Below are 57671 nucleotides of genomic sequence, written 5' to 3'. Positions count from 1 at the left end.
TGGGTTGACCTGATCCAATACCGTGGCAGGGTAAAACCAGCTTTCTCCATCAGGGATATAGCCGCCGCTCAAACATTGCGCACCGTGTGCAACCGCATCTTGAACCTGCTCGTGTACGGTTTGACGCAAGTCTTGGCGGTGAAGCGGGGCAAGGGTGGTGTTCGGGTCTTTGGGATTGCCGGTTTGCAGTTTGGCGCACTCGGCAAGGAAGAGTAGGATAAACTGTTCGGCAATATCTTGGGTAATAATGATGCGTTTGGCGGCATTACAGGATTGTCCGGCATCGCGAAAGCGCGAATAGCAGGCATCGATAGCTGCGCGTTGCAGATCGGCATCGGGCAGGATGATAAACGGATTGCTGCCGCCCAGTTCAAGGACGGTTTTTTTCAGATGTTTGCCTGCATGGGCGGCCAGCAGGCGGCCGGTATGGGTCGAACCGGTAAATGCCATGGCATCGGTATCTTCAATGGCTTTAAGCGTGTCTTCATGGCTCAACCATGCGCCGATAAGCGGCAAACCTTTTGGGACAAGGCCGAAGAGGGTTTCGCTGACGCGGGCGACACTGGGCGCAGGTTTGACCGCGCAGGCATTGCCGGCACAGAGGGCAGGGATGGCAAATCGTAAAATCTGCCAAACAGGATAGTTCCACGGCATGACCGCCAAAACAACGCCCAAAGGCTCGAAGCGGACTTGGCTGAGGCTGGCTTGGGTGGCGATGGTTTTATGGGCAAGCAGTTCGGGGGCAAGGCGGACGTAGTAGCGGATAAGCTCGATGGATTTGCTGATTTCGGCACGGCATTCGTGCAGGCAGCGTCCGACTTCTTCGCAAACCATTTCGGCAAGGCGTTCTTGGTTTCGGGTGAGGATGTCGGCAAATTGCTGTAAGAGGGCGGTGTGCTCGGTAATGCTTGATTGGGCAAAGGTTTGCTGAAGGATTTGGAGGCGGTTTAATTCGCCGGTGAACTCGGTATAGCTTTGCGCCGGTCGGCGGTAAATGGTTTCTCCGGTGAAGACATGGGTGCTGTGAAACATGGTTGGCTCCTTTGTTTTTATGTTTTTATGAGGCCGTCTGAAAACGTTTCAGACGGCCTTTTATTGTGATGATTGTACTTCAAGCGACCAGCTGGGGGAAAATAGATTTTAAGCCGGCAACAATAATCTCTACGGAAATGGCGGCCAGCATCATGCCCATGATGCGGTTGAGGATGGTCAGGCCGGTATTGCCCAAGCGTTTGCTGATGCGTCCGGCCACGACCAGAATGAAATAGCAAATCAGGCTGACCAAAAAGCCGGCGATGATAATCAGGGCAATATCGCTGTAATTCTTGGCGGCAGAGGAGTAAATGATGACAGTGGAGATACCGCCGGGGCCGATGGTAATCGGAATGGCAATGGGTACGACGGCAATGGCTTTTTCATTGCGGTGGACTTGTTGCGCACTTTGATGCTCTTCTGAATGGGGATCAATTTTGGGTTTGGCAGGATTGTCGTTGCCGTTCATTAAGGAGATGGCAATCAGCAAAACCAGAATACCGCCGCCGACTTGGAAAGAACCGACGCTGATACCGAGTACTTTCAATAAGATACCGCCGCCCAGTGCAAAGACGATGATTACGATGAAAACGGCCAATGCGGCAGTACGCGCGATTCTGCGCTTTTCTTTGGTGCTGTGGTTTTGTGTCAGATCAAGATAAATTGAGAGCGCGCTGAAAGGATTAATCAGCACGAGAAATGCCACCAGCAGCTTGCCGATTTCTACACCCAGTTCCATATTATTCCTCGCTTTCAGTTAGGTCATCGTTATCCGCATTACGGCGGCGGTTTTTGTGTTCGTTGGCAATACCCATCAGCAGGGCGAGCACCACCATGATGGAAAGCGTAGCCGTACCGCCGTAGCTGACCAAGGGGAGGGGGACACCGACGACGGGTAAAATGCCGCTGACCATACCCATGTTTACAAAGGCGTAGCAGAAAAAGGTCATGGTCAATGCGCCTGCCAAAGTACGACTGTAAAGGGATTGCGCTTGCGCAGCAATCCACAATCCGCGTGCCAGAATGATAAGGTAAACCAGCAGTAAAAGGATATTGCCAATCAGACCGAACTCTTCGCCGAATACTGCGAAAATAAAGTCAGTCGTTGCTTCGGGAATATAGTCCAAATGGGTTTGCGTACCGTTGAGCCAGCCTTTACCCCATACGCCGCCTGAGCCGATGGCAATCATGGATTGGATGATGTGGTAGCCTGCACCTAACGGATCTTTGGTTGGGTCGAGCAGGGTGAGGACGCGGGTTTTCTGATAGTCGTGCATGCCGTAGTTCCACAAGAGCGGCAAGGCGGCCACAAAGGCAATAATAGCAGCAAAAATGGCCTTCCAAGGCAGTCCGGCAAAGAAGATGACAAAAATACCCGAAGCCATAATCAGTGCTGCCGTACCGAGGTCGGGCTGCTTCAAAATCAGGGCGACAGGAACAAGAATCAGCACGAGGGCGACAATATAATGTATCCATTTCAGACGGCCTTCATAGCGTTGAAAATACCACGCGACGGTCATGGGAATACCGATTTTCATGATTTCGGAGGGTTGGATACGGGTGAAGCCGAGATTCAGCCAACGGGTCGAGCCGTTGACGGTAACGCCGGCGACTTCAACGCCAATCAGCAGTAATACGCCGACAATGTAAACAGGCAGGGCGACTTTGGCAGCCGTTTGAGGCTTGAATACGGCAATAATCCATAAAAGGGCAAAGCCCAAAACGGTATGAATGGTTTTGTTTTCCAATTGTCCGAACTCTTGCCCGTCTGCAGAATAGAGCAGGAACAGGCTCATGATGTAGATGGCGAGCATGGCAAAAAACAGCCAAGGGTCAATCGGGGCTGTAATGGTGGATTTGAAATTTTTCCACGCTGATGTGTTATTCATGATGAACCTCCGGCTGTGAGGCAGGGCTTGTCGGAGTCAGTCCGTAGGCAGATTGGAAAATGCTGGTAATAGGTTGATGCTTGTTCGTTGTTTCAGTTTTGGCCGAATCTGACTCAAGGCCGTCTGAAAACTGTTGCGGCTTGACGTGAAGCATATAAAAATCAGTCATTTCACGAGCCAATGGCGCGGCATACGCACCCCAACCGCCGTTTTCCAAAATAACGGCAATGGCGATTTCAGGTTTTTCCAATGGCGCAAATGAAATAAACCATGCGTGGTCGCGGTGTTGTTCGCGCAGAGCTGCGGCGTTGTAGCGACCGCCCTGTTTGATTTGTACGACCTGGGCCGTACCGGTTTTACCGCCCATCGTATAAGCAAGTCCGCCTCCGATACGGTGTGCCGTACCGCCCGGTTTCAATACCTTTTCCATTGCGCGTTTAACGTATTCGAAGTTGTCTACTTTGAACGGAATTTGACGCTCGGGATTAGGGTTGATTCGGGTAATTTTGCGTGCGCCAAAATCTAATACTTCTTTGACTAAATGCGGCTGATAAACGACACCGTTATTGGCCAGAGATGCTGTCGCATGAGCCATTTGCAAAGGTGTGTAAGCGTTGTAGCCTTGTCCGATGCTGACAGAAACCATTTCGCCGGCGCGCCATTCTTTGGCGGTAGGGTCGGAAGATTTGGCAAAACGTTTGGCTTTCCATTCGCGGCTAGGCAAAACGCCTGCGTATTCGCTGGGCAGGTCAATGCCGGTTTTTTGTCCGAAACCGAATTGTGCCAGATACGGAGAGGCTTTATCGATACCCATTTCGTAACCTAAGCGGTAGAAGAAGGTATCTGAAGATACTTGGATGGCTTTGCTCAAGTTGGCCGAGCCGTGGCCGCTGCGGACTGAGTCGCGGAAAATATGGCGGCTGCCGGGTATGCTCCATGCGCCGGGAGCGGGGATGATGGTGTTTTGAGTGATTTTGCCGCTTTCCAATAAGGCCATGCCCATAAAGGGTTTGAATGTAGAACCAGGCGGATAAAGGCCTTGGGTAACGCGGTTGATCAAAGGCTTTTTCCAGTCGTTATTCAGCATTTTCCAAGTATCGCTGTCGATGCCGTCAATAAAGAGGTTGGGATCGAAAGAAGGTTTGGAAACAAAAGCCAAAACAGTACCGTCTTGTGGATTAATGGCCACCAATGCGCCACGGCGGTCGCCCAAAATGCGGTCGGCTTCCTGCTGCATACGAATATCCATACCCAGGCGCAAGGTTTGCCCCATTTTGGACGGGACATTTTTCAATACGCGGACGATGTTGCCGTAAGCGTCTTTTTCGACTTCCTGATAGCCTGGAATACCATGAAGCTGGTGTTCGTAATATTTTTCCAAGCCGGATTTGCCGATATGCGTACTGCCGCGGTAGAGGGCGGTCAGGCCTTCTTCTTCCAGCATTTCTTTGTCTTTATCGCTAATACGGCCGATGTAGCCTAAGAAATGGGAAGTCAGTTTGCCGTAAGGATATTCGCGGAATGTGCGTGAATTGACCTCTACGCCTTTGAATTCGCGCAGATGTACGGACAAACGGGCGGCCTCTTCATCAGTCAGCCTAAGTTTGAGCGGGATATTTTCAAATTTTCGATAGCTTTCGCGGTATTTTTTGAAGCGTTTTAAATCTGTCGGTGTGATATCGACATATTTTTTCAATGCTTCAATGACATCTTCCATCTTGCCTTCAATGCGGCTGGGAATAACTTCGAGCGAAAAGACTGGATAGTTTTTGGCCAAAGGAACGCCGTTGATATCGACGATTTCGCCGCGTACGGGCGGCGTTGGAATCAGGGTGATGCGGTTGCTCGATGCCTGACCGGAAAACTCGTTGTGTTGAGTCACTTGCAGGTAGAAGAACCGCGCCAGCAAAATGGAAAAGAAGATAACAATCAGGATAAACGCAACGAGCAGGCGCAATAAAGCATCGGCTTGTGCTGCCTGAGCGGAAGGTTTTTTGGTATGTTGACCACCGGAAAGACGGCGTGGAAGAATCGGTTTCATCTTTTCAGTGGGAGCGGTAAATACGGGTCACAATCAGCATCAACTGGCTGAGTATCGGCCAAAGCAGTGCGCCGACAAATGGGGCAACAAAGCCTTGCAAAGTGATGATCTGATGATTGAGGAACAAACGGACAACAGTTAAGACGGCCTGATTGAGAAGCAGTGCAGCCAATACAGCGGCCAATTGCATAATGTGGCCGTAAAGCATGATTTGACGGCGGCGGTTTAAGATGAAATAAGTCATCACGACGTAAGACAGGGCATGCAAGCCCAAAGTCGCGGCGGTTGCGGCATCGACAATCAGGCCGATGGCAAAGGCCAGTCCCATACCTGCACGTTGCGGCTGGTGCAATGTCCAATATAGCAACATCAGTGCCGTCATTTCAGGCAGCCAAAAGAATCCGTCAAAGGAAAACGGCATAAAGTCCAGTATCATCATCACAATGAGACTGGCCACCATGATGTGCAGCGGTACTGCACGGTAAGAATCGTCAAAATCGTTCATGAAATCAGCGTGGGGAAGAAGGGGCGGAAGAAAGTACCAAGACAAAACGGCTGTTGCGTAAAGCAGCCAAAGGCGTCAGTTGCGTATCGTAATAAGGTGTTCCCGATGCGCGGACAACCTTGCTGACGGTTGCTACGGGAATCCCTGCCGGATAAGTACCGTCCAAGCCTGAAGTCAGCAGGACATCGCCGGGTTTCAAGTCTGAACCGGTTGGGAAATAGCGCAAATCCAAACCGTTGCCATTGCCGTATGCCAAGTTGCGTTCGCCGGTACGGCTGACGGCTATGGGGACAATGCTTTGTCCGCTTGAGATCAGTTCAATTTCCGCGCTTTGTGTGTGGACTTGTGTCAACAGGCCAATCAAACCGCTTTGATCGATGACCGCATCGCCAACTTTCAAGCCATCTTGGCTGCCCTTGCCGATAATCAGTCTTTCGGAAAGCGGATCTTTACCATTGGAAATGACTTCCGCACCGATAACGTTGTGAATGCCTTTTTGTTGCAAACCGTACAGTTTTTTCAATTCGCGCAATTCATCGGTATTGACTTTATCCCGCTGCAAATCGATTTTCAGACGGCCATTTTCTTCCAAAAGCCGGCGGTTCTGTTCCAAGAGCTCAGATTTGGACTGGGAGAGGTCAGCAAAATATTGATAAAGTTGAACAGGTTGATTCGCCAGCCATTGAACAGGATAGAGCATGGGCATGACTGCCGCACGCACGGGCTGCATCAATGAAAAGCGGTAATCGGCCACCATCAGACCGGCAGCCAGAGCGATATAAACGACAAAACGAGGCAATAGCTTAGGGCCTTTTGCCTCGTCAAAGCGCAAAGAAGAGCGTTCCATAACCATCTACCTTATGGATTTTCCGTGAATACGGTATCCCATTTGCCGATATAGTCCAAAGCCTTACCGGCACCATAGGCAACGCAGTTCAGAGGTTGGTCGGCAATACCGACGGGCAGGCCGGTTGCATCGGCCAAGACAGTATCGATACCGTGCAGAAGCGCACCGCCGCCGGTCAGCATAATACCGCGGTCGGCAATGTCACCGGCCAATTCGGGCGGAGCCTGTTCCAAAGCCAGAAGGACGGCACGGATGATTTGATTTACTGTTTCACTCAATGCTTCACGGATTTCATTTGAAGTAACTGCCAAGGATTTAGGCGTACCTTCGGCCAAGTCGCGGCCTTTAATGCGCATGGCTGTTTCGGTTTCAAAGCCCGAGGCCGAGCCGATTTGTTTCTTCAATTCTTCGGCCGTAGCTTCGCCAATCAAGACACCGCGATGGCGGCGCAGGTAATGGATGATGCTTTTATCGAATTCATCGCCGGCTGCGCGGACAGAAGCAGAATAGGCCATACCGCCCAGTGAAAGAATACCAATTTCAGTCGTACCGCCACCAATATCGACAATCATCGAACCTGCCGCATCTTCAATCGGCAAGCCTGCGCCCAAAGCGGCAGCCATCGGTTCTTCAATCAAATGTACGCTTGCCGCGCCGGCAGCAAACGCAGAATCCAAAATCGCTTTACGTTCCACTTGGGTAGAGCCGCCCGGAACACAGATAACCACACGAGGCGGAACCAAAGATCGTCCTTCGGTGGCTTTTTTAATCAACATACCCAGCATACGCTCGGTAATCACAAAATCGGCAATTACACCGTCCCTCATCGGGCGGACGATTTCAATATTGCGCGGCGCGCGGCCCTGCATTTTTTTGGCTTCCGTGCCCACTGCCATAATTTTACTTTTATTGCCTGCGCCGGATTGAATCGCAACCATGGACGGCTCATCCAAAACAATCCCTTTGCCGCGTACAAAAATCAGCGTGTTGGCCGTGCCCAAATCGATGGCAATATCATTGGAGAGGAAACGAGATAAAAGACGAAACATTAGGATTCCTGAAATTCCGGCCCAGTCCGGATGCTTTAAGCAGTATTTAAAATAAGAAAAACAGGTACACGGTTTTAGACGGATAAATGCGCCCTTAAAAGGCCGTCTGAATCAAAACACCATGCCAACCTGTTTGGTTTTCGGTTATAATTCTTCGCTTCATAGAAGACGAAATGCAATGATACCCCAAACCCAAGAGGCATTGCTATCAGACAAGGATTTTTTATGGCTTTAAGCTTAAATGATGTGGAAAAAATCGCAAAACTCTCGCGCCTCACTTTAACGGACGAAGAAAAAAACAAAATGCTTGCCGAGTTGAACGACATTTTCGCCATGGTTGAAAACATGCAAAGCGTCAATACCGACGGCATCGAACCTATGGCGCATCCGCACGAAGCCGCTTTGCGCCTGCGCGAAGATAAAGTGACTGAAACCGATCACGCTGCCGAATATCAGGCTGTAGCCCCAGAAGTGCGCAACCGCCTGTATATCGTTCCTCAAGTGATTGAAGAGTAAGGTTTCAGACGGCCTTTGCTTATCAGCAAGCCCCTATTACAAGGCCGTCTGAAAGGATATTCTGTTCAGACGGCCCGATTTATTGATTTAAACGGATGTTTTCAATATCTGTTTTGAAAGCAAAAACTGTTTTATAGAAAGTACGGCACAATGACCGCTTACACGCTCAAACAAGCCAGCAGCCTGCTGCAATCCAAACAAATCTCCGCAGTCGAATTGGCGACCGAATATTTGACCGCTATTGCTGCGAAAAACCCTGCCATCAATGGCTATGTGACCATCGATCAAGATAAAACCCTTGCTGAGGCCAAAGCAGCCGATGCGCGTATCGCGGCCGGTAATGCAACGGCTTTGACCGGTGTGCCGGTTGCTTACAAAGATATTTTCTGCCAAACAGGTTGGCGCAGTGCATGCAGCTCCAAAATGTTGGATAACTTTGTTTCTCCTTATACTGCCACTGTGGTGCAAAACCTGTTGGATGCCGGCATGGTGACTCTTGGTCGTACCAATATGGACGAATTTGCCATGGGTTCGACCAATGAGACTTCGTTCTACGGCGCAACCAAAAACCCGTGGAACCTTGAACATGTTCCCGGCGGTTCGTCAGGCGGTTCGGCTGCTGTGATTGCGGCGCGTTTGGCGCCTGCTGCCTTGGGTTCGGATACCGGTGGTTCTATCCGTCAGCCTGCATCGCATTGCGGTATTACCGGCATCAAGCCGACTTACGGTACGGTTTCACGCTTCGGTATGGTTGCCTATGCTTCCAGCTTTGACCAAGCCGGTCCTATGGCGCAAACGGCCGAAGACTGTGCGATTTTGTTGAACGCTATGGCCAGCTTTGACGAGCGCGATTCCACCAGTTTGGAGCGTGACAAAGAAGACTACACTCGTGATTTGGACAAGCCGCTTAAAGGTTTGAAAATCGGTTTGCCTAAAGAGTATTTCGGCGAAGGCGCGGATGCCGATGTTCAGACGGCCTTGCAAAGCGTTATTGATTTGCTTAAAGCTCAAGGCGCGGAGACTGTTGAAGTTTCCCTGCCGCAAACATCATTATCGATTCCCGCTTATTACGTTCTCGCCTCTGCGGAAGCAAGTACTAACTTGTCCCGTTTCGACGGCGTACGTTATGGCCATCGTGCGGCGCAATTCGGCGATTTGGAAGAAATGTACAGCAACACCCGTGCCGAAGGTTTCGGCAGCGAGGTTAAGCGCCGTATCATGATCGGTACTTACGTATTGAGCCATGGTTACTACGATGCTTATTACCTGAAAGCGCAAAAACTGCGCCGTCTGGTTGCCAATGATTTTCAGACGGCCTTTGGTCAATGTGATTTCATTTTGGCGCCGACTGCGCCGACTGCCGCGCCGAAACTTGGCAGCGACATTCACGACCCTGTGCAAATGTACTTATCCGATATTTACACCATCGCCGTGAACCTTGCCGGTTTGCCTGCACTGACTCTGCCTGCCGGTTTCAGCGCAAACGGTCTGCCGATTGGTGTGCAATTTATCGGCAACTATTTCTCCGAGGCTAAAATTTTGGGCGCCGCACATCAAGTTCAACTGAACAGCGATTGGCACACTAAAGCGCCGGAATAATGTTTTAGGGCCTTGATGATTCAAGGCCGTCTGAAAATAAATCATATAAAAGCGCCTGAATGTATTGAGGTGCTGCATATTGTAGATATTTAAAAATTATGACAGCCACCGACTTCATTCAAATCATTGGTACAGCCGCGTTTGCCATTTCCGGCTATTTGGTCGGCTACAACAAGCGGTTGGATGTACTCGGTGTCGTCATTACTGCGTTACTGACGGCTGTCGGTGGCGGCATGATACGCGATGGTTTGGTCGGCCGGATTCCGCAAGTGTTTTTGCAAACCGATGCGTTGATTGTTGTGTTTGCCACGCTTGCTATCGCATGGTTGATAAGGGTGCAACGTTATCGCAGCACCTATTTGGCTGCTGCTTTTATTATTGCCGATGCCATTGGTTTGGCAGCGTTCAGCATTACCGGCGCACAAATCGGTATGGCTTTGCAGCTTAATCTGTTCGGCGTTATTTCTTTGGCTTTTGTGACTGCCGTTGGTGGCGGTATTGCGCGCGATATTTTGGTCAATGATGTGCCGATGATTTTGCGTACCGACCTTTACGGCAGTGTGGCCATTTTGATTGGAGGGCTGATTTATCTGCTTGGGCATTTGGGCTGGATTAATATTTTTACGTTAAACCTGCTCTTTGCTGGCGGATTGTTGTTTCGCCTGACTGCATACCGTTTCCATTGGCAATTGCCCGGTTTCCAACGCCGCAGGAAATAAACTTATCTTACAGACGGCCTGTTATGGTTTTTATTCAGGCCGTCTGAAAAACGAATCACTCATTTAACCGATTAACTTTTTTTCGACAGAAAGACCCTTATGACTTGGGAAACCGTAATCGGACTGGAAATCCACGTCCAACTCAACACCCAATCCAAAATCTTCAGCGGCGCATCCACTGCATTCGGTGCCGAACCTAATGCCCACGCCAGCGTGGTTGAGTGTGCGTTGCCGGGCGTATTGCCGGTAATGAACCGCGAAGTCGTCGAAAAAGCCATCAAACTCGGTTTGGCTTTGGATGCGAAAATCAATCAGAAAAACGTGTTCGACCGTAAAAACTATTTTTATCCTGATTTGCCAAAAGGCTATCAAATCAGTCAGTTGGATTTGCCGATTGTGGAACATGGCAAACTGGAAATCGTAGTGGGCGATGAGGTTAAAACCATCAATGTTACCCGTGCGCACATGGAAGAAGATGCGGGTAAATCCGTACATGAAGGTTTGAACGGTGCAACCGGTATCGACTTGAACCGTGCCGGTACGCCTTTGTTGGAAGTTGTCTCCGAGCCTGAAATGCGTTCCGCAGCCGAAGCCGTGGCATACGCTAAAGCGTTGCACGGTTTGGTAACTTGGCTGGATATTTGCGACGGTAATATGGCGGAAGGCTCGTTCCGTGTCGATGCCAACGTTTCTGTACGTCCAAAAGGTCAGGCAGAGTTCGGTACACGCCGTGAAATCAAAAACCTCAACTCTTTCCGCTTCTTGGAGCAAGCCATCAATTATGAAGTGGAAGCGCAAATTGAAATCTTGGAAGACGGCGGTAAAGTACAGCAGGCAACCATGCTGTTTGACCCTGAAAAAGGCGAAACCCGCGTGATGCGTTTGAAAGAAGATGCACACGATTACCGCTATTTCCCGGATCCAGATTTGCTGCCGGTCATTATTTCAGACGGCCAGTTGCAAAAAGCCAAGGACGAAATGCCTGAATTGCCGCATGAAATGGCGGCGCGTTTTGTTGCTGATTACGGCGTGTCTGACTATGATGCACGTCTATTGACTGCCAGCCGCGCTCAAGCCGCCTATTTTGAAGAAGCGGCCAAAGCCTGTGGCCAAGGTAAATTGACGGCAAACTGGATGAACGGCGAGCTTGCCGCTACCTTGAACAAAGAAGGTTTGGAACTGACTGAAAGCCCGATTACAGCTCCACGTCTTGCTGAGTTGGTTGCTAAAGTTGCAGATGGAACATTAAGCAGCAAACTGGCGAAAAAAGCTTTTGAAGCAATGTGGGCAGAGCCTGAAGCAGGTATTGCTGAGATCATCGAGAAACATGGTTTGCAACAAATTACTGACACTGGTGCAATTGAAGCGATGGTAGATGAAGTGTTGGCAAACAATGCGAAAGCCATTGAGCAATTTCGTTCCGGTAATGAGAAAGCCCTGAATGCGATTGTCGGCCAAGTGATGAAAGCAAGTAAAGGCAAGGCCAATCCGGCTCAAGTTCAAGAGCTGATTAAAGCCAAATTAGCTTGATAGATAGGGCAGGCCGTCTGAAAACAGGGTTTAAATGTTTTTCAGACGGCCTTTATTTTTAATTCTAAAATTATTCTAAATACCATGACACATACTATTACCTTATCAGATCAAATCACATTTACGGCAAACGAGGATGAAACCGTTCTTGCTGCCGCGACCCGTCAGAATTTAAATCTACCTCATTCTTGTAAAAGTGGCGCTTGCGGACAATGTAAAGCCGAGTTGATGAGTGGCGAATTTGAAATGGGCGATCATATCGATAAAGCCATCAGCGCAGAAGAAAAAGCGCAGGGTAAAGTGCTATTGTGCTGTACTACTGCGAAGAGCGATCTGAAAATCAATGTGCCGGGGTTTAATCCGAATGCTTTGCCGGTGCGCACTTTGCCTGTACGCATCGAAACGATTGAAATCAAACATGATGTTGCTTTGTTAAGATTAGCTTTGCCTAAAGCGCCGTCATTTGCATTTTATGCCGGGCAATATATTGATTTGCTGCTTCCCGGTAATATCAGCCGCAGCTATTCAATCGCCAATTCACCTGACCAAGAAGGCGTTTTGGAGTTGCATATTCGTAAACGTGAAAATGGCGTATGTTCGGAAATGATTTTTGGTGCAGAGCCTAAAATCAAAGAAAAAGGCATTGTCCGCGTTAAAGGCCCATTGGGTACGTTTACTTTGCAAGAGGACAGCAGTAAACCGATTATTTTGTTGGCAACGGGTACAGGTTACGCACCTATCCGCAGTATTTTGCTTGATTTGATTCATCAGAATAGTGAGCGTCAGGTTCATTTTTACTGGGGAGCACGTCGGCAGGAGGATTTGTACGCATTGGAAGAAGCAGAAGCATTAATAGGCCGTCTGAAAAATGCAAAATTCTCGCCTGTTCTTTCTAAGCCTGATTCCGATTGGAAAGGGGAGAATGGATACGTGCAAAACGTTGCCGCACAAAATTATTCTGATTTAAGCCAATATGAAGTTTATGCTTGCGGGTCACCGGCCATGACCGAGAGTGCGCAAAGTTTACTGACTCAAAAATGTGCTTTATCGGAAGATGCCTTCTTCTGTGATGCTTTTTCACCGGCATAATGCAAGCGGTAATTGTATTGACGGCTTTGGTCATCACGGCCTGCAGCTCTACAACCGCGCCCTCGGCTACGGAAATTAAGGTTGTCGAAAAGGTGGTCATGCCGACACCGCCTGCCGCGCTGATGGTCGCGCCGGTACGCCCGAATCCACCGAAAGACGGCAAGACGGCAACGCTGCTCGAACACGCCGCTGAGTTTGGCGGCTATGTTGCTGAGCTGGAAAACCAAAACGCAGCGTGGCGCGATTGGGCGGGCAATCACTCCCGCAAAGTCGGCGACTGACAAAAAAGCCCGCGTAGGGCGCGGGCTGAGGGTGAAAGCGGATTTTATACCTCTTTTACAGGGGTAGCGGCGGTAGTGCTTTTCAGCAAATCGACTGCGTGCTGGCAGTTTTGCTTGCTGGTGTAGCCTTGGCCCTGAGCGATGATTTCATGGTTGGCTGCTTTCAAATGCCAACGGTATTCGCCTTTTGCGTCTTTATAGATTTCAAAATACATAAGGTTTCTCCTATGAATGAGTACACGTTTTCTTACCGCTTTGACGGCAAGTCCTGGTCATTGAGCATTTGGGCGGACAGCCCTGAAGAAGCCCGGGCAAAATTTCGGGCTGCACGGGAAAATGCGCAGTATGACGGCGAAGTTGTAACAAAGATTTAGACATTTGTAAATATTTCGTGGGTTAAGAAGTTGTACAGACGGATAAAATATTTGATGGGTATCAAAGAATGACCTACCGTGAATTAGTTGAACGTCAGTTGGCTGTGCGCCATGCCGATTTGGAATTGGGCTTAAGCCGCTCCCGCGAACAAGAGCCGTTTGTCATTCATGTTTCTAATCTGCTGGATAAGGCAGGGTTTGAATATACGGTACGGATGAATAAGGATTTTCAACGGAAAATAAAAAGGAAATCGAAAATGTCCTTACTTAAGACCGTAAAAATGATGCTGTGAAATAGAAGATAGATTTGAATTCAAGTAGTAAGCATTGAGCTTGAAGAGAAATCAAACTTTGAAAGAGTGTACATTATGTACACTCTTCTGATTTTTTGAGTTGGCATTTTTAAATACGCAGTGCGTTGCGTGTCCATAAAATCTTGGTGTGGATTGGGTTGTCTAGGGCAGCCCTTAAATGTAAATCACTATGAAGTCAAACTAATCAAAACCATACTTTTCAATATTTTAGAGACGTTATCAAGTTTTGAGTCAATTCACGCTTTTATTTGTGGCACAATAATTTTCATCTAATTTTTCCCTATACAATTTTTCCTGTAAACGGCGCAGGCCGTTTCAACTCAACTCAACTTTATCAGGAACCATGACCATGAGAAACATCAAACTAACCTTAGCCATATTTTTCGGCGGCATATTCGCTTTATGGCTACTTGCTACATCATTTCCAGACCAGTGGGGAGTATATCCCGTACGTAATTTATTGCTGCAACTCACAGGCGCTATCAGCATATTGGCCATGAGTACCTGTCTGATACTCGCTGTACGCCCCAAAATATTGGAAACCCCGCTCGGAGGGCTGGACAAAATGTATCGCCTGCACAAATGGTTCGGCATCGTCGCCCTTTCAGGCAGCATCCTCCACTGGGCTACCAAGCAATTCCCCAAATGGCTGGTCGCGCTCGGTCTGTTTGACGGCAAAAAGCCGCCACGCCCGCTGATGCAGGAAATATTGACGTTAAAAGATTGGCTGGCTACCCAACGCCACCTTGCCGAAGAAATCGGCGAAATCGCCTTTTATGTCGCTATTGTTCTGCTTGTCGCCGCCCTCATCAAACGCATACCCTACCGCTGGTTTGCCAAATTCCACATCCTGGTCGTACCCGTTTATCTCGCGCTCGTGTGGCACACCATCGTACTGGTAAACTTTTCCTACTGGTCGCAACCGCTGGGCTGGCTGATCATCGCCGCCTTAGGTGCAGGCATCGCCTGTTCGCTGATTGCCCTGTTCAAGCGCATCGGTAATCCGCAAAACGCTACCGTCTCCGCCCTGAATCAAAACGGCAAACTGCTCTCTCTGACTCTGAATGCCCCGAAATGGCAAGGACACTGTGCAGGACAATTCCTCTTTTTACGCACACACGGAGAAAGCCACCCCTTCACCATCGCTTCAGACTGGCAGCCTGATAACCAAGAGCTCACGCTCGTTATCAAAGATTTGGGCGACTACACACACCGCCTGCCACAACGCCTGAACATTGGCGACACCGTTCAAATCGATGGTGCATACGGACGTTTTGACTTTTCTGATAAGCAAGCGCAAATTTGGGTCAGCAACGGCATTGGTTTTACCCCATTTCTTGCATGCCTTAATGAACTGGCGAAACAGCCAATTACCCAGTCGATAGACTGGTTCCATGCTGATAGAAATCTGTCTGCCGACACGCTTGCCCATTGGCAACAGTTAGCGCAACAAGCCAACGTGAATTTCCACTATATCCCTTCGGAAGCCCAAAGGCTCACCGCCGAACATATCGGACAGACTGTCCGCGACAGCGCCAACCGCAGCCTGTGGCTATGTGGCAGCAGCAGCTTCACGCGCAGTATTTCAGATAACCTGAAAACAAGGTCGCAACATTTGGAGTTCTTTGAATTCCGCTAAACATCCATAGATGTAGGATAGCTTGAGAGCGTAGTCTTAACCTAGTGCAAATAAAAACAGTCTAAGCCTTCAAAATGAAGCTGCGGACTGTTTTTTTGTTTTTCAGATGACCTTTAGCACTTAAAGAGGTTTCAGTCTGATAATGCAGCCTTAATAGTATGAAAAGAAAAGTAGTCCGCACCTTCATTTTGAAGGTGTAGGCTATTTTTTAATTTTCTGGTCATCCTTACAGTAGAGTCCTTACAAAATTCCTTAAATGTTTAGATAGGACTTTAAGGGGAGGTGTAAAAAGCTATGGCCGTCTGAAATATTTCAGACGGCCATATATTCACAAGGATAGAACAGGGGAGTATTAGCTACCGATCAGTTTCAAACGTTGACCAGGAGTCACAGTACGGGTATTGCGGTTCCAACGGCGGATATCATTGACATCAACATTGAAACGGTTGGCGATGGTGTTTAAAGTATCGCCTTTGCGTACAGTGTAGGAAACGTTTTGAATCGGGTTGCTGCGGACTTTTGCCGGAGCAGCTGTTACACGGAGGATTTGGCCTTTTTTGATATTGTTGCCTTTGATGTTGTTGGCAATAATCAAATCAGCTACGCTCAGGTTGTAACGTTTGGAAATGTTAAATAACGTATCGCCATCTTCCACACGGTGTGTACCTGCTGCAAGTGCTGCAGTTTGTGTGTTTTGTTGACCGCTTACACGGGCAAGACGTGCATTGATGCGGCTTTGCTGTTTAGCGGTATTGGCTGCAATACGTGCGGCACGAGCGCTTTCAGCAGTCACAACAGTTTGAACTTGTTTAGCTTCAGGAATCGCTTCAGCAACAGTTGCTGTAGGTTCATCTGCAGGTCGGCTTTGTACTAAGGCCATCAGGTCATCATGCTCTTCTTGAACCGGAGCAGCAGCAACAGATTCAACTGCAGGAGTAGGGGCTACATCGTTTGCGGCAACGATTGGTGCAGTCAGGTCGGCAGGGATAGCTACTTTAGGTGCTTCTGCAACATTCGTAGCAGCAGGCTCAGCAGTGGTATGGATCATGGCTACAATAGGGGCGGCTACTTCCGCATTTGCAACTTGAGGCTGCACCTTGGTTTCTGTTACCGCTACTGAAGTAACGTTTTCAGCTTTGCTGCGTTCAATAAAGTCAACCGGTTTGCTGGACTGTGGAACAACAGGTACAACAATATTGGTCACGGTAGTTTGAGCGACTTTAACCGGTTCTGCTACGTTGGAAGCAATAATCGGAGACATAGCCGGCATATTGGATTGGTAAGTATCCGGCGTATTGTCTTTGTCAATAAAGTTAATAATGTCTTGACTTTGGGTGGCTGAGTTTTTAGCCACCAAAATGCTGCGGCCTTCAGAAATAGCGCTGCCGCTCAGGCCGTTGAGGCGTTTGAGTTCGGCTACGCTCATGCCGGTATCGTTGGCGATGGCATTAAGCTTTTTGTTGCCCAAAGAAGTATAAATATCCCAAGACATCAGGGTATCTGGATTAGCATTGCGGTAGTTCTTCTCAAATGCGGAAACCGCAGAAACCGGTAACAACAGGCGACGGTTGTTTTTAGGGATAAATACCGGGGCATTGAAACCTGGGTTGAGTGCCAACAGTTCGCTTTCGCTGATGTTTGCAAAGCGAGCGATTGTGCTGTTATCAATAGGTTTGTCGATGCTGACGGATTTGAAATACGGCTGATTGCTGATTTCGCTGATATTCATGCCGAAAGTTTGCGGATTGGCAACGATATTGCGGACAGCCAAAAGTTTGGGAACGTAGTTGCGTGTTTCGTTCGGCATACGCAGGTTTTCGTATGTCGGCTCCAAACCTTGCGCACGGGCGCGGTTTACGGCGCGGCCGACGTTACCTTCGCCCCAGTTGTAGGCGGCAAGTGCCAACGACCAGTCGCCGAACATACCATGCAGATATTGTAGGTAGTTCAATGCGGCATCGGTAGCGGCGTAAACATCGTGGCGGCCGTCATACAAAGGCGTTTTTTCCAAGCCGAAGTGGCGGCCGGTAGCCGGCATAAATTGCCACAGGCCGGATGCGCCGACATGAGATTTGGCTTTGGTTACGAATGCGCTTTCAATGAAAGGCAGTAAAGCGATTTCAGCAGGCATATTGCGTTTTTTAACTTCATTGGCAATATGGTACATATAAGGTTTGCTGCGGGAGATAGTGCGGTCGAAATATGCACTGTTTGCAGCAAATTTGTTTTCATGGCGGCGAACCAGTTCTGTGTTGACTTCGTTGATGCGGAAGTCTTTACGCAATGATGCCCACAAGCTGCCAGAGCCGAAGGTTTGTGCTTTGGCTTGGTCGAGCAGGGAGGAGTTGAGGCGCATCATGGCCATGCCGACTTGGTTGGGCGTAGCGTTTTGCGCGTAGGCTGTGGCGGAAACTGCCGACAGGCTTGAAACGGTCAGAGCGATGGTTTTTAGTTTTGCCATAGTAAATAGAGTTATCAAATATATAATAAAATTTCGTCTTTTCGATGGTATCGTCTCAGCATTCAAACGTCAAGTCGAGCAGGGAATTTGCTTGTATGATGTGGTCGTGGTGTTAAAATTCTGTCACATAAGTCGGGACGCATAGGGGAGCATTTAATGGAAACTTTTTTTATGCAAACGCCAATGGGACAATATCTTGCTCAAAAAGAGGCGGATTTTTTCAGACGGCATTTGCAATATTTGAATGGTCAAGTGGCGGTTCAATTAGGCGGTATATGGCAGAGGCCGTCTGAAAATATGATTGTGGTGCCGCGCGATGTGCGGATGGATGCTGAAATATTGGCATTTGAAACGCATTCCTTGGATGTGTTATTGATGCCCCATCTTTTGGAAATTTCATCTGCGGATTTGGTGTTGCAAGAAGCATTTAGGATATTAAAACCTGAGGGCAGGTTGATTTTGACGGGGTTTAACCCTAAATCTTTGTGGGGATTGAGCTCGTGGTTTGACGGCAAAAGATTGCCTATGAAATCTCAATGCTTGGCACTGGCTGAGTTGAAACGAAGAATTGCGGATATTGGTTTTGAAATGGAATATGGGCAATTTATGGATTATCTGCCAGCGGTAAATTCGCCATCTGCTTTGAAGTTCTGGCGGTTTATGGAAAAGGCCGGGGATAGGTGGTGGCCTCAGTGTGCAGCGGTGTATGGTGTAGTTTTGACGAAACATCTGATTGGTGTTCATCCTTTGCCTGAATTGGAATCTGCATTCGATGGCAATACGGTTGCTTTAAGTACAGCACGTTTGGCCGAATAGTTTTCAGACGGCCTATATATAATGATGAATTTGGAGAATAATGATGCCTGAATTACCTGAAGTGGAAACGACTTTACGCGGAATCGCGCCACATATTGATAGCAAGAAGATAGAAAAAGTCATTATTCGCCAGTTTAAATTGAGATGGCCTATTCATCCAGACTTGGCGCAAATTTTGGCCGGGCGCAAGGTTTTGGCATGTAACCGTCGTGCGAAGTATTTGATTATTACTTTTGAAACGGGTATTTTACTTATTCATTTGGGTATGTCCGGCAGTTTGAGGATTTTTATCGCCGATGATGAGCGTATCACCACGCCGGATAAACATGATCATTTAGATTTTGTATTTGATGACGGTACCGTATTGCGTTATCACGATCCGCGTAAATTTGGTGCGGTATTGTGGTATGAGGGTATTGCCGAACATCATCCGCTGTTGGAAAAGTTGGGGCCGGAGCCGCTCTCGGGTGATTTTGATGCAAATTACCTGTATCAGAAATTGAAAACCCAAAAGCGTGCAGTCAAATTAGCGCTGATGGATAATGCGGTGGTGGTTGGCGTCGGCAATATTTATGCGAATGAAAGCCTGTTTAAGGCAGGTATTTCGCCATTGCGCCCGGCAAATAAGCTGACTAAGAAAGAATGCGCATTATTGGTGGAAACCGTTAAAGCGGTTCTGCAAAGGGCGATTAAAACCGGCGGCAGTACGCTGCGAGACTTCGTTAATAGCGATGGAAAAAGCGGCTACTTTCAGCAGGAATATACGGTCTATGGCCGCCACAATGAGCCTTGTGTCCAATGTGGCGGGTTGATTTTTAAAGAAACTTTGGGGCAGCGTGGAACATTTTATTGTCCAAATTGCCAGAAATAGTTTCAGACGGCCTTAAATGTCAGAGGCCGTCTGAAAATAATGAACACAATACAGAAGAAATTTTATGTCTAAACAAAAAGCTCCTTTTTTTAAACGACTGGGCAGACTTTGCCGTTTGGCAGCTTGGTTATTCAGAACCGGCCGGGATTTGCGTGCCATCGATGGCAACAATGCAGAGGAACGCAATCACGCTGTGGTTGTTTTGGGAAAAGGTGCGTTGGATGCTTTGGATATCGAATTGGAAATCGGTGTGCCGCCTCAAGGAAATGTGAGCGGTACTTTGGTCGTTGCCAACCATGTGTCTTGGTTGGATATTTTTGCCATGAGCGCCGTTTATCCGAGCAGTTTTATTGCAAAAAAGGAAATCAGCGATTGGCCGGTTTTGGGTAAAATGGGTAAAAATGCCGGTACGGTGTTTATTAACCGCAATTCCCGCCGTGATGTCGAGCCGATTAATCAGGCGATTTGTGCGGCATTGAAAGCAGGGCAGAATGTAAGTTTTTTCCCCGAGGCACGCACTTCTTCCGGCTTGGGTATTTTGCCGTTTAAAGCTGCTCTGTTCCAATCGGCTATTGATGCGAAAGCACCGATTCAGGCGGTAACCTTACGCTATTATGATGACGAAGGACAACGGACGGATCTGCCATCCTATGCGGAGGTAAATCTGTTTCAGTCTTTATGGCGCATTGTTTCTATGAAGAAAATCCGTATCCGTTTGGATTTCTTGCCACAGTACAAACCGACAGATATGCCTGATAAAGACCGCTATGCTTTGAAGGATGTTGCGGAAACAGCCATCGGCGAAATTGTGGCTTCGGATTCTCCCGTTCAGCCCTTACCTAAAAAATAATTTCAGTCAGGCACTTGTTTTATTTCAGACGGCCTCCATTTAGAGGAACAGCTGTTTTCGGTTTAATTGAATTGATAGTTTGATGTAATTAATATTATTTGAACTATAAATTATACAAATCGATAGGCCTGCATTAAAATGCAAGCATTGATTCATTTCTCAAACCCGAATTTTTAAGGAGCTTAAAAATGGCTTTGCAAGATCGTACCGGTCAAAAAGTACCTTCCGTAGTATTCCGCACTCGCGTTGGCGACACTTGGAAAGATGTTTCTACTGATGATTTGTTCAAAGGCAAAAAAGTAGTCGTGTTCTCTCTGCCTGGCGCATTTACTCCAACTTGCTCTTCTTCTCACCTGCCACGCTACAACGAATTGTTTGGTGCGTTCAAAGAAAACGGTGTTGACGCAATCTACTGCGTATCTGTAAACGACACTTTCGTAATGAACGCTTGGGCTGCTGAAGAAGAAGCCGACAACATCTATATGATCCCTGATGGCAACGGTGAATTCACTGAAGGCATGGGCATGTTGGTTGGCAAAGAAGACTTGGGCTTCGGCAAACGCTCTTGGCGTTACTCCATGCTGGTTAACGACGGCGTGATTGAAAAAATGTTTATCGAACCTGAAGAACCAGGCGATCCTTTCAAAGTGTCTGACGCTGACACTATGTTGAAATTTATCGCTCCTGAGTGGAAAGCTCAAGAGTCTGTTGCCATCTTCACCAAACCTGGCTGCCAATTCTGTGCTAAAGCTAAAAAAGCTCTGCAAGACAAAGGCTTGTCTTACGAAGAAATCGTATTGGGCAAAGATGCAACTGTTACTTCCGTACGCGCTATTACCGGCAAGATGACTGCTCCTCAAGTATTCATCGGCGGCAAATACATCGGCGGCAGCGAAGACTTGGAAGCTTACTTGGCTAAAAACTAATTGCCTGTATGCTTGAGACGGCTTGAAAAGGCCGTCTGAAAGACCCAAATATAGAGTTATTCAGACGACGTTTGTAAATCGGCGTTCTGAATAACTCTATATTTACAAGTAGAATTTGAGATTATTGTTTTAAATCGATATTTAGGTATTAGCTATTAATTTTTAAATTTTGATAGTTTATGAAGTTTAGGCCGTCTGAAAACGGATAACCTGATGGCAATATCGGTTTGGATATAAACAGTAAGGATAAAATATGAAAAAGATTCAAGCAGATGTAGTAGTACTGGGTGGCGGTACAGCCGGTATGGGCGCATTTCGCAATGCCCGACTTCATACAGACAATGTTTACCTGATTGAAAACAATGTATTCGGAACAACTTGTGCGCGTGTCGGCTGTATGCCGTCCAAATTGCTGATTGCGGCTGCGGAAGCGCGCCATCATGCTCTGCATACCGATCCGTTTGGCGTGCATTTGGATAAAGACAGCGTAACGGTAAACGGCGAAGAAGTCATGCACCGCGTGAAGTCCGAACGCGACCGTTTTGTCGGTTTTGTAGTCAGCGATGTAGAAGAGTGGCCTGCCGACAAGCGTATTATGGGTACAGCAAAATTTGTTGACGAACACACCGTCCAAATCGATGACCATACTCAAATCACTGCAAAAAGTTTTGTGATTGCCACCGGTTCGCGTCCTGTGATTTTCCCTCAGTGGGAAGTTTTAGGCGATCGCTTGATTGTGAACGATGATGTTTTCTCTTGGGATACCCTGCCTAAGAGTGTGGCCGTATTCGGCCCTGGCGTAATCGGCTTAGAGTTGGGTCAGGCTTTGCACCGTTTGGGCGTAAAAGTTGAAATTTTTGGCGTGGCCGGTGCGATTGGCGGTATTTCCGATCCTGTTGTCGCAGAAGAAGCCAAAACCGTTTTTGGTGAAGAGTTGACTTTGCATTTGGATGCCAAAACCGAGGTTAAACTTGACGCAGAAGGCAATGTTGAAGTTCACTGGGAACAAGATGGCGAAAAAGGTGTGTTCCATGCCGAATATGCTTTGGCTGCCGCCGGTCGTCGTCCGAACGTGGACAATATCGGTTTGGAAAACCTGAATATCGAAAAAGATGCGCGTGGCGTGCCTGTTGCCGATCCGCTGACCATGCAAACCAGCATTCCGCACATCTTCATCGCGGGCGATGCGTCCAATCAATTGCCTCTGCTGCATGAAGCTTCTGACCAAGGCAAAATTGCCGGTCACAATGCCGCTATTTTCCCGAATATTGAGGGTGGTTTGCGCCGTAGCGTAATCGGCGTGGTATTCACCAGTCCGCAAATTGCCACTATCGGCTTGAAATACGCGCAAGTTGCGGCGAAATATCAACCTGATGAGTTTGTAATCGGCGAAGTTTCCTTCCGAAACCAAGGCCGTAGCCGCGTTATGTTGGTCAACAAAGGCCATATGCGTTTGTATGCTGAAAAAGCAACCGGCCGTTTCATTGGTGCGGAAGTTGTCGGCCCTGCTGCCGAACATTTGGCACACTTGATGGCTTGGGCGCATCAAATGAAGATGACGATTCCGCAAATGCTGGATATGCCGTTTTACCATCCGGTTATCGAGGAAGGTCTGCGTACTGCATTGCGTGATGCCGATGCAAAATTGAAACAGGCTTGATTATTTGATGGAATAAAGGCCGTCTGAAACTCGTAGTGAGGTTTCAGACGGCCTTTTTTATGCTTTGAAGTTTGTTAAATCAATTCTAAATCCGGACCGGCATTTTGCGCACGACGGCTTCGTAATTGAATGTCTAAGCGCAAGTCATGGGCGGAGTCGGCATTTTTAATGGCGTCTTGATAGCTTATATCGCCGTTTTCATACAAATCATACAAGGCTTGGTCAAAAGTGATCATGCCCATGCCGGTTGATTTTTTCATCATTTCTTTGATGTTGTGGACTTCGCCTTTTTGAATCAAATCGGCAATAATTGGCGAATTGAGCAAAACTTCGACAGCCGCCACACGACCCCGGCCACTTTCACGGGGAATCAGACGTTGTGAAATAAAGGCTTGCAGGTTGAGCGACAAGTCGGTCAGCAACTGGGTACGGCGCTCTTCGGGGAAGAAGTTGATGATGCGGTCGAGCGCTTGGTTGGTACTGTTGGCATGCAGTGTCGCCATACACAAATGGCCGGTTTCCGCGAAGGAAATAGCATAGTCCATGGTCTCGCGGTCGCGGATTTCGCCAATCAGAATGACATCCGGTGCCTGACGCAGGGTGTTTTTCAATGCAATCGGCCAATTTTCGGTATCTACACCGATTTCTCGTTGGGTGATGATGCAGTTTTTGTGTTGGTGGATAAACTCAATCGGATCTTCGATGGTAATGATGTGGTCGAAGCTGTTTTCGTTTCGATAGTCGATAAGGGAGGCAAGGGAAGTGGACTTGCCCGAACCTGTACCGCCGACAAAAATAATCAGGCCGCGTTTTCTGAGGGCAATGTCTTTCAGAATCGGTGGCAGATTGAGCGTTTCAAATTTAGGGATATTGCTGGTAATGGAGCGAAACACCAATGCAGTTGCACCGCGTTGGACCATTGCATTGACACGGAAGCGGCTGGTATCAGGCAGGCTGATGGCGAAGTTACATTCGTTGGTGGAAGAAAATTCTTCGATTTGTTTGGAAGACATAATCGAAAAAGCGATTTCCATACATTTTTCAGCACTCAGCGGCTCATCGCTCAGTCGTGTGATTTTACCGTCCACTTTCATGGCCGGCGGGAAATTGGTGGTAATGAAAAGGTCGGAGCCTTTGTATTTGTTCATATGGCGTAGCCAAGCGAACAATTCTTCTTTTGCGCCCGGAGTATTTTCGTCAAACATAAGAATTTAGATAGTTAATATTAAGTTATTTTATTGAGAATAATTATAACAGAAGCAATCATTATTTGCTGTTTGCTAGCTAGAGTGGCTATCTGTTTTAAATTGAGTGTCGTTCTAGGAATATAGCAGATTTTTCAGTATCCCTGTGATTTTAAATTCTGCTGTTATAATGTTGCTCGATTAGTGAATGGAAAGGTAACGAGATGTCAGTACAAACAATTGCCGTGGTCGGCGCAATGGAGCAGGAAATCGAGCTTTTGCGTGAAAGCATGGCCAATGTCAAGCATGTGTCCTTCGGTAAATTCTCGGCGTATGAAGGCGAATTGGCCGGAAAACGCATGGTATTGGTTTTGAGCGGTATCGGTAAGGTCAATGCGGCGGTTTCGACTTCTTGGGTCATTCATCAGTTTGCACCGGATTGCGTCATCAATACCGGCAGTGCAGGCGGTTTGGGCAAGGGCCTGAAGGTTGGTGATGTGGTTATCGGCGAAACTGTGGCGCATCACGATGTCGATGTAACGGCTTTTGGTTATGTTTGGGGGCAAGTACCGCAACTTCCTGCTGTGTTTGCATCGGATAAAAACCTGATTTGCCAAGCAGAAAAGGCGGCGCAAGTGTTTGAAGGTGCGGCCGTAACGCAAGGCCTGATTGTCAGTGGCGACCGTTTTGTGCACAGCAGTGAAGGTGTCGCGGAAATCCGCAGCCATTTCCTAGACGTAAAAGCAGTGGAAATGGAAGCTGCGGCGATTGCGCAGACTTGTTACCAGTTGGAAGTGCCATTTGTGATTATTCGCGCTGTATCCGATTCGGCAGATGAGAAAGCGGACATCAGCTTTGAAGAGTTTTTGAAAACGGCGGCCGTCAGCTCGGCGAAGATGGTAACCGAGATTGTCAAATCGCTATAAAATCATGCAGAAACGTTGAATTTCCGTTAGAATACGGTACGATTCAACCTTATTCTAAGGCCGTCTGAAAACCGAATCCCTGTTTTTTCAGACGGCCTTTCCGACTTTAATTGCATTTATCTTAATAACAATATGAAAAACATACGGAATTTCTCCATTATTGCCCACATCGACCACGGTAAATCGACGCTTGCCGACCGTTTTATCCAATACTGCGGCGGTTTGGATTTGCGCGAAATGAGTACGCAGGTGCTCGACTCCATGGACATCGAAAAAGAGCGCGGCATTACCATTAAAGCGCAAACCGCCGCGCTCAACTATAAAGCACGAGACGGGCAGGTGTATCAGCTCAATCTGATTGATACTCCGGGACACGTCGACTTCTCTTACGAAGTTTCCCGTTCGCTGTCGGCTTGCGAAGGCGCGCTTTTGGTGGTTGACGCGTCTCAAGGCGTAGAAGCGCAAACCGTGGCGAACTGCTATACCGCGATTGATTTGGGCGTGGAAGTCGTGCCTGTTTTGAACAAAATTGACTTGCCTGCCGCAGAACCCGAACGCGTGGAGCAGGAAATTGAAGACATTATCGGCATTGATGCCGTCGGTGCGGTTCAATGTTCTGCCAAAAGCGGCATTGGTGTGGAAGATGTTTTGGAAGAAATCGTTGCCAAAATTCCCGCGCCGACCGGCGACGAAAACGCGCCGCTGCAAGCCGTTATCGTCGATTCGTGGTTTGACAACTACGTCGGTGTGGTCATGTTGATTCGTGTGAAAAACGGCACCATCAAGCTGAAAGACAAAGTGCGCTTTATGAGCACCAAGGCGGAAACGCAGGTCGAACAGCTGGGCGTATTCACACCAAAATCAGTTCAAAAACAAGAACTGAAAGCCGGCGAAGTGGGCTTTTTGATTACCGGCGTGAAAGAATTGGGTCAGGCGAAAGTCGGCGATACGGTTACTTTGGTTGCCAACCCTGCCTCTGAGCCGCTGCCCGGCTTCCAAGAAGTACAAAGCCAAGTATTTGCAGGCCTCTATCCTGTGGAAAGCCACGATTATGAAGCTTTGCGTGACGCGTTGGAAAAATTGCAGCTGAACGATGCTTCGTTGAAATTTGAGCCTGAAGTTTCCCAAGCATTAGGTTTCGGCTTCCGTTGCGGCTTCTTGGGCCTGTTGCACTTGGAAATCGTGCAGGAGCGTTTGGAGCGCGAGTTCGACATGGACTTGATTACCACTGCGCCAACGGTGGTTTATGAAGTCGTGTTGAAAAACGGCGAGAAAATCGAAGTTGAAAATCCGTCCAAACTGCCTGAAATCAGCACCATCGAAACCATTCTTGAGCCGATTATTACTGCGACCATCCTCGTGCCGCAGGAATATGTCGGTAACGTTATGACTTTGTGTAATCAAAAGCGCGGCGTCCAGGTCAATATGCAATACATGGGCCGCCAAGTCATGCTGACTTATGATTTGCCGATGAACGAAGTCGTAATGGATTTCTTCGATAAGCTTAAGTCGACTTCACGCGGTTATGCTTCGTTGGACTACCATTTCAAAGAGTTCCAACCGTCTGATTTGATTAAGCTCGACATCATGGTCAACGGCGAAAAAGTCGATGCCCTGAGCCTGATTGTCCACCGTCAAAGCGCTGTTCACCGAGGCCGCGAGCTGGCAGCGAAAATGCGCGAACTGATTCCGCGCCAAATGTTCGACATCGCCGTCCAGGCCGCCATCGGCAGCCAGATTATCGCCCGCGAAAACGTCAAAGCCTTGCGTAAAAACGTTTTGGCGAAATGTTACGGTGGCGATATTACGCGTAAGAAAAAACTTCTTGAAAAACAAAAAGCAGGTAAGCGCCGCATGAAACAAGTGGGCAATGTGGAAATCCCGCAAAGCGCGTTCTTGGCGATTCTGCAAGTGAGTGATAAATAATGAGTATAAATCTGACTTTAGGTGCAATCGTTGTACTGCTGGCCGGCTTAGTCCTCAACTTCAAAAGCAGCAAAGAGCGTCAGGAAAACGACGAATGGAGCTCCGGCCTGCAATGGAGTTATCTCTTGTGCATGGTCGGCGTATTCGGCATTTTGTCCGAATTTATGAGCTTTACCGCCGTATTGCTGGTGTTTGTCGTGTTCACCGGTATTGTTTGGGCAATCCATAAAGGTCGTCTGAAAAAAAGCGAGACCGGCGAAGACAATGCGCATTTTACCGACTACATGGGCGGCTTTTTCCCCATCATCTTGGTTATCTTTGTGTTGCGCAGCTTTATTGCCGAGCCGTTCCAAATTCCGTCCAGCTCCATGCGTCCGGGCTTGGTCAAAGGCGATTTTATCTTGGTGAACAAATTTTCTTACGGTATCCGCCTGCCGATTTTGAATAAGGTCATTATCCCTGTTGGCAATATTGCCCGAGGCGATGTCGTGGTGTTCAATTACCCACTTCAGCCTGAGATGAATTACATCAAACGTATCGTCGGTATTCCGGGCGACGTTGTGGAATACCGTGATAAGGTTTTGACTGTTAACGGTGAAATTATTTCTGAGAAACCAAATGGCAATTATCAATACGCAGATGATACCGATCCGTCTATGATTCATACGCTTGAGCGTTTTCAGACGGCCTTGAACGGCAAAAACTTTGATGTGGTCAAAGAGGCCGGTCAACCTTCCGTATCTATTGCAGTATTGAACAAATATACCTCCGAAGTGATGCCTGAAAGCAATTACTCGCTTGAAACAAGCGGTTTGGAAAATTGCGAATACGCAGAAGACGGCAATGGCTTTATCTGTAAAGTTCCCGAAGGCCGTTATTTCGCGATGGGCGACAACCGCGACAACAGCGCCGATTCCCGTTATTGGGGATTTGTCGATGACAAACTGATTGTCGGTAAAGCCTTCTTCGTTTGGATGAACTTTGGCGAACTCAGCCGTATCGGTACCAGTATCAAATAAGCAATAACAGATTAAAAGGCCGCGTGAAAAATTTCAGACGGCCTTTTTTGTATCTATTTTTTGTCTTTTAACGAACCTAAATAAATCGCCAATAAAGTCAAAGTGGCACCGCTCCATTGGACGGTATTAATCGGTTTATCCAGCCAGAAATAATCGATCAGCATGGCGGCGACTGGTTCGGAGAGCAGTAGGAGGCCGGTCAGTGACAAGGATAAAAGCGGGATGGCGTAAGCAATCAATGCCCAAGCGAAGCATTGCATAACGATGCCGTAGATGGAGACTAGAATCACATCGTTTAAAGTTTTGGGGTAAAGATGGGCGGCATCGAATAGCAGTGATGGGATGACCAGCGCCATTGCGCCGCCGAAGCTTAAAATCATCATCAGAGGAAACAAACCGACTTTTTCCTGCTCATGGGTTTTGCGTACGAAAACCATAGACAGGGCCAGCATGGCACCGGACACTACGCCGCTGACAAATCCCCATGCGGCATTGTCGTTATGACCGAATTCTGGGCTGCCAATTAAGGCTACGCCTATGGTGGCCAATATCAAACTTAAAATTTGCAGGGCACTTAAACGTTCAGAATAAAAGAAGAAGCCGATGGCGGCTAAAAAGAAAATCTGCAGGCTGTTGAGCAAGGTGGAAATGCCGGGGCCTACGGCGTGAATGCTTTCATGCCAAAGGGCGAGGTCGAATGCGAGGAAAACGCCGGATAAGATTGCGTAGCCAACTGTTTTTCTTTTCGTGGGCATTTTTTGTCTGAAAAAACGACCGAGCAGGAAGAATATAGGGGCGGCGATCAGCAGGCGCCAGAATGCGATGGCGTAAGAGCCGACATCGACAAATTTGACGATCAAACTGCCCAAGCCGAAGACGACGCAGCCGACGACCAGCAGGGGTGCTGCATAATTTCCCGAACGTGTCTCCATCGGCTTCTCCAAGAATGAAATGAAGACGATTATTCCATAAAATATAGCTGGGGCGCTAATGATAAATAGTGGTAAGCCAAGATAAAGGGTTTATGATGAAAGGCCGTCTGAAAACTTTTTCAGACGGCCTTTTGATGATTTTCTGGCTTGATTTCGTATTGTTGTAGTATAAAATCGTTTTACGCCGTGTTTTCAGACGGCCTGATCAGTTTTGGTTTTGAGAAAAGGATATTGGAAATGGCAAACCCTATTCGTGCGTTTTTGGATTATGTGCCGTCGGTTGATGAGTCTTGTTTTGTAGATGAGACTTCGGTAGTGATTGGCGAAGTGTCGCTGGCGGAAGATGTATCGATATGGCCTTATGCCGTATTGCGCGGCGATGTGAACAGTATTTCTATCGGCAAACGCAGTAATGTGCAGGACGGCAGCGTTTTGCATGTGTCGCATAAGAATGCGGCAAAACCTGACGGTTCGCCTTTGATTATCGGCGATGATGTGACGATTGGGCATAAGGTCATGCTGCATGGCTGTCGAATTGGGAATCGTGTGTTGGTGGGCATGGGCTCGATTATTTTGGATGATACGGTTGTCGAGGATGATGTAATGATAGGCGCGGGCAGTTTGGTGCCGCCGCGCAAACGTTTGGAAAGCGGTTTTTTATACGTCGGCTCGCCTGTGAGACAAGTGCGTCCGCTGACGGATGAGGAAAAGGCATTTTTGACGTATTCTTCTGCGCATTATGTCCGTCTGTCCGGTCAGCATAAAATTTCAAAATAAGGAAAACCAATACAATGAACGCAATTTATCTGGCTTCGGGCAGTCCGCGCCGTCGTGAGATTTTGGAGAATTTGGGTTTCACGGTACGCCGCCTTCCTGCGGATATTGATGAAACCCCTAAAGAAGACGAAGCCGCAGTAGAGTATGTGCGCCGTATGGCCTGCGAGAAAAATGAGGCGGCGGTGGCACAATGGTTTGCTACTCATGATCAAGAGCCTGAGTTTGCTGTGTTAACGGCAGATACGACGGTGGCGGATGGTGCGGTTATTTTGGGTAAACCGGAATCCGAGGCGGATGCGGTCGATATGCTGGAACGTTTGTCCGGACGGACTCACCAGGTACTGACGGCAGTATGCGTTTACTGGCAAGGCGTGCGCCATGATGTGGTGCAGACGAGCGAAGTGCGCTTTAAAACGTTGACGGCTGAGGAGATTGCAGCCTATGTTGCCAGCGGCGAGCCGATGGACAAAGCCGGTGCGTATGGGATTCAGGGCTTGGGCGGCGTATTTGTCGAGCATTTGCAGGGTAGCTTTACCGGCGTGATGGGTTTGCCGGTTTATGAGACCGCGCAACTACTGAAATCTTTGGGTTTGGAAGCGCCGCCGTTTGCTTAAAATTAGGCAAATGCCGTCTGAAAGCGTGCCGACAAAAACGCCTGTTTCAGTTACAATATTGCCTTAAACAGCTTGCTTGAAGAAAGATATGAAAGAACATAAGGCCCGGAAACGCTTCGGGCAGAATTTTTTGCAGGATACGCGGATTATTAGCGATATTGTCAACGCGGTCAGACCGCAGCCCGATGATATCGTGATTGAAATCGGCCCGGGCTTGGCAGCCATTACCGAGCCTTTGGCGAAAAAACTCAATCGCCTGCATGTTTGCGAAATCGACCGCGACATCGTACGCCGTCTGAAAACCTTGCCGTTTGCAGATAAATTGGTGATACACGAAGGCGATGTATTACAGTTTGATTTCAACAGCATTGAAGGTAAGAAAAAAATTGTCGGTAACCTACCGTACAATATTTCCACGCCGCTTTTGTTTCGATTGAGCGAAGTGGCAGACGATGTGATCGATATGCACTTTATGCTGCAAAAAGAAGTGGTCGAACGCATGGTGGCGCAGCCAAAAACCAACGACTATGGCCGTCTGGGTGTAATGTTGCAATATTTCTTCGATATGGAAATGTTGATTGAAGTACCGCCCGAGTCTTTTGATCCTGCGCCGAAAGTAGATTCGGCCGTCGTGCGCATGATTCCGGTAAAACACCGTATCGGTAAAGCGGAAGATTTTGAACATTTTGCCAAACTGGTGAAACTGGCTTTTCATCAGCGCCGCAAAACCATACGCAATAATTTGAAGGAACTTGCCGGCGATGAGGATTTGCAGGCAGTCGGCATCAATCCGCAGGACAGGGCAGAACACATTGCCGCTGAGAAATATGTGGAATTGAGCAATTATCTGGTTCAAAAGGCCGTCTGAAAGGTTGGGAACTTAATGTTGAAAAAATATGTCTGGTGTGGGCTGGCTGTACTTATTACCGGTACGGCATTTGCATTAGGCACCGGCGGAGAAGAAAACCTGCGGCGCAAAGCAAAAGCCGGCGATGCTGAAGCGCAATATCTGCTGGCCATGCAGTTGGAAATGACAACAGACCCTGTAAACCTCAAAGAAAGCGAGTTTTACTATTGGCTGAAAAAAGCCGCAGAAAACGGCGAGGGAGCGGCACAAGACTTACTTGATGATATTGAAGCTGAATATGATAAAACAGCTTTAGAAGACGAACTTGCGCCTAACGGTTCACAAAAATTGATGAATGAAGTTTTCAAACTGGAAAATCAGAAGCAGAAAAATTATCCGCTGATCAAAGAAAAATTATTTAAAGCTGCAACTTTGAGCAACTACGCAGCTTTAGCAGATACCGCATGGCTGTTTGGAAATCGGGACAATGCGCAGAAATACGGCGTTCCCTTCCATCCCCTGAAAGCCTGCATCCTGTCGGTATATACCAACAACCGTTATGGCGACTTGAACAAAGATGCATTGGATATATTGTGTCGCGGCATTTATACCAAGGACAACAGTGAGAAAATCGAGCATTACGCCAAACAAATTAAAAACAGGCCGTCCAAAATCTGGTCAATTTTAGAGAATGTCAAATAAACATGATTAAATTCAAAAACGTACACAAACATTTTAAAGATTTGCACGTTATCAACGGCGTGAATCTGGAAGTCAAGCAAGGCGAAGTGGTCGTTGTATGCGGCCCTTCAGGCAGTGGCAAATCGACGCTGATTCGTACGGTAAACCAACTTGAGCGCATTGAAAGCGGCGAGATTTGGGTGGACGGCATCAATGTTGCTGATCCGAAAACCGATTTGAACAAAGTGCGCGAAGAAGTGGGTTTTGTGTTCCAAGGCTTCAATCTGTATCCGCATTTGACTGTCTTGGAAAATATTATTCTTTCTCCGATGAAAGTGAAAAACCAAAGCCGTGAAGAAGCGGAAAAGAAAGCGATGGAGCTTTTGGAACGCGTCGGCTTGGCGCATAAAAAAGACGCGCTGCCCGGCCAGCTTTCCGGCGGTCAACAGCAGCGTGTGGCGATTGCACGCGGTTTGGCGATGGAGCCGCGCGTGATGTTGTTTGACGAGCCGACTTCCGCGCTTGACCCTGAAATGGTCGGCGAAGTATTGAAAGTGATGAAAGACTTGGCGGAAAGCGGCATGACCATGATGTGTGTGACCCATGAAATGGGTTTTGCGCGCGAAGTCGCCGACCGTGTGATTTTTGTCGATAAAGGCCAGATTCTGGAAGATGAAACGCCGGAAGAATTTTTTACTAATCCGAAACACGAGCGTGCCAAACAGTTCCTGCAACAGGTGATGACACATTAAACTCGGGCCGTCTGAAATTTCAGACGGCATGATCGGTTTGAATGATTTTGAAAGTTGAAAATAATGTATTTTGTTGACCGTACCGCTGTTGTGCTGAAGCCGACCGCCCGTTTTTTGGAATGGCTGAAATCCGCCGATGAAAATATGCCCGACCTGACCGTCGAGCAACTGCGCACCAACTGCTCCGTATTCCTTGTGCCGCAATTTGACGAACCCGAATCCGTCATTTCTTATTTTGACGAACGTTACCAGCAGATTTTTGAAGCCGAATTGGCAGGCTGGGACATTGATAAAAGCAAATGGCCGCAAGACATGAGTTTGAAAGCTTTTTGGGAATTTTTCGATACCGAAATCCACGATATGGTTTTAGATATGGAAGAGGCGGAATTGAACATTACGCCTGTTTTCGACAATATGATGTAAAGCCGTGCGCAGTTTTCAGACGGCCTTAAAGCCCTCGCGTTCTTTGAAAATTCTGATTGTCTTCTTACACCTTTCGGCGGTTGCCTTATGCCTTGCCGAGTTTTACGGCTGGATGATGTGGCTAGGTTTGGCGGCATTGGCTGGCAGTTTTACCTATGCTTGGCGCAACGTTAATTTTCAGACTCGAAATGCGGTCAGAAAAATCATCATCGACCGTCAATACCGTGCAACGGTTTACTTGAATGACGAGAAAGAAGGAAGAAGCGCGGTTTTGCAAGATGGCAGTATGTTGACAGTTTATGCTTTGTTTCTGCAATGGAATGTTGATGGAAAAATGGTTAAACACTGTATCTTGCCCGACATGACCGACCGCGATGCCTACCGCCGTCTGAAAGTGTGGGCACGCTGGTGCCGGGGAAAAGAAGACAAAGCAGAACTTGCGGCAGATATGGATTAAACGGCTGTTTCAGACGGCCTTTTGAAGTGATAAATACTAATGAAAACATTACAAGACTGGCTTTCTCATTTGGAAACTGCCCATAGTTCCGGCCTTATCGATATGGGTTTGGAACGCGTGGGAGAAGTGAAAAAACGCATGAATTTGGTGCCGCAATGTCCTGTCGTGGTGGTGGCGGGTACCAATGGTAAAGGTTCCGTATGTGCCTATTTGTCGCATATTTATAAAGAGGCCGGTTTTAAAGTCGGTACGCTGACCAGTCCGCACCTTCTGCGTTACAACGAACGAATCGCCATCAACACTCAGCCAGTTTCAGATGAATTGATTGTTTCCTCATTTGAGCGGATCGAAGCGGCACGCGGCGAAATTTCGCTGACGTATTTTGAGTTTAATGCTTTGGCTGCCGTTGATATTTTCATGCATGAAAATGTGGACGTAATGATTTTGGAAGTCGGTTTGGGCGGACGATTGGATGCTGTGAATGTATTTGACGGCGACTGCTCGGTTGTTACCAGCGTGGATTTGGATCATCAGGCATTTTTGGGTGATACCGTCGAGCAGGTTGGTTTTGAAAAAGCCGGAGTGTTCCGTAGCGGCAAGCCTGCCGTATGCGGTCAGAATCCTGCGCCAGAATCATTGCTCAAACACGCAGAAGAAATTGGTGCAAAACTATTGATGGTTCAACGTGATTTTGATTTTGCGTCAATGGAAAGCGTACAGTGGAACTACCGCTTCCATCCGCAATCTTCAGACGGCCAAAGCCGTAACCGCAATTCCTTGCCATTTCCTGCTTTGCGCGGTGCCTATCAGTTGTCCAATACCGCGTGTGCATTGACGGTTTTGGAATGTTTGAACGAACAATTGCCGGTTGATATCGGCGCGATTAAACGCGGTTTGCTGTTGGTTGAGAATCCTGGACGTTTCCAAGTTTTGCCCGGCCGTCCGCTGGTGGTTTTGGATGTCGGCCACAATCCGCACGCAGCCCGTGCTTTGCGCCGCAGCCTGATTAACCTTGCCTTTGCCCAAAAACGTACCGCCGTATTCAGTATGTTGTCCGATAAAGATATTGATGGCGTGCTGGAAATCGTTAAAGATCAGTTTGACGAGTGGAATATCGCGCCTTTAGATGTACCGCGCGGCATGACGGTGGAGGCTTTGCAGGCTAAACTGTCTGAACACGGCATCGACAATGTAAATGTTTTTGAAACTGTCGCTGCTGCCTACCGCGCTGCTTTGGCTAAAGCAACCGAAAATGATAGAATCGTTGTTTTCGGCTCATTCCATACTGTTGCCGATGTAATGGCTGTTTTGAAAGAACACTAACGAGGAAATTATCATGTCCGACAATAAACAAAAAGAAACTCCAAACGGATACGATTTAGACGGTTACGAACGACTCAAACGTCGCAACCGCCGTCGCTTGGTCTTGGCCTCCGGCTTGGTGGTAGCATCGGGTATGCTGTTCGGTTTGGCACTGACTTCTGGCGACGATAAAAATTCACCGTTTAAAGAAGCGCCTGTCGGTCAGAGCCAAGTCAAAACGGCTGATGAGCCGAGCAAGGCGGTTGTTTTAGAGCCTAATAAAGAGGATGTTGCCGCTGCTGAGGAGGCTGCCCGCCATGCGGATGCCGAAGCACCAAATAAACCGCAAAATGCAGGCGACGAAGAAGACAATGCGCCGGTTGAAGTATTGAAGCCAAACCGCGAATCTGCTCCCGAAGATGTTGGCGAGCCGTTGGTTTTGATCAACGATACTTTGGATGACGGCAATATTAAAGGCTTGGAAGAGTCCGAACGTATTCAACGCGCCGAGGCTGCCAAACGTGAAGCTGCGGAGCGCCGAGCCGAAGAACGCCGCCAACGTCAGGCTGAACAACGTGCTGCAGCGGCCCGTAAAACACAAGCCCAACAGGAAGCTGTTGAGAAAGAAAGCGCATTGGCAGCTAAAAAACGCGCACTTCAAGCGCGTGCTGAAAAAGCAGAGCGCGAAGCCGCTGCCGAACGCAATAAATTGGCACAATTGGAAAAAGCAGAGAAAGCCATTGCCGAGCGTAAATCTGCCAAAAACAGCAAAGACAGCGTAAAAGACAAGGCCGAACCTGCCAAGAAAGCAGAAGCCAAAGTTGAAAAACCAAAAAATGAAAAGGCTAAACCAGAAACGGCCAAAGCAGAAAAAGCCGATAAGGTAAAAACTGCCGAGAAGCCGTCTGAAAAAGCCAAACCTAAAGCTGAAAAAGAAACAGCAGAAGCCAAGCCTGCGAAAAAAGCCGCCATTCAGGCTGGTTATGCCGAAAAAGAACGCGCACAAAGCCTGCAACGTAAAATGAAAGCCGCAGGTATCGATTCGACCATTACTGAGGTCATGACCGATAAAGGTAAGGTGTATCGCGTGAAATCAGCCAGTTATAAAAATGCACGCGATGCAGAGCGCGATCTGAACAAATTGCGTGTACATGGCATTGCCGGTCAGGTGACCAGTGAGTAATCTGCCTGTTGCCGATTTGTTGGCGGCCGCCGTCATCGTCATCTGCATCATTATCTCGTTGACACGGGGTATTATTGCCGAAGCAGGGGCGATGGTGGCGTGGGTGGTGTCGTTTATTGCAGCCAGAACGCTTGCCGTGCCGTTTGCCGATGTGGTCTTTAAATCGGTTGAGCCGCATTCCTTGGCGGTTGCGATGGGCTTTGCCGCTGTGTTTTTTCTGGCATGGTTGTTGCAGAAACTGGCACGATCTCTGTTGAGCAGTTTGATGTCTGCCGTTGGTTTGGGAAGCATCAACCGTTTGCTTGGTGGCGTATTCGGTGCAGTGAAAGGTGTGATTTTGGTGACACTGGCAGTGATGGTTTTTTCACACACTGATTTGCCGAAAACGGAAGAGTGGCAAAGTTCGCACACAATTCCGTATTTTGAATCACTTGCCGATGCTGCAATGCCTTATTTGCCTGGAAAAGATACCGCAATGCCGCATCTTTCGGATAAAGCAGCTGAAGTTGAAGAATTGGATGATTGAGTTTGACGGATTCAGACGGCCCATGGGTCGTCTGAATCCGTTTTTATTTGCGTAAATTTGACATCATATTGTCAACAATTCGAGCAAACTCATCTAAATTATTTTATAATGACGGTTTACCCATTTAATCTTCAAACTCGGAGAAGCACGATATGTGTGGTGTATTAGGTTTGGTTAGTCATGAGCCGGTCAATCAGATGTTGTATGATGGTTTGCAGATGTTGCAACACCGTGGTCAGGACGCAGCAGGTATTGTTACTGCCGAAGGCAATATATTTCATATGCACAAAGGCAAAGGCATGGTGCGCGAAGTGTTCCGTACCCGCAACATGCGCGACTTGGTCGGTAATGCCGGCATTGCACACGTCCGCTATCCGACTGCAGGCAATGCGGGCAGCAGCGCAGAGGCTCAGCCGTTTTATGTCAGCTCCCCATTCGGCATTGTTTTGGCACACAACGGTAATCTGACCAATACCGAAGAGCTGTATGAAAACGTATGCAACAAACACCTGCGCCACGTTAATACCAGCTCCGATTCTGAAGTCCTACTCAATGTATTCGCGCACGAATTACGCCGCGAAGTCTCTAAAAATACAGCCCCTTATCAACTTACCATCGACAATATTTTCAACGCCGTTTCCGAAGTACACCGCATAGTGCGCGGTGCATACGGTGTCGTAGCCATGATTGCCGGATATGGCATGGTTGCCTTCCGCGATCCTCACGGTATCCGTCCGTTGGTATTGGGTTCGCAAACCGATGAATCCGGTAAAAAATCGTATGCCGTTGCCTCTGAATCAGTTGCTTTCAACGCACTTGCCTATGACTTGGAACGCGATATCCAGCCGGGTGAAGCCGTGTTTGTCAGCTTTGACGGTTCAATCGTGTCCCGTCAATGCAGTGATAAAGTCAAACTCAGCCCTTGTCTCTTTGAATACGTCTATTTCGCGCGCCCCGACTCCGTCATCGACGGTGTATCCATCTATCAGGCGCGTCTGGATATGGGCGTTTCTTTAGCGGAAAAAATCAAACGCGAGTTGCCCGTCGACGATATCGATGTCGTGATGCCGATTCCTGATACCAGCCGACCCAGCGCGATGGAGCTTGCCGTCCATCTCGAAAAACCATATCGCGAAGGTCTGATTAAAAACCGCTATATCGGCCGCACCTTCATCATGCCCGGACAAGCAACGCGTAAAAAATCAGTACGCCAAAAACTCAGTCCGATGGAAACCGAGTTTAACGGCAAAAGCGTTTTGTTGGTGGATGATTCCATTGTGCGCGGTACGACCAGCCGTGAAATCGTTGAAATGGTACGTGCGGCAGGTGCGCGCAAAGTCTACATTGCTTCCGCTGCTCCCGAAGTGCGCTATCCGAATGTGTACGGTATCGATATGCCGACCCGTGAAGAACTGATTGCAAACGGCCGCAGCGCAGCAGAAATCTCGGCCGAGATTGGCGCGGACGGCATCGTCTTCCAAAACTTAGAAGACCTGGAAGCAGTAGTCAAAGCACTCAATCCAAAAATCGAATCCTTTGATTCTTCATGCTTCAACGGTGTTTATCAAACCGGTGATATCGATGAGGCGTATCTGAACCGCCTCTCTACTGAAAAATCAGGTTGTGGCGGTTTGAAAGTTCATCCAAGCAAAATGGAACACAGCATCAGTATCAGCGATAGCGATAGTGATGATGAAGAATAAAGTAAATTGACTTACAATAAAGGCCGTCTGAAAATTAACGTTCAGACGGCCTTTAATTATGTTTTAGACACATCATGAGTACCGAAACCAAAAATTACATCACGCCTACCGGCTGGCAGGCACTGAAAGACGAACTTTATCATTTGGTCAACAAAGAGCGTCCCGAAATTGTCCAAATCGTTAACTGGGCGGCAAGCAATGGCGACCGCAGCGAGAATGGCGACTATCTTTACGGCAAACGCCGTATGCGCGAAATCGACCGCCGTATCCGTTTCCTAACCAAACGCTTGGAAGCAGCCGTCGTCGTCGATCCTGAAGCGCGTGAAGCCACGGACCAGATTTTTTTCAGCGCCACCGTTGGTTTATTGCGCGGAGACGGTCGTGAACAAACCGTCAAAATCGTCGGCGTAGATGAAATCGATACCGCTAAAAACAAAATTTCATGGATTTCCCCTTTGGCGCGCAGCCTGATTAAAGCACGCGAAGGCGATGAAGTTGTCTTGGATACACCGGAAGGGCGTGAGGTTATAGAGATTCTGTCGGTGGAATATATTAAGATTGACTGATTATGCGTGAATAAAAACTATAAAGGCCGTCTGAAAATATACTTTCAGACGGCCTGAGACCTTTGCAAAATTCCTTTCCTTCCAACAGCCGAAATCCAAACACAGGTTTTCGGCTGTTTTCGCCTCCAATTACTCCTGATTTTACCCAAATTCCCCCTTTTTTCTCCCCGGACACCCCATAATCAGGCATCCGGCCGCCTTTTAGGCAGCTACAGGCGCACTTAGCCTGTTGGCGGCTTTCAAAAGGTTCAAACACATCGCCTTCAGATGGCTTTGCGCACTCACTTTGAGCAGCCCGAAATAGGCTGCCCGCGCATAGCGGAATTTACGGTGCAGCGTACCGAAGCTTTGTTCGACCACATAACGGGTCTTCGACAAATATCGGTTGCGTTTGGTTTGCGCTTCCGTCAGCGGATGTTTACGGTGGGCTTTGCGCATAATGCCGTCCTGCAGTCGACGCTCTTCCAGATATTGACGGTTTTCCGCACTGTCATAGCCTTTATCGGCATAGATAGTCGTGCCTTCGGCTATCCCTTCTAGCAAAGGCGACAGATGTTTGCACTCATGGGCATTGGCGGGGGTAATGTGCAGTTTCTCGATATAGCCTTCCCCATCGGTACGGGTATGTTGTTTGTAACCGAGTTTGTAGAGGCCGTTTTTCTTTATCCAACGGGCATCGCTGTCTTTACTCGGTGTGGTTTGGCTGCTGACTTGTCCTTCTTCATCGACTTCTATGGCCTGGCGCTGTTTGCTGCCGGCGGTCTGGATAATGGTGGCGTCAATGACGGCGGCGGATGCTTTCTCTACTTTTAAGCCTTTTTCGGTCAGTTGGCGGTTGATCAGTTCCAATAATTCGGACAGGGTGTTGTCTTGCGCAAGCCAGTTGCGGTAACGGCATAAGGTGCTGTAATCGGGGATGCTCAGTTCGTCAAAACGGCAAAACAGGTTGAAATCGATGCGGGTGATGAGGCTGTGTTCGAGTTCGGGATCGGAGAGGCTGTGCCATTGTCCGAGCAGGATAGCTTTGAACATGGACAACAGGGGATAGGCGGGACGGCCGCGGTGGTCTCTAAGGTAACGGGTTCTTTGACGATTCAGGTACTGTTCGATCGGTTGCCAATCAATCACCTGATCCAACTTCAATAGTGGGAAACGGTCGATGTGTTTGGCAATCATGGCTTGTGCGGTTTGCTGGAAGAAGGTGCTCATGGAAAATCCCCTAAATGTCTTGGTGGGAATTTAGGGGATTTTGGGGAATTTTGCAAAGGTCTCGGCCTTTTATTGATTGTATCTACGCTTTTAAGATTTTCCGGCTTTATCTCCGATTTTGCTTTCTTTGCCTTGAATTAGGTTTTGAATATTGCTTTTATGGCGGTACAACACCAATGCGGCAATGAATACGGTTGCCCATGCCCAAGAGGCGTGTGGCATCATGAAGAAAGCGAAGATGGGTGCGCAGACGGTGGCGACCAGTGCGGCGAGTGAGGATACTTTGAAACCGAATGCCATGACCAGCCAAACCAAGGTGCAGAGCAGGGCGGTTGCGGGGGAGAGGGCGAGTAAGACGCCCAATGCGGTGGCTACGCCTTTGCCGCCTTTAAAATTGAAAAATATTGGCCACATATGGCCGACCAATGCGGCGATGGCGACTAGGGCTATCGTTGCATCAGACAAATTTAAAGCATCTTGCAGGCAGCGTGCCAAGATGACGGCAACCAAGCCTTTTAATGCATCGCCGAGCAAGGTCAGTGCGGCCGCTTTTTTCTTACCGCTGCGCAAGACGTTGGTGGCACCGGGATTGCCGGAGCCGTAAGTGCGCGGATCGTCCATGCCGTAATATTTTGATACGATGACGGCAAAGGACAGGGAACCGATAAGATAGGCGGCAATAATGGCGAGTACATTGAACATTTTGGGTGCTTTACTTAAAATGGGAACGGTTATTCTATCAAAAAAACGGACAGGCAAATGGATAAAATCTTTTTGTACGGCATGAAGGCCGATACTTTAATCGGCCTATATGATTGGGAACGCGAGCGTAAACAGACTTTGATTTTGGATTTGGAAATCAGCGTTCCCGAGCGTACCGGCACGAGCGACGATATCGGCGACACCATTCATTATGGCGAAGTATGCGAAGTCGTACGCCGCAGCCTTGCCGAACAGGATTTTTTACTGTTGGAAACTTTAGCGGAATATATCGCCCAATTGATTTTAAATGATTTTGGTGCGGCCAAAGTGCGCGTCCGTATTGTGAAGCCGGGTATCCTGCCTGATGTGGCGCAGGTCGGTATTGAAATTGAACGTGCTCGGGAATAGGGCTTATTTATGCCGTCTGAAAAAGGATTTCAGACGGCCTTTAATATTTAATAATATGGAAATGAGGTAAAAAATGGATTTGAAGGAAACTAAATTAAGCAGCGAGCCAATCTATGAGGGTTCTTTTGTTACCATCAGCCGCGATCGGGTGCGCCTGCCTAACGGCAACGAAAGCCAACGGGTTGTGATCCGTCATCCGGGTGCTGCGTGTGTATTGGCGGAAACGGAAGACGGTAAAGTTGTTTTGGTGCGCCAATGGCGTTATGCCGCCGATCAGGCGACGTTGGAATTGCCGGCGGGTAAATTGGATGTAGCGGACGAAGATCCTGCCGAATGCGCTTTGCGTGAGTTGGCGGAAGAAACGCCATATGTCGCCGACAGTGTCAAACTGTTGTACTCCTTTTATACTGCAGTCGGTTTTTGCGATGAAAAAATGTATCTCTACCAAGCGCAAGGCGTGCGTTTGGGCAGCGAGTTGAGCAACGATGAGGATGAAATTACAGAAACCGTCCTGATGAGCAAGGACGAGGTGCGCAATGCATTGGCAAACGATGAAATTAAAGATGGTAAGACTTTGATTGGTTTGCAGTATTGGTTGGCTCAGAATTGATATGTTAAGCAGAAAATCCTTGATGAATTTCTGAATACTTGAGCCTGATATTTAGATAATAAGGTTTCATACAAACAAGGCCGTCTGAAAAAGCTTTCAGACGGCCTTGTTTTATTTTATAGCCGGATTTTAACCTAATAAAGCCGGTGCAAACCGTGTAATCGTATCGCGCAAAACGATGAGTTTGCCGTGGAAGAAGTGGGACGAACCGGCAATGGTGACAACAGGCAGGCCTTGTGGTTCTGCCCATGTCAGGGCTTTGTTGATTTCGACGACTTCGTCTTCCGCGCCATGAATCATCAATGTTTTGGCGACATCGGGAACATTGGATGGTTCAGGGCGGTCGGTGTAGTAATGGACGGCTGCGCCCATCAGTAACAGCAAATCAGGCGTGCGCGCTTGTGCGGCAAAGGTGGAAACGTAGCCGCCGAATGAGAAACCGGCCAGAACGAATTGCGGCGCGTCAGGATGTTGCGCGCGGGCGTAGTCGATAACGGCAATACAGTCTTGCGTTTCACCACGGCCGTAGTCGTGTTCGCCTTGGCTATTGCCTACGCCGCGCAAATTGGGCAGGTAGCAATGGAAACCGAGTTGACTGAGGGCTTTGGCGGCGGTTTGGATGACTTTGTTGGTGTTGGTGCCGCCTTGCAGGGGATTGGGATGGTTGATGACGGCAACGCCGCGGGCGGATTCTTGTGTGCTTGGCAGGTAGATGGTTTCCAGCAAACCGACCGGGCCGGGGATTTGAATGATGTCGGGTTTGAGCATGAGTGTGTCCTTGTTTGTTTTCAGACGGCCTGAAGCGGTTTACAGATAAAAATTCTTGCCGTTGTTTTGATTATTGGCTTTCAAATCGGCAAGCATCCGTTTGAAGTCCAAGCTGTACTTTTCGCTTAATTTTTCGGCGCGTTTTTTTAAGTTGTCGAGATTTTGTTCTTTGGGGCTGCTTTGGAACGCCATGACCGCTACGTTGCCGTGGCTTTCGGCAGGCAGCTCGAGTACGCGGCCATCAAAGACGTTGAGCAGGCGTTCGACAAAGCGTTGATAACGCTGGTCGCCGCTCCACCAGTTGGTGACAAATACGCCGTCGGGAGAGAGGGCGTTGCGGCAGTCTTGGAAGAAGGGTTCTTCTACCAAAGCATCAATAATCTGTTCGCCGTCAAAACCATCTACCAAAATTACATCGGTATTGTGGCGGAATACTTTAATATATTCCGCACCATCTGCCTCGATAATTTCAAAATTTTCGCCTTCGTGCGGCAATTCAAACAGGCTGCGCGCTACGGCGATGACTTGAGGATTGATGTCTACGGCGGTTTGCTTTGTGTGGGGCAGATAGCTGTCTATCCAACGGGCAAACGAGCCACCGCCTAAGCCGATTTGGGTGATGTGTTTGGGCGGGGTTTCTGCAAACAGCAGCCAACCCATCATGGCGCGGCTGTACGACAACACCAGCTCGGACGGATGATCGACATTCATGGAGCTTTGAATGGTGTCGCTGCCCAAGTGCAGGGAACGGATATTGCCTTCTTCGGAAATGCCGACTTCGGGCAGATGAGATTTGGCTGGGCGCAGGCGGCGGTAAGGATGGCGGGGTGGCATGGGTGCAGACGAAAGATATAAAAGGCGTTATTTTAACAGAAACAATGATGTTTTGCGCTGGGGCGGTTTTCAGACAGCCTTTGTGTGTGTTGGATGGAAAGATAAAGCAGGGATTTAATTTTCTTTAAAATCATTGGTTTTGATAATTTCGTAAGTAACTTTGTTTTAAAATGCTTGCCAAGATGGGAACTTATCGGCATAATGCCGACTTCCTTGCCGGTATAGCTCAGTTGGTAGAGCACCTGACTTGTAATCAGGGGGTCCCGAGTTCGACTCTTGGTGCCGGCACCAGTTAAAGACTGATGGTGCCGCAAGGCATTCCAGTAAGCCGGTATAGCTCAGTTGGTAGAGCACCTGACTTGTAATCAGGGGGTCCCGAGTTCGACTCTTGGTGCCGGCACCAATTAAAAGCCCGATTGTGAAAGCAGTCGGGCTTTTTGCTTATGCTTTGATATTTTAAGAGCAGACCTTATAATACCGCGTTTCCATTACAACAAAGGGCTGCCCGTCGGGCGGAACACACAAAACACATGATTACCGTAAACACTTTGCAAAAATGAAAGCAGAGGGCGAAAAAATCGCCATGCTGACCGCTTATGAATCCAGCTTTGCCGCGCTGATGGACAATGCCGGCGTAGATGTATTGCTGGTCGGCGATTCTTTAGGTATGGCGGTGCAAGGTCGTCAGTCCACTTTACCGGTGAGCTTGCAGGATATGTGCTACCACACTGAATGTGTGGCTCGTGGTACTAAAAATGCCATGATTGTCAGTGATTTGCCGTTTGGCGCATATCAGCAGAGCAAAGAGCAGGCATTTGCGGCAGCGGCAGAGTTGATGGCAGCCGGCGCGCATATGGTCAAGCTCGAAGGCGGTGTCTGGATGGCGGAGACCACTGAATTTCTGCAAATGCGCGGTATCCCTGTTTGCGCCCACATCGGCCTGACTCCGCAATCCGTGTTTGCATTTGGCGGCTATAAAGTTCAAGGCCGCGGCGACAAGGCAGAAGCGTTGCTCAACGACGCCAAAGCGCATGATGCGGCAGGTGCGGCAATCGTATTGATGGAATGCGTTCCTGCGGAATTAGCGAAAAAAGTGACCGAGACAGTTTCTTGCCCGACCATCGGTATTGGCGCAGGCGTGGATTGTGACGGTCAAGTTTTGGTGATGCACGATATGCTCGGCATCTTTCCCGGTAAAACCGCCAAATTCGTGAAAAACTTTATGCAGGGCAAAGACAGCGTTCAAGCTGCGGTCAAAGCCTATGTGGACGAAGTCAAAGCAAAAACGTTCCCATCTGTCGAACATACGTTTGCCGGATAAAATAAAAACCAGGCCGAGACCTTTGCAATAACATAGGTTACTAAAATTTTATGCTCAATCTCATTTTCAAAATGCAAAACCTTTCTGATTTTCCTACTTTTTGCTCAATATTAGGAGGGTTTTAGTCAATTGAAAATTTTTTGGCGCATTTTTATGCGTCAAATTTCGTTAACAGACTATTTTTGCAAAGGTCTCAGGCCGTCTGAAACTTATTTCAGACGGTCTTTTTGATGAATAAAAGCGTATAATCGGCGCGTGATTTCCGTTGATGAAACGGCGGAAAAGATAAAGGATTTTTCAAACCATGCAAATCATTCATACGATTAAAGAATTGCGCGAGTGGCGCAAAACTGCCGGAAAAGTGGCATTTGTACCGACCATGGGCAATTTGCACGAAGGCCATCTTGCGCTGGTGCGCGAAGCAAAAAAACGTGCCGATAACGTTGTGGTCAGTATTTTTGTCAACCGCCTGCAATTCGGACAAGGCGAAGATTTCGACAAATATCCGCGCACTTTGCAGCAAGATGCCGACAAATTGGTGGGTGAAGGCGTTGCCGTCGTGTTCGCGCCTGATGAAAAAGAGCTGTATCCGAATGTGGAACAGCGTTTCAATGTCGAGCCTCCATACCTGCAAAACGAATTGTGCGGCAAATTCCGCCCGGGCCATTTCCGCGGCGTGGCGACCGTTGTGACCAAGTTGTTCAACATTGTTCAACCTGATACCGCCTGCTTCGGCAAAAAAGACTATCAGCAGCTGGCGATTATCAAAGGCTTTGTCGAAGACTTGAATTTCAATATCGAAATCGTTCCGGTCGACACCGGCCGCGCTTCAGACGGCCTGGCACTTTCCAGCCGCAACCAATATTTGAGTGAAGCAGAACGCGCAGAAGCGCCTCGCCTCTATCAAGAGTTGCAAAACATTGCCGCCGCCTTGAAAAACGGCAATCTGGATTACGCCCAGCTTGAAACTGAATGTATCCGCCGTTTGACCGATGCCGGCTGGGTGGTTGATTACGTTGAAATCCGCCATGCACACAACTTGGCAGTGGCTCATGTCGGCGATAAAGAATTGGTGGTGCTTGCCGCCGCCCGTTTGGGTACCACGCGCCTGATTGATAATTTGGAAGTGGCTTTGGCTTAAAACCAAGCTGCTGTTAAAGGCCGTCTGAAACCTGTTTTTCAGACGGCCTGTTTCAAAGGGGTTAAATCATGAAACAAAAAGCTTTAATCTTGCTCCTCCTGCTTGCCGGAGCAGCCCATGCCAACGACAGCACGGGTACAGTCAGCACAAGCGGCATCAAATATCTGAAAAATCCGCATATCGATATGCAGAGCGAAGATTTGTACATCAGCGAATACCAGATTCGCGTGCATTACCGGTTTAAAAACACCTCCTCGCAAGACATTACCGAAACCGTCCTTTTCCCTTTGCCGATTGTTCCTGCTTTCATCGATTACGACTTTGCCGACACCAAAGGCTTGGTTGACAGCTTCCGAATTTACGCCGACGGCAAACCTGTCCGCCCGCAAACCCACGTCCGTGCCTATTTTGAACGGCGTAACGGCTTGCTGGTGGACGTGACCGCCGATTTGAAAAAATGCGGTTTGAGCGATCAGGAACTGATGCACCCTTGGACGCAAAAGCAAGACGGTGAAAAAATCGGCAGCAAAATCGGAGCCTGCCGCTCCGCCAAAGTCCAATCCATGCTGCCCAAACAGACGGATGAACTGCCCGATTGGTCGGCGCAGATTATTTACAGCTGGAAGCAAACCTTTAAAGCCGGCAGCATTACCGAAATCAAACACCAATACACCCCGTTGGTTGGCGGCAGCTTCCTGCCTTCGCTCAAAGCCAAAGACAGCAAAGCATTTATAGACGCTTACTGCATGGATGAAAACTTCCTCAACAACTTTAAAAATGTGAAAGAAGGTTCAAAGTTCTATCACCATTTGGGCTATATCCTGACCACGGGTGCCAATTGGGCAAAACCTATCGGTAAATTCACCTTGACCATAGACCGTGAGCCCAATACCGTAATTTCACTCTGCTGGGACAAATCCCTGCGCAAAGTAGGGCCGAACCGCTTCCAAGCAGTCAAAGAAAATTTCCTGCCGAAGAAAGACTTAGACATTATTTTCGTGTATAACTAATCTTATTTGGCATACATAAAAGGCCGTCTGAAACCTTATTTTAGGTTTTCAGACGGCCTTTTGTTACAATAACGCTTTTGCGTTTCTAAGGTTTTTCCATGTCCAAACCCACCGTCTCCCCGATGATGCAGCAGTATCTCGCCATCAAATCGCAACACGCCGACAAGCTGGTGTTTTACCGTATGGGCGACTTCTACGAGTTGTTTTTGGATGATGCGGTGGAAGCGGCGAAGCTGCTGGACATCACCCTGACCACGCGTGGGCAGATGGACGGCGTGCCGATTAAGATGGCGGGCGTGCCGTTTCACGCGGCGGAGCAGTATTTGGCGCGGCTGGTGAAGATGGGCAAAAGCGTGGCGGTGTGCGAGCAGGTGGGCGAAGTCGGCGCGGGTAAAGGACCGGTGGAGCGCAAAGTCGTGCGCATCGTAACGCCCGGCACGCTGACCGACGCGGCGTTTTTGGAAGACAAGGAAACCAACCGCATTGCGGCGGTGAACGCGGATAAAAAACACATCGCCATCGCGTGGGCATCTTTGCAAAGCGGCGAATTCAAAACCAAGCTGACGACGGCGGACAAACTTGCCGACGAGCTAGCGCGTTTGCAGGCGGCGGAAATCCTGTTGCCCGAAGGCAAAAGCCTGCCTGACGGTTTTCATGCAACTTCTGCCAACATCACGCGCCTGAACTCATGGCAGTTTGCCGCCGAGGCGGGCGCGAAGTTGCTGACCGAATACTTCGGCTGCCAAGACCTGCACGGCTTCGGTTTGGACGGCAAGGAACACGAAGCCGCCGTCGGCGCGGCGGGAGCGTTGTTGAACTACATCCGCCTGACGCAAAACCTGATGCCGCAACACCTCGACGGCATTTCGCTCGAAACCGACAGCCAATATATCGGCATGGACGCCGCCACGCGCCGCAATCTCGAAATCACGCAAACCCTCTCCGGCAAAAAATCGCCGACCCTGTTTTCCATACTCGACAGTTGCGCCACCCACATGGGCAGCCGCCTCTTGGCACTCTGGCTGCACCACCCCTTACGCAGCCGCGCCCACATCCGCGCCCGCCAAGAAGCCGTTGCCGCATTGGGTTCGCAATACGAAACCCTGCAAGGTCGTCTGAAAAACATCGCAGACATCGAACGCATCGCCGCCCGCATCGCCGTGGGCAATGCACGTCCGCGCGACCTCGCCGCCCTGCGCGATAGCCTGTTTGCCCTGTCCGAAATCGAATTGTCCGCTTCAGGCAGCAGCCTGTTGGAAACCCTCAAAGCCGTTTTCCCCGAAACCCTGCCCGTCGCCGAAACCCTCAAAGCCGCCGTGATGCCCGAACCCGCCGTCTGGCTCAAAGACGGCGGCGTCATCAACCAAGGCTATTGCGCAGAACTTGACGAGTTGCGCCACATCCAAAACCACGGCGACGAATTCCTGCTTGAGCTTGAAGCGCGCGAACGCGAACGCACCGGCCTCTCCACCCTCAAAGTCGAGTTCAACCGCGTCCACGGCTTCTACATCGAGCTATCCAAAGTTCAAGCCGAACAAGCCCCCGTCGACTACCAACGCCGCCAGACTCTCAAAAACGCCGAACGCTTCATCACGCCCGAACTCAAAACCTTCGAAGACAAAGTCCTGACCGCGCAAGAGCAGGCATTGGCATTAGAAAAACGCCTGTTTGAAGCCTTGCTGAAAGAAGTTCAGACGGCCTTGCCACAGCTTCAAAAAGCAGCCAAAGCCGCCGCCGCCCTCGACGTACTTTCTACGTTTGCCGCCATTGCTGCCGAACGCGGTTTCGTTTGTCCTGAGTTCGCCGACTACCCCATCATCCATATCGAAAACGGCCGCCATCCTGTCGTCGAGCAACAAGTGCGCCACTTCACCGCCAACCACACCCGCCTCGACCACAAACACCGCCTTATGCTTTTAACCGGCCCTAACATGGGCGGCAAATCCACCTACATGCGCCAAGTCGCCCATATTGTCCTCATGGCGCACACCGGCAGCTTCGTCCCCGCCGATTCAGCCCAAATCGGCCCCATCGACCAAATCTTTACCCGTATCGGCGCATCGGACGACTTAGCTTCCAACCGCTCCACCTTCATGGTCGAAATGAGCGAAACTGCCTACATCCTCCACCACGCTACCGAGCAATCCCTCGTCCTTATGGACGAAGTCGGTCGCGGCACGTCGACTTTTGACGGCCTCGCCCTTGCCCAAGCCATTGCCGAACATTTGCTGCAAAAAAACAAATCCTTCAGCCTCTTTGCCACCCACTATTTCGAGTTGACCAAACTGCCCGAAGCCCACGCAACGGCAGTCAATATGCACCTCTCCGCACTTGAGCAAGGCCAAGACATCGTTTTCCTCCACCATATCGAGCCCGGTCCTGCCAGCAAAAGCTACGGTATCGCCGTTGCCAAACTCGCAGGTCTGCCCAACCGCGCTTTGAAAGCGGCTCAAAAGCATTTAAACGATTTGGAAAACCAAGCCGCCGCCAACCGTCCGCAGTTGGATATTTTCAGCGCCATGCCGTCTGAAAATGGGGCAGATGAGGAAGGGAAAGAACAAGAAGTTGAGCCTGTCAATCATTTGCAGAACAATGAATTGGCTGAAGCGTTGGCGCAAATTCAGCCCGACAACCTCACGCCGCGCGAAGCCTTGGATGCCTTATATCGCTTGAAAGATATTTGCAATAAGGCGTCGTAAATAACTCAAAGGCCGTCTGAAACAGGGGAACATATTGATGAGTTTTACTGACATTACCGTGGTTGGTATTACCGGCGCAGATTCTTATACCGAGGGCACGATGTATGCCATTGTCCGCAGCTGTGCCGAATTGCCTGGCAGCCGTGGATTGCTGATTAGCCCGAGCTGTCCGCAAGGTTTGCCGGAGAATATCCGACATCAGCCTTGCCGGAAATTCGGTTATCTGGAATACAATCTGTTTGTTTTGTACCAACTGATGTATTACATCGATACTGATTATTGTTTGATTGTTCAAAATGACGGCTGGGTGTTGAACGGTCAAAACTGGCAGGATGCCTATCGGGAATATGACTATATCGGCGCACCTTTGCCGATTTTGTTGGAAACCGAAGCCGACGGGCAGTTTTTCCTGAAGGGAACCGACCAATATTTGGCCAAACAACATCTGATTCAGATTTCTCCGAATTTTGATGAGCCGCAGAACGGCGGTTTCAGCCTGCGCAGCAGACGGCTTTTAACCATGCCGCGACAACTGGGCTTAAATGTAGAAATCCGACCGCCTTTACCGCCGAAAGACGAAAAAATTGCCGATATGGAATGGCTGGTACGGCTGCACCACGAAGATATGTTTTTGACGGCACAACACCGTTATAGATTGCAGGACTTGGGTTTGAAATTCGCGCCTCCGAATATTGCTACGCAATTTTCTTCAGAAGTGCCGTTTATCAATCAAATGAGGAATGTCCCTTTAGAGCGCGTCTTTGGGGCGCACTGGATGGGCAATGTGGTCTTGACCGGCTGCAACCGTGTCCGGTTTGCCCAATTAAATGAGGATAAATTGGAAACATACTCCCGTTTTTTTAGAAATTTGGGTTATGAATGGGAATAAATTAAGGCCGTCTGAAAGTTCAGACGGCCTTTTTTAATGGCTGTTAATGCTGATGGGCATGGCGTGCAGCCGCGCGTTTGGTGCCGACAGGCACAATCAGCGTTGCGTAAGCTTTGTCTTGTTGGCATACGCTTTTATCGCTGTAATCGGTCTCGTTCACCACTTTGATTTTCCACAAGCCGTCAATCAACGTAATCACATTGACCACGCCGTTTTTATCGGTTTTGCCGGAGAAGCCTTGAGGCTCGCGGTGGTCATGGGTTGATTCCAAGTCCATTTCGGCCAAAGTGTCCGAGCTGGCGGTAACGGTGGCTTTAACCAAAGGCTCGCCTTTGTACAGGACTTTGACCGGCAAAATACCGCCGGCTTTGACTTCGTTAGGATTTTTCAGCGGAACCAGTTCCAGCTCTTGGCCGATAGGGCGGGTCAACACAGCTTCATCAACTGCGCCGTTGCCCACTTGGACAAAGCTCTTGCCGAACATTTGCGATTGTTCGCAATAGGTTGAACCGGCCAGCTGTTTTAAGGTTTGCTGTTTCCAGCCGTCTTGGTTTTTCGACCAAAAAGTCGGTTTGTAGGTTGCGCTGACCCAGTAAGAACCTTCAGGCAAAGCGGCTTTGGAAACGTATTGATAGTTTTCGCCTTTATTTACCAAATCAACGGTTTTCTTTGAGCTGCCGGTCAATTGCAGCGGTTTGAAAATATGTACGCGGTCGTCGGCGATTTTTTCGACATTGGGGAAGTCATGGCTGTAACCCAAATCCGCATGCAGGATTTGGCCGGCAGGCTGATGTGTCGGTGCGGCTACCCAAACATCGTGCGCCTGCGCCACTGCGCCCAATCCCAGCAATCCTAAAAGCATCCATTGTTTCATAGTTTCTACACTCCATTTTGTTGTTGAATGAAAGGCCTTGTATTTTGGCGAGTAGAAACATTACTCTTATTTGCATTTTTTGTAAATAATAAGGATTATATTTTTTTAATTATAAATAATTATTTATATTGGATTTTCAGACGGCCTGACGTATTGGGTAATACTGTTTGCAACGTATGTTTATCTTGTATAAATAGCTGCTTTAATCTTTATCTGATTGATGTATATATAATTTATCGTAATGCTTATCTGTGTGGGCATTTTTTCCCGACTTCCGCCCGGATTGTATATAACCAAAACTGATAAACGCGAAAGCAAACATTATTTCCAGTTTGCATCCAATCCCGATAAAGTGCTCCCATATTTTTAACAGGAGCCGACCATGAATATCCGTACGCTTTCTTTTGCCGCTTTGACCGCCGCGCTGGCTTTGAGCGCGTGCTCGCCAAAAGCCGAACAATCCGCCGACAATGCTTCTCAAGCTGCCGGAGGTAAGGGGGGCGAAGTCAAATTGCTGAATGTCTCCTACGATGTCGCCCGCGATTTTTATAAAGAATACAATCCTTTATTTGTAAAAGAGTTTGCCGCAAAAAACGGTGGACAGACGGTTGAAGTCCAACAGTCGCACGGCGGCTCCAGCAAGCAGGCTTTGGCTGTCGCCAATGGTTTGGCTGCCGATGTGGTGACCATGAACCAGACTTCCGATATCGAGCTTTTGGTGAAAAAAGGTTTGGTCAAAGCCGATTGGAACACGCGCCTGCCGGACAATGCCGTACCTTATACCAGCAACGTCGTTTTCTTGGTGCGCAAAGGTAATCCGAAACACATTCAAGACTGGGGTGATTTGGCCAAAGACGGCGTGCAAATCGTTTTGGCCAACCCGAAAACCACCGGCAACGGCCGCTACGCCTTTTTGGGTGCGTACGGTTATGGTTTGAAAGTGAATAACGGCGATGAAGGCAAAACCAAAGATTTTGTGGCCGCATTGCTGAAAAACACGCCGGTGTTTGAAAACGGCGGCCGCGCGGCGACAACGACCTTCAGCCAACGCAATATCGGCGATGTCTTGGTTACCTTTGAAAATGAGGCCAACTATGTCAGCAAAAAGCTGACCCAAGACCAGTTTGAAATCGTTTATCCAAGCTACACCATTCTTTCCGAAGCACCGGTTGCCGTCGTGGACAGCGTAGTCGATAAAAAAGGCACACGCGCCGCTGCCGAAGCCTATCTGCAAAACCTCTGGAGCGAGCCGGCCCAAGAGTTGGCCGCCAATCTTTACCTGCGTCCGCGCAATGCCGAAGTATTGGCGAAACACAAAGCCGATTTCCCTGAAATTGAGACGTTTAATCCGAATGAGAAATTTGGATCGTGGGAAGAAATCATGAAAAAATTCTTTGCCGATGGTGGATTGTTTGACCAGCTTTCCAGTAAAAAATAAGGCTTAAACATAGAGGCCGTCTGAAACGTCAGACGGCCTTTTGTTACAATAAGCCTTTTTCTTATCCACCTTTTCCCATGTCCCAACGCAAAATCATCCATATCGATATGGACGCATTCTACGCTTCGGTAGAACTGCGCGAGCAGCCACACCTGAAAGGGCTACCCGTCGTTGTGGCGTGGGACGGTACGCGGTCGGTCATTTGTGCCGCTTCTTATGAGGCGCGCAAATTCGGTTTGCACTCGGCCATGTCGGTGGCAACGGCGAAAAGGCTGTGTCCGCAGGCGGTGTTTGTGCCGCCGCATTTTGATTTGTACCGTCAAGTGTCGGCGCAGATTCATGCCGTGTTTCGGCGTTATACCGATTTGATCGAGCCTTTGTCTTTAGACGAAGCCTATTTGGATGTTACCCGAAATTTTGAAAATATCCCGTACGCTAGCGAGGTGGCCAAACGTATTCGCGCCGAAATTTTTGAAGAAACCGGTTTGACAGCCTCCGCAGGCATCGCACCTAATAAGTTTTTGGCCAAAATCGCTTCTGACTGGCGCAAGCCGAATGGGCAGTTTGTGCTGCCGCCGCAAAAAATCATGGTGTTTTTGGAGAGCCTGCCGTTGGGTAAGATTCCCGGTGTCGGCAAAGTTACGCTGAAAAAGATGAATGCTCTCGGTATGCAGACCGCCGGCGATTTGCGCAGTTTTGAGCGCGGCGAACTTTTAAACCATTTCGGCCGCTACGGCTACCGCCTTTACGATTTGGCACGCGGTATCGACGAGCGGCCTGTCAAAGCCGAACGCGAACGCCTGCAAATCTCAACCGAAATCACTCTGCCCGAAGATTTGTCTTTGGCGCAGGCTTCAAACCATTTGCCGCACCTTGCCGAAGACCTCTGGCGGCAGATTGAGCGCAAAAATGTCGAAGCCAAAGGCGTTACCCTCAAACTCAAAACCCACGATTTCCGCATTATCACGCGTTCGCTGACGTATTCTTCCGTCCTGCCCGACAGCGCCTCGCTGCTTCAGGCGGCGCATACTTTGCTGCAACGCATACCGCCGCAACGCGAAGATGCCTTTCGCCTGATCGGTATCGGCGTGAGTCATTTGCTGCCGAAAAACCAGCAGCAGACGCTTTGGTTATAAAGAAATAGAAAAGCATTCTTTCCGTTTGAAGATAGGGCGCAGGACAATATTGTTCCATAACCATATCGGCAGCCGTTTAAACAGGCCGTCTGAAAATTATTAGGAACAACCAGCCATGTCTTTATTCCGCCCACAATTCTGGAAAATCCCCGAAATCAGCGATGACGAACGCCGCCGTCTACCTGAGTTGGCAGCTACTTTGGAGCGCCGTTTGCAAGACATTGCCGCGCGCTATCCGCAAGCCGTGTTCGCATCCAGCCTTGCGGTTGAAGATATGGTCATTACCGATGCCGTGTGCCGTCTGAAACTGCCTATCCGCATCATCACGCTCAATACGGGCAAACTCAATCCTGAAACCGCTGCGTTGATTGCCGAAACCAATGCGCGCTATCAAACCGAATTGGAAGTGTTTTATCCCAACCGACAAACTGCCGCCGAATTTGAAGCGGAGTTTGGCACGGCCGCGATGTACGACAGCGTCGAGTTACGCCGCCGTTGTTGCCATATCCGCAAAATCGAACCGCTCAACCGCGCGTTGCACAACGCGCCTGCATGGCTGACCGGACAACGCCGCAGCCAGTCCGAAACACGTAGCGAATTGAATTTTGAAGAGCTGGATACGGGGCGCAACATCGCCAAATTCAATCCTATTTTCGATTGGGAAGAGCAGGATGTTTGGGCATATGCATACGAGCACCGAGTACCGCTCAATGCGCTGTATCATCAGGGCTATCCCAGTATTGGGTGCGAACCCTGCACGCGTCCGGTTAAGCTGGGCGAAAATATCCGCGCCGGGCGATGGTGGTGGGAGAGTAAAGACAGTAAGGAATGCGGTTTGCACAAATAATCAAAGGCCGTCTGAAAACGTTTCAGACGGCCTTTTTGACGGTTTAACAAAATGATTTATCAAGAATTTATTTTCCGCTCAACAAAAGTGGAAAGCAGGGCGGTATTGATGTCCCATTTCCAAATGCCTTGATCCGAGCCGTCCATGCCACGCAGGAAGAGATAGCGGATGGCGATTTTGGGCAACGGCTTGCCGCGCAGGGCGTAGTAGCGCGCAATGGCAACGGCGTAGATCAGGGCTTGCAGGTAGTAGTGATGATGCGCTACGGCTTCGTTCATCGCCTGTTGCGTGTACGCGCTTGCATCGTTGCCCAAATGGTTGGATTTGTAGTCGATTAAAATGACATTGCCGTCTGAATCTTGGCAAACCATATCGATAAAGCCGTTCAAATAGCCTTGCAAATCATGGAAATCAAGCAGTTGCGCGGCTTGGACGCATTCGGGCGGCAGGTTTGCTTCGCTTGAAGCAAACCAACGGCGCAAGTCGTCCAGTTTGAAATCGTCCATGTACAGGGTGAACCCCATTTCGGGCAGGCGTCGGGTCGGCGGAATCTGCGACAGGCTCTCGCCGATTAAAGGAGTCAGGCGGCAGGTGTCGAGCATGGTGCTTACCGTCGGCAGCCATTTGCCTTCAAAGCTGTGGCGTTGCAAAACTTCGGCAATCATTTCGGATTGGCTCTCGGCAGAGGCGGCGAAGTCGAGTTTTTCCAACATTTCATGCAAACATACGCCGGCATTGGTGCCGCGGGGAAAATGGTGGATATCGAGGCCGTCTGAAAGTGGGGACGGCAGGTTTTCAGACGGCATGGCACGGTCTGCGCTTTCTGCCGGGTCGATGGCAGGTTGCAAAGGCTCGTGTTGCTCGTCGCTTGACTTGGTGTGCCTGCTCAAACCGGTAAAGCTGGTATGGCGGATAAAGTCAAAATTGCGGCGTTTAATGCTATGTGCGCTCAAGGCTTGGTCTTGCTGGCGGCTGTATTGGTAGACGGTTTCCGGCGGGGCTTCTTCCGTGAAGGTAAACTCCGTATTTTCAGGCGCATTTTTGATAAAGCGTTGCCAGTTGAGCTTGAGCATTTCCACAACGTCTGTCGCGCTTTGATAGCTTTGGCTGACGCTTTCGCGGCCGGCATCCGGCAAACCTTCGAGCAGATAGGCAAAAGGATTGTTTGGCGTACAGTTTTTGTTGGCGGCGGCGTAGATATTGAGCTGTTCTTCGGCGCGGGTAAGGGCGACATAAAGTAGGCGTAAATCTTCTGCCGTCTTTTCGTCGGCAAGATGGCTTAGTTCTGCTTCCGAGGTTTGAGATTTGGCCAGCAGCTCGGTTTCGTGGTTGTCAGTATGCAGGATTTTCCAGTTTTCTTTGGAATTGTCTTTGGTATCCCACGCGAAGGGGCAGTAAACCAAAGGATATTGCAAACCTTTCGACGCGTGCATGGTAACGATTTTGACCAATTTTTCATCGCTTTCAAGACGGATGGTTTGCGCGTCTAACGGGAAATGGCCGCTGCGCGCACGGCTGATTTGTTCGTTCAGCCATTTATGCAGGGCGGCAGGGTTGCGGCTTTGGCTGTCTTCTTCGGCCAAAAGCTCCAGAATTTGGTAGTAGTTGGTCAGGCTGCGTTCGTTGCCGCCTTTGAGCAGGCGTGTTTCGATGTCATGTAGGGCGGCAAACTGCTGCACGGCGGCAAAAATGCCGCCTTTCCGCCATTTTTCCATGGCTTGGGCAGACGACTCCAGCCATTTCAGCAGCTGGTGTTCGTTGTGGTTGAGTTCGTAAATCTCTTTGGCGGTATAGCCGAACAAAACGCCGGTCAAGACAAAGCGCAGCCAGTCGGTTTGCCTTGGGTTGAGCCAAAAGCCGATCAGCGCGGACAGCGAGTCGGCCTCGGCGGAATCGAAAACGGACTGGCGCGACAGCAACACGCTTTGGATACGGCGCTGTTTCAGTTTTCCGGCAATCATTGCCGCTTCGTTGTTGGTGCGCACCAAGACGGCAATATCGCCGGATTCCAGCGCGCGGCCTTTGAAGTTCAGACGGCCTTCGGCTGCTTCATTGAGCGCAAAGGCAATTTCATCGGCGCAATATTCGGCGGCACGGTCGCGCAAAATCTCTTTGCCGGTTTGGTCGTCCGTATTGAGCCAGCGCACTTGGATGGCGGGGCAGTGTGGCGACAGCCGGCTTTCGGCGCGGCTGGCGGAGACATCGCTGTAATCGATGTTTGCCAACACGAAGGGGTGTTTTTTTTGTTTGAACAAGGCGCTGATGCCGTTGATCAGCTTGGCATGGCTGCGGTAGTTGACGGCGAGGGTGTAATGCCTGTCCGCATCTTGCGCGGCTTGCAGATAGGCGTAAATGTCCGCACCGCGAAAGCTGTAAATCGCCTGCTTGGGGTCGCCAACGAGAAACAGCGGGCAGCCTTGTTCGATAAAAATTTGGCGGAAAATTTCGTATTGCAGCGGGTCGGTATCTTGGAATTCGTCAATCAGCGCGATTTCCCAGTTTGCCGCCGCCGCTTTTGCCAATGCGTTGCCGTGTTCATTGGTGGTCAATGCCTGATGGACGTCCAGCAGCAAATCGTCAAACACGCGCTCGCGGCGTGATTTTTTTTGTTCGGCAATAGATTGGTTGATGTAGGAAAGGAGGTCGAGTTGCAGGCAGATGAAGACCGCTTCTTCCGCGCTTTCCATTGCCTGCAAATCACGACCGAGATTGGCCAAGGCTTGCAGCTGAATAATTTCCGGCGCATCGGCATCGGCTTTATATTCTTTTTTCAGTTTGCTGTTGAGCGTGTCGATACTGAAGAGGCTTAATTTTTCTAGCGTTTGTTTGCTCAGGCGGGGCAGACGGTTGGATTCGGCGTTTGTTTTTAAATCGGTAAAAACATTTTCAAAGGTTTTTCTTTTGTAGGTTTGGCCGTTAAGTTTGGGAAAAATTGCCCAAAACGCTTTTTCCAAGTCTT

At 49.0% G+C, this 57671-nt stretch carries 54 protein-coding genes, 2 tRNA genes and 2 pseudogenes (2 of these 58 only partly in view); 41 read left to right on the top strand and 17 right to left on the bottom strand.

Translation table 11 applies throughout. From position 1 onward, the window contains the following. From KCG55_RS00570 to KCG55_RS00540, 7 genes are all read right to left on the bottom strand, one after another. On the bottom strand, positions 1–1032 hold the 5' portion of the coding sequence (locus KCG55_RS00570) for an aldehyde dehydrogenase family protein (protein ID WP_254323079.1). The gene continues 312 nt to the left of window position 1, outside the view; 1032 of the gene's 1344 nt are visible here — the first part of the coding sequence; the start codon lies at positions 1030–1032; its stop codon lies off the left edge, out of view. Between the two features lie 79 nt (positions 1033–1111). Next, positions 1112–1771, bottom strand: coding sequence for a MarC family protein (locus KCG55_RS00565; protein ID WP_254323078.1), 660 nt, complete (start codon positions 1769–1771; stop codon positions 1112–1114). Between the two features lies 1 nt (position 1772). Continuing rightward, positions 1773–2921 (bottom strand): rod shape-determining protein RodA, encoded by a 1149-nt coding sequence (gene rodA / locus KCG55_RS00560; RefSeq protein ID WP_254323077.1) that lies wholly within the window; start codon positions 2919–2921, stop codon positions 1773–1775. Continuing rightward, complete coding sequence (gene mrdA, locus KCG55_RS00555) at positions 2914–4962, bottom strand: penicillin-binding protein 2 (RefSeq protein WP_254323076.1); 2049 nt, start codon at positions 4960–4962, stop codon at positions 2914–2916. The genes rodA and mrdA overlap by 8 nt, the downstream gene beginning before the upstream one ends. A gap of 4 nt (positions 4963–4966) precedes the next feature. Beyond that, on the bottom strand, positions 4967–5467 hold the full coding sequence (gene mreD / locus KCG55_RS00550; protein ID WP_254323075.1) for a rod shape-determining protein MreD: 501 nt from the start codon (positions 5465–5467) through the stop codon (positions 4967–4969). Between the two features lie 4 nt (positions 5468–5471). Then, on the bottom strand, positions 5472–6314 hold the full coding sequence (mreC, locus tag KCG55_RS00545; RefSeq protein WP_254323074.1) for a rod shape-determining protein MreC: 843 nt from the start codon (positions 6312–6314) through the stop codon (positions 5472–5474). Positions 6315–6325: 11 nt separating this feature from the next. Beyond that, positions 6326–7363: a rod shape-determining protein gene (locus KCG55_RS00540; RefSeq protein ID WP_254323073.1), complete on the bottom strand. Its 1038-nt coding sequence runs from the start codon at positions 7361–7363 to the stop codon at positions 6326–6328. A gap of 225 nt (positions 7364–7588) precedes the next feature. On the opposite strand from KCG55_RS00540, the gene gatC reads away from it, so the two are divergent. The 6 genes from gatC (at position 7589) to KCG55_RS00510 (ending at position 13097) form a co-directional block, all read left to right on the top strand. After that, on the top strand, positions 7589–7879 hold the full coding sequence (gatC, locus tag KCG55_RS00535) for an Asp-tRNA(Asn)/Glu-tRNA(Gln) amidotransferase subunit GatC (RefSeq protein WP_070646789.1): 291 nt from the start codon (positions 7589–7591) through the stop codon (positions 7877–7879). 150 nt (positions 7880–8029) lie between these two features. Continuing rightward, positions 8030–9478 (top strand): Asp-tRNA(Asn)/Glu-tRNA(Gln) amidotransferase subunit GatA, encoded by a 1449-nt coding sequence (gene gatA / locus KCG55_RS00530; RefSeq protein ID WP_254323072.1) that lies wholly within the window; start codon positions 8030–8032, stop codon positions 9476–9478. A 98-nt stretch (positions 9479–9576) separates the two neighbouring features. Then, complete coding sequence (locus KCG55_RS00525) at positions 9577–10197, top strand: trimeric intracellular cation channel family protein (RefSeq protein ID WP_254323071.1); 621 nt, start codon at positions 9577–9579, stop codon at positions 10195–10197. Between the two features lie 99 nt (positions 10198–10296). Next, a complete protein-coding gene (gene gatB / locus KCG55_RS00520) occupies positions 10297–11727 on the top strand; it encodes an Asp-tRNA(Asn)/Glu-tRNA(Gln) amidotransferase subunit GatB (protein ID WP_254323070.1) in 1431 nt (476 codons plus the stop codon). An 84-nt stretch (positions 11728–11811) separates the two neighbouring features. Continuing rightward, positions 11812–12816: an FAD-binding oxidoreductase gene (locus tag KCG55_RS00515; RefSeq protein ID WP_254323069.1), complete on the top strand. Its 1005-nt coding sequence runs from the start codon at positions 11812–11814 to the stop codon at positions 12814–12816. 74 nt (positions 12817–12890) lie between these two features. Continuing rightward, a complete protein-coding gene (locus KCG55_RS00510) occupies positions 12891–13097 on the top strand; it encodes a hypothetical protein (protein ID WP_432761068.1) in 207 nt (68 codons plus the stop codon). 44 nt (positions 13098–13141) lie between these two features. Here KCG55_RS00510 and KCG55_RS00505 read toward each other — a convergent pair whose 3' ends face one another. Next, positions 13142–13312, bottom strand: coding sequence for a YegP family protein (locus KCG55_RS00505; RefSeq protein WP_049332664.1), 171 nt, complete (start codon positions 13310–13312; stop codon positions 13142–13144). 12 nt (positions 13313–13324) lie between these two features. Between KCG55_RS00505 and KCG55_RS10610 the strand changes: the two are divergent. From KCG55_RS10610 to KCG55_RS00495, 3 genes and pseudogenes are all read left to right on the top strand, one after another. Further along, a pseudogene (locus KCG55_RS10610) lies at positions 13325–13543 on the top strand (hypothetical protein). Then, positions 13540–13764: a hypothetical protein gene (locus KCG55_RS00500; protein WP_254323667.1), complete on the top strand. Its 225-nt coding sequence runs from the start codon at positions 13540–13542 to the stop codon at positions 13762–13764. The pseudogene KCG55_RS10610 and the gene KCG55_RS00500 overlap by 4 nt, the downstream one beginning before the upstream one ends. Positions 13765–14134: 370 nt before the next feature. Then, positions 14135–15424, top strand: coding sequence for a ferredoxin reductase family protein (locus KCG55_RS00495; RefSeq protein WP_254323067.1), 1290 nt, complete (start codon positions 14135–14137; stop codon positions 15422–15424). 352 nt (positions 15425–15776) lie between these two features. Here the strand turns inward: KCG55_RS00495 and KCG55_RS00490 are convergent, their stop codons facing one another. Continuing rightward, on the bottom strand, positions 15777–17885 hold the full coding sequence (locus KCG55_RS00490) for a LysM peptidoglycan-binding domain-containing protein (RefSeq protein WP_254323066.1): 2109 nt from the start codon (positions 17883–17885) through the stop codon (positions 15777–15779). Between the two features lie 156 nt (positions 17886–18041). Between KCG55_RS00490 and KCG55_RS00485 the strand changes: the two genes are divergently transcribed. The 5 genes from KCG55_RS00485 to KCG55_RS00465 all read left to right on the top strand — a co-directional run bounded on the left by KCG55_RS00485 (position 18042) and on the right by KCG55_RS00465 (position 23008). Then, complete coding sequence (locus tag KCG55_RS00485; RefSeq protein WP_254323065.1) at positions 18042–18701, top strand: class I SAM-dependent methyltransferase; 660 nt, start codon at positions 18042–18044, stop codon at positions 18699–18701. Between the two features lie 43 nt (positions 18702–18744). Next, a complete protein-coding gene (mutM, locus tag KCG55_RS00480; RefSeq protein WP_254323610.1) occupies positions 18745–19572 on the top strand; it encodes a bifunctional DNA-formamidopyrimidine glycosylase/DNA-(apurinic or apyrimidinic site) lyase in 828 nt (275 codons plus the stop codon). Between the two features lie 64 nt (positions 19573–19636). Then, on the top strand, positions 19637–20422 hold the full coding sequence (locus KCG55_RS00475; RefSeq protein WP_254323064.1) for a 1-acylglycerol-3-phosphate O-acyltransferase: 786 nt from the start codon (positions 19637–19639) through the stop codon (positions 20420–20422). A 188-nt stretch (positions 20423–20610) separates the two neighbouring features. Continuing rightward, the gene (locus KCG55_RS00470; RefSeq protein WP_254323063.1) at positions 20611–21348 is read left to right on the top strand and encodes a redoxin family protein; all 738 of its coding nucleotides are present in this window, start codon (positions 20611–20613) and stop codon (positions 21346–21348) included. 253 nt (positions 21349–21601) lie between these two features. Next, on the top strand, positions 21602–23008 hold the full coding sequence (locus KCG55_RS00465; RefSeq protein WP_049331494.1) for a dihydrolipoyl dehydrogenase: 1407 nt from the start codon (positions 21602–21604) through the stop codon (positions 23006–23008). Positions 23009–23082: 74 nt separating this feature from the next. Here the strand turns inward: KCG55_RS00465 and KCG55_RS00460 are convergent, their stop codons facing one another. After that, a complete protein-coding gene (locus KCG55_RS00460; protein WP_070590824.1) occupies positions 23083–24213 on the bottom strand; it encodes a PilT/PilU family type 4a pilus ATPase in 1131 nt (376 codons plus the stop codon). Between the two features lie 203 nt (positions 24214–24416). Here KCG55_RS00460 and KCG55_RS00455 point away from each other — a divergent pair, with 203 nt between their 5' ends. From KCG55_RS00455 to lepB, 3 genes are all read left to right on the top strand, one after another. After that, positions 24417–25118 (top strand): 5'-methylthioadenosine/adenosylhomocysteine nucleosidase, encoded by a 702-nt coding sequence (locus KCG55_RS00455; protein ID WP_063075415.1) that lies wholly within the window; start codon positions 24417–24419, stop codon positions 25116–25118. 132 nt (positions 25119–25250) lie between these two features. Further along, positions 25251–27044, top strand: a complete 1794-nt coding sequence (gene lepA / locus KCG55_RS00450; RefSeq protein WP_049351467.1) for a translation elongation factor 4 — start codon at positions 25251–25253, stop codon at positions 27042–27044. Then, the gene (gene lepB / locus KCG55_RS00445; RefSeq protein ID WP_254323062.1) at positions 27044–28063 is read left to right on the top strand and encodes a signal peptidase I; all 1020 of its coding nucleotides are present in this window, start codon (positions 27044–27046) and stop codon (positions 28061–28063) included. The genes lepA and lepB overlap by 1 nt, the downstream gene beginning before the upstream one ends. 53 nt (positions 28064–28116) lie before the next feature. Here the strand turns inward: lepB and KCG55_RS00440 are convergent, their stop codons facing one another. Beyond that, a complete protein-coding gene (locus KCG55_RS00440) occupies positions 28117–28995 on the bottom strand; it encodes a DMT family transporter (protein WP_254323061.1) in 879 nt (292 codons plus the stop codon). 237 nt (positions 28996–29232) lie between these two features. Between KCG55_RS00440 and KCG55_RS00435 the strand changes: the two genes are divergently transcribed. The 12 genes from KCG55_RS00435 (at position 29233) to greB (ending at position 38826) form a co-directional block, all read left to right on the top strand. Next, the gene (locus KCG55_RS00435; RefSeq protein WP_254323060.1) at positions 29233–29772 is read left to right on the top strand and encodes a gamma carbonic anhydrase family protein; all 540 of its coding nucleotides are present in this window, start codon (positions 29233–29235) and stop codon (positions 29770–29772) included. Between the two features lie 14 nt (positions 29773–29786). Then, positions 29787–30386 (top strand): Maf family protein, encoded by a 600-nt coding sequence (locus tag KCG55_RS00430; protein ID WP_254323059.1) that lies wholly within the window; start codon positions 29787–29789, stop codon positions 30384–30386. An 88-nt stretch (positions 30387–30474) separates the two neighbouring features. After that, entirely contained in the window at positions 30475–31254 is a 780-nt protein-coding gene (rsmA, locus tag KCG55_RS00425) for a 16S rRNA (adenine(1518)-N(6)/adenine(1519)-N(6))-dimethyltransferase RsmA (RefSeq protein WP_188209818.1), read from the top strand. 15 nt (positions 31255–31269) lie between these two features. Continuing rightward, positions 31270–31935, top strand: coding sequence for a sel1 repeat family protein (locus KCG55_RS00420; protein WP_188209817.1), 666 nt, complete (start codon positions 31270–31272; stop codon positions 31933–31935). A gap of 2 nt (positions 31936–31937) precedes the next feature. Next, positions 31938–32666 carry an amino acid ABC transporter ATP-binding protein gene (locus tag KCG55_RS00415; RefSeq protein ID WP_003747231.1) on the top strand — a complete coding sequence of 243 codons (729 nt, stop codon included), beginning with the start codon at positions 31938–31940 and terminating at the stop codon, positions 32664–32666. Between the two features lie 63 nt (positions 32667–32729). Then, entirely contained in the window at positions 32730–33089 is a 360-nt protein-coding gene (locus KCG55_RS00410) for a hypothetical protein (RefSeq protein WP_003747228.1), read from the top strand. Between the two features lie 4 nt (positions 33090–33093). Then, positions 33094–33546: a protein YgfX gene (locus tag KCG55_RS00405; RefSeq protein WP_254323058.1), complete on the top strand. Its 453-nt coding sequence runs from the start codon at positions 33094–33096 to the stop codon at positions 33544–33546. A 39-nt stretch (positions 33547–33585) separates the two neighbouring features. Continuing rightward, the gene (folC, locus tag KCG55_RS00400; protein WP_254323057.1) at positions 33586–34869 is read left to right on the top strand and encodes a bifunctional tetrahydrofolate synthase/dihydrofolate synthase; all 1284 of its coding nucleotides are present in this window, start codon (positions 33586–33588) and stop codon (positions 34867–34869) included. Positions 34870–34882: 13 nt separating this feature from the next. Continuing rightward, positions 34883–36031 (top strand): cell division protein FtsN, encoded by a 1149-nt coding sequence (gene ftsN, locus KCG55_RS00395; RefSeq protein ID WP_254323056.1) that lies wholly within the window; start codon positions 34883–34885, stop codon positions 36029–36031. Further along, on the top strand, positions 36024–36557 hold the full coding sequence (locus tag KCG55_RS00390; protein ID WP_254323055.1) for a CvpA family protein: 534 nt from the start codon (positions 36024–36026) through the stop codon (positions 36555–36557). Before ftsN ends, KCG55_RS00390 begins: the two co-directional genes overlap by 8 nt. Positions 36558–36709: 152 nt before the next feature. Then, the gene (purF, locus tag KCG55_RS00385; protein WP_254323054.1) at positions 36710–38260 is read left to right on the top strand and encodes an amidophosphoribosyltransferase; all 1551 of its coding nucleotides are present in this window, start codon (positions 36710–36712) and stop codon (positions 38258–38260) included. Positions 38261–38334: 74 nt separating this feature from the next. Further along, positions 38335–38826 (top strand): transcription elongation factor GreB, encoded by a 492-nt coding sequence (greB, locus tag KCG55_RS00380; RefSeq protein ID WP_003685038.1) that lies wholly within the window; start codon positions 38335–38337, stop codon positions 38824–38826. Positions 38827–39027: 201 nt separating this feature from the next. Here greB and KCG55_RS00375 read toward each other — a convergent pair whose 3' ends face one another. Together KCG55_RS00375 and plsY are read right to left on the bottom strand one after the other, a co-directional pair. Beyond that, positions 39028–40035, bottom strand: a complete 1008-nt coding sequence (locus tag KCG55_RS00375; RefSeq protein WP_254322406.1) for an IS5 family transposase — start codon at positions 40033–40035, stop codon at positions 39028–39030. A 90-nt stretch (positions 40036–40125) separates the two neighbouring features. After that, positions 40126–40737, bottom strand: coding sequence for a glycerol-3-phosphate 1-O-acyltransferase PlsY (gene plsY / locus KCG55_RS00370; RefSeq protein ID WP_254323053.1), 612 nt, complete (start codon positions 40735–40737; stop codon positions 40126–40128). A gap of 57 nt (positions 40738–40794) precedes the next feature. Between plsY and folB the strand changes: the two genes are divergently transcribed. Both folB and KCG55_RS00360 read left to right on the top strand, forming a co-directional pair. Further along, positions 40795–41145 (top strand): dihydroneopterin aldolase, encoded by a 351-nt coding sequence (gene folB, locus KCG55_RS00365; RefSeq protein ID WP_254323052.1) that lies wholly within the window; start codon positions 40795–40797, stop codon positions 41143–41145. Positions 41146–41218: 73 nt separating this feature from the next. Then, positions 41219–41755: an NUDIX hydrolase gene (locus KCG55_RS00360; RefSeq protein ID WP_128581800.1), complete on the top strand. Its 537-nt coding sequence runs from the start codon at positions 41219–41221 to the stop codon at positions 41753–41755. A 129-nt stretch (positions 41756–41884) separates the two neighbouring features. Here the strand turns inward: KCG55_RS00360 and KCG55_RS00355 are convergent, their stop codons facing one another. Together KCG55_RS00355 and KCG55_RS00350 are read right to left on the bottom strand one after the other, a co-directional pair. After that, a complete protein-coding gene (locus KCG55_RS00355; protein ID WP_254323051.1) occupies positions 41885–42523 on the bottom strand; it encodes an alpha/beta hydrolase in 639 nt (212 codons plus the stop codon). A 39-nt stretch (positions 42524–42562) separates the two neighbouring features. After that, a complete protein-coding gene (locus KCG55_RS00350) occupies positions 42563–43357 on the bottom strand; it encodes a polyamine aminopropyltransferase (protein WP_254323050.1) in 795 nt (264 codons plus the stop codon). Positions 43358–43572: 215 nt separating this feature from the next. Here KCG55_RS00350 and KCG55_RS00345 point away from each other — a divergent pair. From KCG55_RS00345 to KCG55_RS00315, 7 genes and pseudogenes are all read left to right on the top strand, one after another. Then, a tRNA-Thr gene (locus tag KCG55_RS00345) sits at positions 43573–43648 on the top strand. A 36-nt stretch (positions 43649–43684) separates the two neighbouring features. Further along, a tRNA-Thr gene (locus tag KCG55_RS00340) sits at positions 43685–43760 on the top strand. A gap of 127 nt (positions 43761–43887) precedes the next feature. Next, positions 43888–44678 (top strand): annotated as a pseudogene (gene panB, locus KCG55_RS00335) (3-methyl-2-oxobutanoate hydroxymethyltransferase). A 304-nt stretch (positions 44679–44982) separates the two neighbouring features. Next, positions 44983–45819 carry a pantoate--beta-alanine ligase gene (gene panC, locus KCG55_RS00330; RefSeq protein ID WP_254323049.1) on the top strand — a complete coding sequence of 279 codons (837 nt, stop codon included), beginning with the start codon at positions 44983–44985 and terminating at the stop codon, positions 45817–45819. Positions 45820–45887: 68 nt separating this feature from the next. Continuing rightward, entirely contained in the window at positions 45888–46829 is a 942-nt protein-coding gene (locus KCG55_RS00325) for a DUF4424 family protein (RefSeq protein ID WP_254323048.1), read from the top strand. A gap of 98 nt (positions 46830–46927) precedes the next feature. Further along, entirely contained in the window at positions 46928–49528 is a 2601-nt protein-coding gene (gene mutS / locus KCG55_RS00320) for a DNA mismatch repair protein MutS (RefSeq protein WP_254323047.1), read from the top strand. Between the two features lie 37 nt (positions 49529–49565). Next, positions 49566–50417, top strand: coding sequence for a DUF5672 family protein (locus tag KCG55_RS00315; protein WP_254323046.1), 852 nt, complete (start codon positions 49566–49568; stop codon positions 50415–50417). A gap of 43 nt (positions 50418–50460) precedes the next feature. Here KCG55_RS00315 and KCG55_RS00310 read toward each other — a convergent pair whose 3' ends face one another. Continuing rightward, positions 50461–51291 carry a DUF4198 domain-containing protein gene (locus KCG55_RS00310; RefSeq protein WP_003685007.1) on the bottom strand — a complete coding sequence of 277 codons (831 nt, stop codon included), beginning with the start codon at positions 51289–51291 and terminating at the stop codon, positions 50461–50463. 388 nt (positions 51292–51679) lie between these two features. Between KCG55_RS00310 and KCG55_RS00305 the strand changes: the two genes are divergently transcribed. The 3 genes from KCG55_RS00305 (at position 51680) to KCG55_RS00295 (ending at position 54712) form a co-directional block, all read left to right on the top strand. Beyond that, positions 51680–52729: a sulfate ABC transporter substrate-binding protein gene (locus KCG55_RS00305; RefSeq protein WP_191620652.1), complete on the top strand. Its 1050-nt coding sequence runs from the start codon at positions 51680–51682 to the stop codon at positions 52727–52729. Positions 52730–52806: 77 nt separating this feature from the next. Next, positions 52807–53865 (top strand): DNA polymerase IV, encoded by a 1059-nt coding sequence (gene dinB / locus KCG55_RS00300; protein ID WP_254323045.1) that lies wholly within the window; start codon positions 52807–52809, stop codon positions 53863–53865. Between the two features lie 115 nt (positions 53866–53980). After that, complete coding sequence (locus KCG55_RS00295) at positions 53981–54712, top strand: phosphoadenylyl-sulfate reductase (protein WP_254323044.1); 732 nt, start codon at positions 53981–53983, stop codon at positions 54710–54712. 59 nt (positions 54713–54771) lie between these two features. Here KCG55_RS00295 and recB read toward each other — a convergent pair whose 3' ends face one another. After that, positions 54772–57671, bottom strand: the 3' portion of a protein-coding gene (recB, locus tag KCG55_RS00290; protein ID WP_254323043.1) for an exodeoxyribonuclease V subunit beta. 757 nt of this gene lie beyond the right edge of the window; 2900 of the gene's 3657 nt are visible here — the last part of the coding sequence; the start codon falls outside the window, past its right edge; it ends in the stop codon at positions 54772–54774.

Source organism: Neisseria subflava, from assembly GCF_024205745.1.
GTDB lineage: Bacteria > Pseudomonadota > Gammaproteobacteria > Burkholderiales > Neisseriaceae > Neisseria > Neisseria flavescens_B.
This window is presented reverse-complemented; position numbering and strand designations above follow the sequence as displayed.

Coding starts and splice junctions, on each gene's coding strand:
- mreD (WP_254323075.1), bottom strand. CDS start 5,467: ATGAACGATTTTGACGATTCTTACCGTGCAGTACCGCTGCACATCATG.
- KCG55_RS00375 (WP_254322406.1), bottom strand. CDS start 40,035: ATGAGCACCTTCTTCCAGCAAACCGCACAAGCCATGATTGCCAAACAC.
- KCG55_RS00525 (WP_254323071.1), top strand. CDS start 9,577: ATGACAGCCACCGACTTCATTCAAATCATTGGTACAGCCGCGTTTGCC.
- KCG55_RS00360 (WP_128581800.1), top strand. CDS start 41,219: ATGGATTTGAAGGAAACTAAATTAAGCAGCGAGCCAATCTATGAGGGT.
- KCG55_RS00470 (WP_254323063.1), top strand. CDS start 20,611: ATGGCTTTGCAAGATCGTACCGGTCAAAAAGTACCTTCCGTAGTATTC.
- gatB (WP_254323070.1), top strand. CDS start 10,297: ATGACTTGGGAAACCGTAATCGGACTGGAAATCCACGTCCAACTCAAC.
- KCG55_RS00460 (WP_070590824.1), bottom strand. CDS start 24,213: ATGTTTGACGAAAATACTCCGGGCGCAAAAGAAGAATTGTTCGCTTGG.
- mutS (WP_254323047.1), top strand. CDS start 46,928: ATGTCCAAACCCACCGTCTCCCCGATGATGCAGCAGTATCTCGCCATC.
- KCG55_RS00505 (WP_049332664.1), bottom strand. CDS start 13,312: ATGTATTTTGAAATCTATAAAGACGCAAAAGGCGAATACCGTTGGCAT.
- KCG55_RS00350 (WP_254323050.1), bottom strand. CDS start 43,357: ATGCCACCCCGCCATCCTTACCGCCGCCTGCGCCCAGCCAAATCTCAT.
- mrdA (WP_254323076.1), bottom strand. CDS start 4,962: ATGAAACCGATTCTTCCACGCCGTCTTTCCGGTGGTCAACATACCAAA.
- KCG55_RS00325 (WP_254323048.1), top strand. CDS start 45,888: ATGAAACAAAAAGCTTTAATCTTGCTCCTCCTGCTTGCCGGAGCAGCC.
- KCG55_RS00430 (WP_254323059.1), top strand. CDS start 29,787: ATGAACGCAATTTATCTGGCTTCGGGCAGTCCGCGCCGTCGTGAGATT.
- KCG55_RS00315 (WP_254323046.1), top strand. CDS start 49,566: ATGAGTTTTACTGACATTACCGTGGTTGGTATTACCGGCGCAGATTCT.
- gatA (WP_254323072.1), top strand. CDS start 8,030: ATGACCGCTTACACGCTCAAACAAGCCAGCAGCCTGCTGCAATCCAAA.
- panC (WP_254323049.1), top strand. CDS start 44,983: ATGCAAATCATTCATACGATTAAAGAATTGCGCGAGTGGCGCAAAACT.
- KCG55_RS00440 (WP_254323061.1), bottom strand. CDS start 28,995: ATGGAGACACGTTCGGGAAATTATGCAGCACCCCTGCTGGTCGTCGGC.
- folC (WP_254323057.1), top strand. CDS start 33,586: ATGAAAACATTACAAGACTGGCTTTCTCATTTGGAAACTGCCCATAGT.
- mutM (WP_254323610.1), top strand. CDS start 18,745: ATGCCTGAATTACCTGAAGTGGAAACGACTTTACGCGGAATCGCGCCA.
- KCG55_RS00435 (WP_254323060.1), top strand. CDS start 29,233: ATGGCAAACCCTATTCGTGCGTTTTTGGATTATGTGCCGTCGGTTGAT.
- lepB (WP_254323062.1), top strand. CDS start 27,044: ATGAGTATAAATCTGACTTTAGGTGCAATCGTTGTACTGCTGGCCGGC.
- KCG55_RS00495 (WP_254323067.1), top strand. CDS start 14,135: ATGAGAAACATCAAACTAACCTTAGCCATATTTTTCGGCGGCATATTC.
- KCG55_RS00310 (WP_003685007.1), bottom strand. CDS start 51,291: ATGAAACAATGGATGCTTTTAGGATTGCTGGGATTGGGCGCAGTGGCG.
- ftsN (WP_254323056.1), top strand. CDS start 34,883: ATGTCCGACAATAAACAAAAAGAAACTCCAAACGGATACGATTTAGAC.
- gatC (WP_070646789.1), top strand. CDS start 7,589: ATGGCTTTAAGCTTAAATGATGTGGAAAAAATCGCAAAACTCTCGCGC.
- dinB (WP_254323045.1), top strand. CDS start 52,807: ATGTCCCAACGCAAAATCATCCATATCGATATGGACGCATTCTACGCT.
- KCG55_RS00515 (WP_254323069.1), top strand. CDS start 11,812: ATGACACATACTATTACCTTATCAGATCAAATCACATTTACGGCAAAC.
- rsmA (WP_188209818.1), top strand. CDS start 30,475: ATGAAAGAACATAAGGCCCGGAAACGCTTCGGGCAGAATTTTTTGCAG.
- KCG55_RS00485 (WP_254323065.1), top strand. CDS start 18,042: ATGGAAACTTTTTTTATGCAAACGCCAATGGGACAATATCTTGCTCAA.
- KCG55_RS00410 (WP_003747228.1), top strand. CDS start 32,730: ATGTATTTTGTTGACCGTACCGCTGTTGTGCTGAAGCCGACCGCCCGT.
- lepA (WP_049351467.1), top strand. CDS start 25,251: ATGAAAAACATACGGAATTTCTCCATTATTGCCCACATCGACCACGGT.
- KCG55_RS00500 (WP_254323667.1), top strand. CDS start 13,540: ATGACCTACCGTGAATTAGTTGAACGTCAGTTGGCTGTGCGCCATGCC.
- KCG55_RS00565 (WP_254323078.1), bottom strand. CDS start 1,771: ATGGAACTGGGTGTAGAAATCGGCAAGCTGCTGGTGGCATTTCTCGTG.
- KCG55_RS00465 (WP_049331494.1), top strand. CDS start 21,602: ATGAAAAAGATTCAAGCAGATGTAGTAGTACTGGGTGGCGGTACAGCC.
- KCG55_RS00475 (WP_254323064.1), top strand. CDS start 19,637: ATGTCTAAACAAAAAGCTCCTTTTTTTAAACGACTGGGCAGACTTTGC.
- folB (WP_254323052.1), top strand. CDS start 40,795: ATGGATAAAATCTTTTTGTACGGCATGAAGGCCGATACTTTAATCGGC.
- mreC (WP_254323074.1), bottom strand. CDS start 6,314: ATGGAACGCTCTTCTTTGCGCTTTGACGAGGCAAAAGGCCCTAAGCTA.
- plsY (WP_254323053.1), bottom strand. CDS start 40,737: ATGTTCAATGTACTCGCCATTATTGCCGCCTATCTTATCGGTTCCCTG.
- KCG55_RS00420 (WP_188209817.1), top strand. CDS start 31,270: ATGTTGAAAAAATATGTCTGGTGTGGGCTGGCTGTACTTATTACCGGT.
- purF (WP_254323054.1), top strand. CDS start 36,710: ATGTGTGGTGTATTAGGTTTGGTTAGTCATGAGCCGGTCAATCAGATG.
- rodA (WP_254323077.1), bottom strand. CDS start 2,921: ATGAATAACACATCAGCGTGGAAAAATTTCAAATCCACCATTACAGCC.
- KCG55_RS00490 (WP_254323066.1), bottom strand. CDS start 17,885: ATGGCAAAACTAAAAACCATCGCTCTGACCGTTTCAAGCCTGTCGGCA.
- KCG55_RS00295 (WP_254323044.1), top strand. CDS start 53,981: ATGTCTTTATTCCGCCCACAATTCTGGAAAATCCCCGAAATCAGCGAT.
- KCG55_RS00415 (WP_003747231.1), top strand. CDS start 31,938: ATGATTAAATTCAAAAACGTACACAAACATTTTAAAGATTTGCACGTT.
- KCG55_RS00455 (WP_063075415.1), top strand. CDS start 24,417: ATGTCAGTACAAACAATTGCCGTGGTCGGCGCAATGGAGCAGGAAATC.
- KCG55_RS00540 (WP_254323073.1), bottom strand. CDS start 7,363: ATGTTTCGTCTTTTATCTCGTTTCCTCTCCAATGATATTGCCATCGAT.
- greB (WP_003685038.1), top strand. CDS start 38,335: ATGAGTACCGAAACCAAAAATTACATCACGCCTACCGGCTGGCAGGCA.
- KCG55_RS00355 (WP_254323051.1), bottom strand. CDS start 42,523: ATGCTCAAACCCGACATCATTCAAATCCCCGGCCCGGTCGGTTTGCTG.